The 46011-nt window shown below is 72.3% G+C and carries 35 protein-coding genes and 1 riboswitch (1 of these 36 cut by a window edge); of the genes, 10 read left to right on the top strand and 25 right to left on the bottom strand.

Features of this window, described 5'->3' with window-relative positions:
* Window positions 1–97 precede the first annotated feature (97 nt).
* The 4 genes from ACQB60_RS39110 to ACQB60_RS39095 all read right to left on the bottom strand — a co-directional run bounded on the left by ACQB60_RS39110 (window position 98) and on the right by ACQB60_RS39095 (window position 4976).
* Window positions 98–802 carry a GntR family transcriptional regulator gene (locus tag ACQB60_RS39110; RefSeq protein ID WP_496930844.1) on the bottom strand — a complete coding sequence of 235 codons (705 nt, stop codon included), beginning with the start codon at window positions 800–802 and terminating at the stop codon, window positions 98–100.
* A gap of 243 nt (window positions 803–1045) precedes the next feature.
* Window positions 1046–1834 (bottom strand): M23 family metallopeptidase, encoded by a 789-nt coding sequence (locus ACQB60_RS39105; RefSeq protein ID WP_496930843.1) that lies wholly within the window; start codon window positions 1832–1834, stop codon window positions 1046–1048.
* 12 nt (window positions 1835–1846) lie between these two features.
* Window positions 1847–2010: riboswitch (cyclic di-AMP (ydaO/yuaA leader) on the bottom strand.
* Between the two features lie 192 nt (window positions 2011–2202).
* Window positions 2203–3585: a M16 family metallopeptidase gene (locus tag ACQB60_RS39100; RefSeq protein WP_496930851.1), complete on the bottom strand. Its 1383-nt coding sequence runs from the start codon at window positions 3583–3585 to the stop codon at window positions 2203–2205.
* A 47-nt stretch (window positions 3586–3632) separates the two neighbouring features.
* Window positions 3633–4976: a M16 family metallopeptidase gene (locus ACQB60_RS39095; protein ID WP_496930842.1), complete on the bottom strand. Its 1344-nt coding sequence runs from the start codon at window positions 4974–4976 to the stop codon at window positions 3633–3635.
* Window positions 4977–5212: 236 nt separating this feature from the next.
* Between ACQB60_RS39095 and ACQB60_RS39090 the strand changes: the two genes are divergently transcribed.
* On the top strand, window positions 5213–7663 hold the full coding sequence (locus ACQB60_RS39090; RefSeq protein WP_496930841.1) for a DNA gyrase/topoisomerase IV subunit A: 2451 nt from the start codon (window positions 5213–5215) through the stop codon (window positions 7661–7663).
* Window positions 7664–7694: 31 nt separating this feature from the next.
* Here the strand turns inward: ACQB60_RS39090 and ACQB60_RS39085 are convergent, their stop codons facing one another.
* Window positions 7695–8876 carry a CobW family GTP-binding protein gene (locus ACQB60_RS39085; RefSeq protein ID WP_496930850.1) on the bottom strand — a complete coding sequence of 394 codons (1182 nt, stop codon included), beginning with the start codon at window positions 8874–8876 and terminating at the stop codon, window positions 7695–7697.
* A 344-nt stretch (window positions 8877–9220) separates the two neighbouring features.
* Here ACQB60_RS39085 and ACQB60_RS39080 point away from each other — a divergent pair, with 344 nt between their 5' ends.
* Window positions 9221–9769, top strand: a complete 549-nt coding sequence (locus ACQB60_RS39080; protein ID WP_496930840.1) for a DUF6082 family protein — start codon at window positions 9221–9223, stop codon at window positions 9767–9769.
* Between the two features lie 145 nt (window positions 9770–9914).
* On the top strand, window positions 9915–10151 hold the full coding sequence (locus tag ACQB60_RS39075) for a hypothetical protein (RefSeq protein ID WP_496930839.1): 237 nt from the start codon (window positions 9915–9917) through the stop codon (window positions 10149–10151).
* Window positions 10152–10339: 188 nt separating this feature from the next.
* Here the strand turns inward: ACQB60_RS39075 and ACQB60_RS39070 are convergent, their stop codons facing one another.
* Window positions 10340–11521: a citrate synthase/methylcitrate synthase gene (locus ACQB60_RS39070; RefSeq protein WP_496930838.1), complete on the bottom strand. Its 1182-nt coding sequence runs from the start codon at window positions 11519–11521 to the stop codon at window positions 10340–10342.
* Between the two features lie 108 nt (window positions 11522–11629).
* Between ACQB60_RS39070 and ACQB60_RS39065 the strand changes: the two genes are divergently transcribed.
* From ACQB60_RS39065 to ACQB60_RS39050, 4 genes are read left to right on the top strand one after another with little or no spacing between them, the layout of a single operon-like run.
* Window positions 11630–12931 carry a citrate synthase family protein gene (locus ACQB60_RS39065; protein WP_496930837.1) on the top strand — a complete coding sequence of 434 codons (1302 nt, stop codon included), beginning with the start codon at window positions 11630–11632 and terminating at the stop codon, window positions 12929–12931.
* Between the two features lie 58 nt (window positions 12932–12989).
* On the top strand, window positions 12990–13973 hold the full coding sequence (locus tag ACQB60_RS39060) for a ferredoxin family protein (protein WP_496930836.1): 984 nt from the start codon (window positions 12990–12992) through the stop codon (window positions 13971–13973).
* 28 nt (window positions 13974–14001) lie between these two features.
* Entirely contained in the window at window positions 14002–15642 is a 1641-nt protein-coding gene (locus tag ACQB60_RS39055) for a sensor histidine kinase (RefSeq protein WP_496930835.1), read from the top strand.
* On the top strand, window positions 15639–16316 hold the full coding sequence (locus tag ACQB60_RS39050; RefSeq protein WP_496930834.1) for a response regulator: 678 nt from the start codon (window positions 15639–15641) through the stop codon (window positions 16314–16316). Before ACQB60_RS39055 ends, ACQB60_RS39050 begins: the two co-directional genes overlap by 4 nt.
* A gap of 33 nt (window positions 16317–16349) precedes the next feature.
* Here ACQB60_RS39050 and ACQB60_RS39045 read toward each other — a convergent pair whose 3' ends face one another.
* From ACQB60_RS39045 to ACQB60_RS39020, 6 genes are all read right to left on the bottom strand, one after another.
* Window positions 16350–17942, bottom strand: a complete 1593-nt coding sequence (locus tag ACQB60_RS39045; RefSeq protein ID WP_496930833.1) for a monocarboxylic acid transporter — start codon at window positions 17940–17942, stop codon at window positions 16350–16352.
* Window positions 17942–18469 carry a DUF485 domain-containing protein gene (locus ACQB60_RS39040; protein WP_496930832.1) on the bottom strand — a complete coding sequence of 176 codons (528 nt, stop codon included), beginning with the start codon at window positions 18467–18469 and terminating at the stop codon, window positions 17942–17944. The genes ACQB60_RS39045 and ACQB60_RS39040 overlap by 1 nt, the downstream gene beginning before the upstream one ends.
* A gap of 124 nt (window positions 18470–18593) precedes the next feature.
* Window positions 18594–19337: a response regulator gene (locus ACQB60_RS39035; protein WP_496930831.1), complete on the bottom strand. Its 744-nt coding sequence runs from the start codon at window positions 19335–19337 to the stop codon at window positions 18594–18596.
* On the bottom strand, window positions 19334–20476 hold the full coding sequence (locus ACQB60_RS39030) for a sensor histidine kinase (protein ID WP_496930830.1): 1143 nt from the start codon (window positions 20474–20476) through the stop codon (window positions 19334–19336). Before ACQB60_RS39030 ends, ACQB60_RS39035 begins: the two co-directional genes overlap by 4 nt.
* Window positions 20473–21039, bottom strand: coding sequence for a DUF1453 domain-containing protein (locus ACQB60_RS39025; RefSeq protein ID WP_496930829.1), 567 nt, complete (start codon window positions 21037–21039; stop codon window positions 20473–20475). Before ACQB60_RS39025 ends, ACQB60_RS39030 begins: the two co-directional genes overlap by 4 nt.
* A 157-nt stretch (window positions 21040–21196) precedes the next feature.
* Window positions 21197–23320 carry a DNA gyrase/topoisomerase IV subunit B gene (locus ACQB60_RS39020; RefSeq protein WP_496930828.1) on the bottom strand — a complete coding sequence of 708 codons (2124 nt, stop codon included), beginning with the start codon at window positions 23318–23320 and terminating at the stop codon, window positions 21197–21199.
* A 440-nt stretch (window positions 23321–23760) separates the two neighbouring features.
* Between ACQB60_RS39020 and ACQB60_RS39015 the strand changes: the two genes are divergently transcribed.
* Window positions 23761–23991, top strand: a complete 231-nt coding sequence (locus tag ACQB60_RS39015; RefSeq protein ID WP_055697095.1) for a DUF7455 domain-containing protein — start codon at window positions 23761–23763, stop codon at window positions 23989–23991.
* A gap of 114 nt (window positions 23992–24105) precedes the next feature.
* On the opposite strand, the gene ACQB60_RS39010 is transcribed toward ACQB60_RS39015, so the two are convergent.
* From ACQB60_RS39010 to ACQB60_RS38980, 7 genes are all read right to left on the bottom strand, one after another.
* Window positions 24106–24933: a serine protease gene (locus ACQB60_RS39010; RefSeq protein WP_496930827.1), complete on the bottom strand. Its 828-nt coding sequence runs from the start codon at window positions 24931–24933 to the stop codon at window positions 24106–24108.
* A gap of 163 nt (window positions 24934–25096) precedes the next feature.
* Window positions 25097–26635 carry an RNA polymerase sigma factor gene (locus ACQB60_RS39005; protein WP_496930826.1) on the bottom strand — a complete coding sequence of 513 codons (1539 nt, stop codon included), beginning with the start codon at window positions 26633–26635 and terminating at the stop codon, window positions 25097–25099.
* 470 nt (window positions 26636–27105) lie between these two features.
* Entirely contained in the window at window positions 27106–27993 is an 888-nt protein-coding gene (locus tag ACQB60_RS39000) for a FadR/GntR family transcriptional regulator (RefSeq protein WP_496930825.1), read from the bottom strand.
* Between the two features lie 162 nt (window positions 27994–28155).
* On the bottom strand, window positions 28156–30447 hold the full coding sequence (locus ACQB60_RS38995; protein ID WP_496930824.1) for an ABC transporter ATP-binding protein: 2292 nt from the start codon (window positions 30445–30447) through the stop codon (window positions 28156–28158).
* A 156-nt stretch (window positions 30448–30603) separates the two neighbouring features.
* Complete coding sequence (locus ACQB60_RS38990; RefSeq protein WP_496930823.1) at window positions 30604–31365, bottom strand: NUDIX hydrolase; 762 nt, start codon at window positions 31363–31365, stop codon at window positions 30604–30606.
* Between the two features lie 82 nt (window positions 31366–31447).
* Entirely contained in the window at window positions 31448–33367 is a 1920-nt protein-coding gene (locus tag ACQB60_RS38985; protein ID WP_496930822.1) for a glycogen debranching N-terminal domain-containing protein, read from the bottom strand.
* A gap of 537 nt (window positions 33368–33904) precedes the next feature.
* Window positions 33905–35344 carry a DUF4192 domain-containing protein gene (locus tag ACQB60_RS38980; RefSeq protein WP_496930821.1) on the bottom strand — a complete coding sequence of 480 codons (1440 nt, stop codon included), beginning with the start codon at window positions 35342–35344 and terminating at the stop codon, window positions 33905–33907.
* A gap of 180 nt (window positions 35345–35524) precedes the next feature.
* Between ACQB60_RS38980 and argB the strand changes: the two genes are divergently transcribed.
* Window positions 35525–36358: an acetylglutamate kinase gene (argB, locus tag ACQB60_RS38975; RefSeq protein ID WP_496930820.1), complete on the top strand. Its 834-nt coding sequence runs from the start codon at window positions 35525–35527 to the stop codon at window positions 36356–36358.
* Between the two features lie 25 nt (window positions 36359–36383).
* Here the strand turns inward: argB and ACQB60_RS38970 are convergent, their stop codons facing one another.
* Genes ACQB60_RS38970 through ACQB60_RS38955 form a run of 4 tightly spaced genes read right to left on the bottom strand, consistent with a single transcriptional unit; the run spans window position 36384 to window position 39072 of the window.
* The gene (locus ACQB60_RS38970) at window positions 36384–36935 is read right to left on the bottom strand and encodes a GNAT family N-acetyltransferase (protein WP_496930819.1); all 552 of its coding nucleotides are present in this window, start codon (window positions 36933–36935) and stop codon (window positions 36384–36386) included.
* A 49-nt stretch (window positions 36936–36984) separates the two neighbouring features.
* The gene (locus tag ACQB60_RS38965; protein ID WP_496930818.1) at window positions 36985–37221 is read right to left on the bottom strand and encodes a hypothetical protein; all 237 of its coding nucleotides are present in this window, start codon (window positions 37219–37221) and stop codon (window positions 36985–36987) included.
* Window positions 37218–38852 carry an amidohydrolase gene (locus ACQB60_RS38960; RefSeq protein WP_496930817.1) on the bottom strand — a complete coding sequence of 545 codons (1635 nt, stop codon included), beginning with the start codon at window positions 38850–38852 and terminating at the stop codon, window positions 37218–37220. Before ACQB60_RS38960 ends, ACQB60_RS38965 begins: the two co-directional genes overlap by 4 nt.
* 7 nt (window positions 38853–38859) lie before the next feature.
* On the bottom strand, window positions 38860–39072 hold the full coding sequence (locus tag ACQB60_RS38955; protein ID WP_496930816.1) for an MbtH family protein: 213 nt from the start codon (window positions 39070–39072) through the stop codon (window positions 38860–38862).
* Window positions 39073–39162: 90 nt separating this feature from the next.
* On the opposite strand from ACQB60_RS38955, the gene ACQB60_RS38950 reads away from it, so the two are divergent.
* Window positions 39163–40272, top strand: a complete 1110-nt coding sequence (locus tag ACQB60_RS38950) for an alpha/beta hydrolase-fold protein (protein ID WP_496930815.1) — start codon at window positions 39163–39165, stop codon at window positions 40270–40272.
* Between the two features lie 92 nt (window positions 40273–40364).
* Here the strand turns inward: ACQB60_RS38950 and ACQB60_RS38945 are convergent, their stop codons facing one another.
* A complete protein-coding gene (locus ACQB60_RS38945; RefSeq protein ID WP_496930814.1) occupies window positions 40365–42086 on the bottom strand; it encodes an ABC transporter ATP-binding protein in 1722 nt (573 codons plus the stop codon).
* Window positions 42073–46011, bottom strand: partial view of an amino acid adenylation domain-containing protein gene (locus tag ACQB60_RS38940; RefSeq protein WP_496930813.1) — the final stretch only. Its footprint extends 7263 nt past the window's final position; the window shows 3939 of its 11202 coding nt (coding positions 7264–11202); its start codon lies beyond the right edge, outside the window — the gene reads right to left on this strand; it ends in the stop codon at window positions 42073–42075. Before ACQB60_RS38940 ends, ACQB60_RS38945 begins: the two co-directional genes overlap by 14 nt.

The raw sequence follows: 46011 nt of genomic DNA, 5'->3' as shown, positions 1-46011 counted from the left end.
CGCGAAGGCCGGGCAGCACGAAAAGAGGGGAACCCCGAAAAGCGGGCAGCACAGAACAGGCCCCGCGAATTACTTCTCTTTGTATACGGCGACGCTGTTAATTCTGGACGCTCAGCGTGTTTACGGGATGTTGCGAATCCCTCACGCGATCGACGCCCCGCCGGCGCCCGAGCCCCGCGGGAAAGCGGAGGCGGTGCGCCGCCGTCGCCCGCTCCGCGTGCTGCGCGGTGAGGCCGCGGGCCCGCTCCGCGTCGCCGCGGGCCACCGCGTCGACGATCGCCGCGTGCTCGGCCCAGGACTCGGCGGGGGCGGCCGGCGGCTCCACCACGTACATCCAGGCGATCTTGTGCCGCAGCTGGGTGAGCAGCGCGGTCAGACCCGGGCTGCCTGACGCCTGCGCGAGCGTCTCGTGGAACCAGCCTCCCAGGGAGCGCAGATCCTCGCTCTGGCCCCGCCTGGCGCGCTCCTGGCCGAGCCGCACGAGGCCGCGCAGCACCTTCAGGTGCGCCTCCGTGCGGCGCTGGGCGGCCCGGGCGGCACCCAGCGGTTCGAGCAGCATGCGGATCTCCAGGAGGTCGGCGGCCTCCTGCTCGGTGGGTTCGGCGACGCACGCGCCCGCGTGCCTGCGCGTGACGACGAAGCCCTCGGCCTCCAGGGTGCGCAGCGCCTCGCGTACGGGGACGCGGGAGACTCCGTAGCGGCGCGCGAGCAGCTCCTCGGTGAGCCGGCCGCCCCGTTCGTAGACACCCGAAACGATGTCGTCCCGAATGGCCGTGCATACCGAGTGCGCGGGAATGCGCATGACCGGACCTCCGCCTTAATCCCCGAGAAACGCGGTCGATTGACGCTCGCTCGTCAACTCTATTGCAGAGCCGCGGAATTTCCGATGGCGGCCGGGAATCCATGGATTTCTTTTGGCCAAGGCTCCCGAGGCCCGGGGCCGGGGACTGGGGGCCAGGGACTGGGGACTGGGGGCCGGGAACGGCGAAGCCCCGGCTCGCGGTGGGCGAGCCGGGGCTTTCGGGTGCGCGGTGGGCGTGAGCCGTCAGACACCGACGCCGTGCGAGCGGAGGTAGGCGACGGGGTCGATGTCCGAGCCGTAGTCCGGGGAGGTGCGGGCCTCGAAGTGGAGGTGCGGCCCGGTGACGTTGCCGGTCGCTCCGGAGAGACCTATCTGCTGTCCCGGGGTGACCGTCTGGCCGACGGAGACACCGATGGAGGACATGTGTCCGTACTGGGTGTACGTGCCGTCGTTCATCTTGATCACGACGTTGTTGCCGTAGGCGCCGCCCCAGCCGGCCTCGACGACGGTGCCCGCGCCGACGGAGTGGACCGACGTGCCGGACGCGGCGTGGAAGTCGATGCCGGTGTGGCTGCCGGAGGACCACAGGCCGCTGCTCGCCTTGTAGGCGGTCGAGACGTACGAGCCGGCGATCGGGGAGACGAAGCGGTTCAGGCGCTTGCGCTCGGCCTCGCGGGCGGCGCGCTCCTTGGCCTCGCGCTCCTTCTTGGCCTTCGCCTCGGCAGCACGCTTCGCTTCGGCGGCCTTCTTCTTGGCGGCCTCTTCGGCCTTCTTCGCGGCAGCGGCGGCGTCGGCGGCTTCCTTCTGAGCGGTGGCCTGCGCGTCGATGCTGTCGGCGAGCGAGTCGCCGACGGAGATGGCCTGGGTGAAGCCGGTGTGCTCGACGGGCGCCTCGTCGGCGGCGAGCGCCGGAGCGGCGAGCCCTCCGATGACACCGGTCGTGGTGATCGCGGCGACACCCGCTACTTGCGCGGTCGTACGGGTGAGACGGCTCGGACGACGGTGCTTCCCGGTGGCACGGGTGAACGCCATGAAGCGGCTGATCCTTTCCTTCCCTCTCGCCTACCGGGTTAGCTGACGGGTTCGGAGCAGGAAGGTCTCCTACGGACCCCTCGCCTCGCGGCAAGGTGCCCGATTCACCCCAGGGGGACATGTGGGTCCCCGGCTCCCCTGGCTCGCGCCGTACGGGGACTCGGCGATGGCTGTCCGGTGCCGCGGGTGCGGCGTGCTGCGTGACGAACAGTCGGACCGACGCTAAACGGGACATCTTTCAATCGACAAACAGAAGACGGCTTTTGTAGCGCACGCCACAGGGCAGACAGGCAACCTCTCTACTAATTCGGACATATGAGGACCCCGGTGACATGTCCTGTCACCGGGGTCCGGAACCGCTCGTTCATCTAGCCCGTGACAACCGTCACTTCACCGATCCCGAGGGCCTTGACGGGTTCCTCGATCTGCGCGGCGTCCCCGACGAGCACGGTCACCAGGCGGTCCTGCGGGAAGGCGCTCACGACGGCCGCGGTGGCCTCCACGGTGCCCGTCGCGGCCAACTGCCGGTACAGCTGGGCCTGGAAGTCGTCCTGGAGGTGCTGCTCGACCTGGTCGGCGAGCGTGGCCGCGACGGCCGCCGCCGTCTCGTACTTGAGCGGGGCGACCCCCACCAGGTTCTGCACGGCGACGTCGCGCTCGGCGTCCGTGAGGCCCTCGGCGGCGAGGGTGCGCAGGACCTTCCACAGGTCGTCGAGGGCCGGGCCGGTGTTCGGCGTGTCCACGGAGCCGCTGATGGCGAGCATGGCGACGCCGCCGGCCCCCTCCGAGGACGAGGGCGCGGTCGAGCGCAGCACCTGGCTGAACGCCCGCACTCCGTAGGTGTATCCCTTCTCCTCGCGCAGGACCCGGTCCAGACGCGAGGTGAGGGTGCCGCCGAGGCAGTACGTGCCGAGGATCTGGGCGGCCCACACGCGGTCGTGCCGGTCGGCGCCGACGCGGCCGATGAGGAGCTGCGTCTGGACGGCTCCGGGGCGGTCGACGATGACCACGCGGCCGGTGTCGTCGGCGCTCACCGCCGGCACGGGGTACGGCTCGGCCGTGTCGCCCGTCCAGGCGCCCACGGTGTCCGCGAGGAGCGCGTCGAGGTCCGTCCCGGAGAGGTCGCCCACGACGACGGCGGTCGCCGTGGCCGGGCGAACGTGCTTCTCGTAGAAGGCGCGTACCGCCGCCGAGTCGATGCCGGAGACCGTCTCCTCGGTGCCCTGACGGGGGCGCGACATGCGCGAGGTCGCCGGGAAGAGCTGCCGGGAGAGCTCCTTGGCGGCGCGCCGGGCCGGGTTCGCGGCCTCGTGCGGGATCTCGTCCAGGCGGTTGCGGACGAGGCGCTCGATCTCGCTGTCCGCGAAGGCGGGGGCGCGCAGGGCGTCGGCGAGCAGTCCGAGGGCCTTCGGAAGGCGGGAGACGGGCACTTCGAGGGAGACGCGCACGCCGGGGTGGTCCGCGTGCGCGTCCAACGTCGCGCCGCAGCGGTCCAGTTCGGCGGCGAACTCCTCGGCGGAGTGCTTGTCGGTGCCCTCGGCGAAGGCCCGCGCCATGATCGTGGCCACGCCGTCGAGTCCGGCGGGCTCGGCCTCCAGGGGCGCGTCGAGGTGGATCTCGACGGCGACGACCTGCTGGCCGGGGCGGTGGCAGCGCAGCACCGTCAGGCCGTTGCCCAGGGTGGCGCGCTCGGGGGCCGGGAAGGCCCAGGGCTTGGCCGTGCCCGCCTGGGGCTGCTGGTGGAACTCCATCGTGGCGAGCGGTGCGGACTGGGTCGTGGTGTGCGGTGCGGACTCGGTCACTTCGCCGCCTCCTCTTCCTCTGCGGCCTCGTCGGCGGCGGACACGGGTTCGTACACGAGCACCGCGCGGTTGTCGGGGCGCAGGCGGGCCTTGGCGACCTCCTGGACCTCCGCCGCGGTGACGTCCAGGACCCGCTGCACGGCGGTGAGCGCCAGCTGCGGGTCGCCGAACAGGACGGCGAATCTGCACAGTTCGTCGGCGCGGCCCGCGACGGTGCCGAGCCGGTCGAGCCACTCGCGCTCCAACTGCGCCTGGGCGCGCTCCATCTCCTCGGCGGTGGGGCCCTCCTCGGCGAAGCGGGCCAGCTCCTCGTCGACGGCGGCCTCGATGACGGGGACCTCGACGTCTCCGGAGGTCTTCACGTCCAGCCAGCCGAGCGAGGGCGCCCCGGCGAGGCGCAGCAGACCGAAACCGGCGGCCACGGCCGTGCGGTCGCGGCGCACCAGCCGGTTGTAGAGCCGGGAGGACTCGCCGCTGCCCAGGACCGTGAGCGCCAGGTCGGCCGCGTCGCACGCGCGCGTGCCGTCCTGCGGCAGCCGGTAGGCGGCCATCAGGGCGCGCGCCGGGACCTCCTCCTCGACGACCTCGCGCAGCTCCTTGCCGATGCGCTCCGGAAGGCTGCCGTCACGGGGCGGCTGCTTGCCGTCGTGCCCGGGGATGGAGCCGAAGTACTTCTCGACCCAGGCGAGCGTCTGCTCCGGGTCGATGTCGCCGACGACGGACAGGACGGCGTTGTTGGGCGCGTAGTACGTACGGAAGAAGTTCCGCGCGTCCTCCAGGGTGGCCGCGTCCAGGTCGGCCATCGAGCCGATCGGCGTGTGGTGGTACGGGTGGCCCTCCGGGTACGACAGAGCGGTGAGCTTCTCGAAGGCCGTGCCGTACGGGACGTTGTCGTAGCGCTGGCGGCGCTCGTTCTTGACGACGTCCCGCTGGTTCTCCATGGACTCTTCGTCGAGCGCGGACAGGAGCGAGCCCATCCGGTCGGCCTCCAGCCACAGCGCGAGCTCCAGCTGGTGCGCGGGCATGGTCTCGAAATAGTTGGTGCGCTCGAAGCTCGTCGTCCCGTTCAGGGACCCGCCCGCGCCCTGCACCAGTTCGAAGTGGCCGTTGCCGTGCACCTGGTGGGAGCCCTGGAACATCAGGTGCTCGAAGAGATGCGCAAGGCCCGTACGCCCCTTGACCTCGTGGCGGGAGCCGACGTCGTACCAGAGGCAGACCGCGGCGACCGGGGTCAGGTGGTCCTCGGAGAGCACCACGCGCAGGCCGTTGGCCAGCCGGTGCTCGGTCGCTGTCAGGCCGCCGGAGCCGGCCTCGGCTGTGGCCGTGTGACCCATGGGCATGTACGTCCCTTCGATCGCGAGATCTCAGCAAGTGATGGAGTCAAGAGATGCAGTCCTGCCACTGTATGCAAGCCCGCTGACACCTGACGAAGTTCCCGCTCCGCCCTCGGCGTAGTCGCCCGTGACAACGCCGTGAGCCCGGGTCGTGGTCGGCGATGTCAGTGGGACGGTCCACAATGGTCCGCGTCAGATCCCGTACATGCCCCGGCAGAATCTGTGAAGGAGCCGCAGCAGCGATGGCCCGCCGCAGCACGAAGACCCCGCCGCCCGACGACTTTGAGGAGAAGATCCTCGACATCGACGTCGTCGACGAGATGCAGGGCTCCTTCCTCGAGTACGCCTACTCGGTCATCTACTCCCGCGCCCTGCCGGACGCGCGGGACGGCATGAAGCCCGTCCAGCGCCGCATCGTCTACCAGATGAACGAGATGGGTCTGCGCCCCGAGCGCGGCTACGTCAAGTGCGCCCGCGTCGTGGGCGAGGTCATGGGTAAGTTGCACCCCCACGGCGACGCCTCGATCTACGACGCCCTGGTGCGCATGGCCCAGCCCTTCTCCATGCGCCTGCCGATGGTGGACGGCCACGGCAACTTCGGCTCGCTCGGCAACGACGACCCGCCGGCCGCCATGCGGTACACGGAATGCCGCATGGCCGACGCCACCTCCCTGATGACGGAGTCGATCGACGAGGACACCGTCGACTTCACCCCGAACTACGACGGCCAGGAGACCGAACCGGTCGCCCTCCCGGCCGCCTACCCGAACCTGCTGGTGAACGGCTCGTCGGGCATCGCCGTCGGCATGGCGACGAACATGCCGCCGCACAACCTCGGCGAGGTCATCGCCGCCGCCCGCCACCTGATCAAGCACCCGGGCGCCGACCTCGAGACGCTGATGAAGTTCGTCCCGGGCCCCGACCTGCCCACGGGCGGCCGCATCGTCGGCCTCTCCGGCATCAAGGACGCGTACGAGTCGGGCCGCGGCACCTTCAAGACCCGCGCCACGGTCTCCGTGGAGAACGTGACGGCGCGCCGCAAGGGCCTCGTCGTCACCGAACTGCCGTTCACCGTCGGCCCGGAGAAGGTGATCGCCAAGATCAAGGACCTGGTCGGCTCGAAGAAGCTCCAGGGCATCGCCGACGTCAAGGACCTCACCGACCGCGAGCACGGCCTGCGCCTGGTCATCGAGATCAAGAACGGCTTCGTGCCGGAGGCCGTCCTGGAGCAGCTCTACAAGCTGACTCCCATGGAGGAGTCCTTCGGCATCAACAACGTCGCGCTGGTGGACGGCCAGCCCCTCACCCTCGGCCTCAAGGAGCTCCTCGAGGTCTATCTGGACCACCGCTTCAACGTCGTGCGCCGGCGCAGCGAGTTCCGGCGCGGCAAGAAGCGCGACCGCCTGCACCTGGTCGAGGGCCTGCTCGTCGCCCTCCTGGACATCGACGAGGTCATCCGCCTCATCCGCTCCAGCGAGAACAGCGCGCAGGCCAAGGAGCGCCTGATGGAGCGCTTCTCCCTGAGCGACGTGCAGACGCAGTACATCCTCGACACCCCGCTGCGCCGCCTCACCAAGTACGACCGCATCGAGCTGGAGTCCGAGCGCGACAAGCTGAACGCGGAGATCGAGGAGCTGACCCGCATCCTGGAGTCGGACGCCGAGCTCCGCAAGCTGGTCTCCTCCGAACTGGCCGCGGTGGCCAAGAAGTTCGGCACGGAGCGGCGCACGGTCCTGATGGAGTCCTCCGGCGCCCCGGCCCCCACCGCGTCCCTCCAGGTGGCGGACGACCCGTGCCGCGTGCTCCTGTCCTCGACGGGCCTGCTGGCGCGCACGGCGAACGGCGACCCGTTCTCCGAGGGCGACAGCAAGCGCACCAAGCACGACGTGATCGTCTCGGCGGTGCCCGCGACGGCGCGCGGCGAGGTCGGCGCCGTGACCTCGGAGGGCAGACTGCTGCGGCTCGCCGTGGTGGACCTGCCGCAGCTTCCGGAGACGGCGGCCGCGCCCAACCTCTCCGGTGGGGCGCCGGTCTCGGAGCTGCTCTCCTTGGAGGCGGACGAGAAGCTGATCTGTCTGATGACGCTCGACGAGTCCTCTCCGGGCCTCGCGCTCGGCACGGAGCAGGGCGTGGTCAAGCGCGTGGTCCCCGACTACCCCTCGAACAAGGAGGAGTTGGAGGTCATCACCCTCAAGGAGGGCGACCGCATCGTCGGCGCGGCGGAGCTGCGTACGGGCGAGGAGGACCTGGTCTTCATCACGGACGACGCACAGCTGCTGCGCTACCAGGCGTCCCAGGTGCGGCCACAGGGCCGCCCGGCGGGCGGCATGGCGGGCGTCAAGCTCACCGACGGCGCGAAGGTCATCTCCTTCACCGCGGTCGACCCGGCGGCGGACGCCGTAGTGTTCACGGTCGCGGGCTCGCGCGGCACCCTCGACGACTCGGTGCAGACGACGGCGAAGCTGACGCCGTTCGACCAGTACCCGCGCAAGGGCCGCGCCACGGGCGGTGTCCGCGTCCAGCGGTTCCTGAAGGGCGAGGACTGCCTGAGCTTCGCCTGGGCGGGCCCGACGCCTCCGCACGCCGCACAGCGCAACGGCTCGCCCGCCGAGCTCCCGGAGCCGGACCCGCGCCGGGACGGCTCGGGCGTCTCCCTCGCGAAGCCGGTGGCGGCGGTCGCAGGCCCGGTGTGACGCTCGCTCGACGGAGGCACTCGAGGGGGGCTCACCCCTCGGGTGCCTCCTCGGGTGCCTCCTCCGGTTCCTCCGGCTCCTGTACGTAGCGCAGGACGCCCCACATGCCGTGCTCATCGGCCTGTGGGGCCTCCGCGCGGCACGCCTCCAGCTCCTTCTCCAGACCGTCCGCGTCAATGCTGGACCCGATCAACACGAGCTGCGTGCGGTGCGGCTCCGCGACCGGCCACGGCTCCGGGTAGAAGCGCAGAAAGCGCCCCACGGAGTGCACCAGATACCGGTTCTTCGGGTCGGACGGCCCGAAGTCGACGTACCCCTTGATGCGGTAGAGCCCCTCCGGCCTGCTGTCGAGGAAGGCCATCAACGGGCGGGGCGACAGGGGCACTTCGGAGACGAAGGCAAGACTTTCGTAGGCGGAGTGCAGATGGCGCGCGTGCCCGTCGTGGCCGTCGTGGCCGTCGCCGCACTCGTCGCCGTGGCCGTCATCGTGATCATGATCGTGCCCCTCACGCTCCGCGGCGTGCAGATCGTCGAAGGAGAGCTGCCCGACCCGCTCCCCCACCGGCTTGCGGTCGAGGAGCAGCTCGACGTCCACGCGCCCGTAGGAGGCCGCCACGACGGCCGCGCGCCCCGCGAGCCCGCGCACCACGCCGAGCACCCGCTCACGCTCCTCCACGGCCACCCGGTCGCTCTTGTTGACCACGACGAGGTCGGCGATGCCCAGGTGCCGGTCGACCTCGGGGTGACGCTCCCGTGTGGCGTCGAACTCGGCGGCGTCGACGACCTGCACCAGCCCGCCGTACACGATGTGCGTGTTCTCGCTCGCGAGCAGCATCCGCACCAGCTCCTCCGGCTCCGCGAGCCCGCTGGCCTCGATCACGATGACGTCGATACGGGCGGAGGGCCGGGCGAGCCGCTCCAGGTACTCGTCGAGCTCACTGGCGTCCACGGCGCAGCACAGACAGCCGTTGCCCAGGGAGACGGTGGAGTCGCCGAGCTGGCCCGCGACGGACATGGCGTCGATCTCGATCGACCCGAAGTCGTTGACGATCGCGCCGATCCGGCTTCCCCCGCTGCGGTGCAGAAGGTGGTTGAGCAGGGTCGTCTTTCCGGACCCCAGGAAGCCGGCGAGGACGATGACCGGGATCTGTCGCGTGCTCACCGTGCGCCTCTCGCATTGATTCGTACCGCTGATGTTGCTCACGCCGTCCATGACATCCGTCTCGTCCATGTCGCCGCTACGGGATCCGTGTACATCCCGCGTCGACGGGCAGGCGAGCCCCGTACGACGTGTGAAGACCGCCCAAGGATATGTGCGCGTAGAAGCACCGCGAAGTGAACGATTGTTAGCGGCGCTCGCGGGGCACACATTGGGCACGGCGCCGGGAGGTTCGACCAGAGCTGCCTCCTGTGCGCCTCCTCTCCGCCTCCCTGTCGATCAGCGCCGCTCGGCAATCTGGGAGGCGGCAAGCGCGCCGCCCATCGCTCTCGCCGGTCCCACTCCCCGTTGGCCCGCACCCGACGACCGGCGGACGGTCGCCTGATTCGGGGGTTGACATGGCCACACAGAAATATCGGATACGGGGGACGGGCTCGGCCGCTGTCGCGGGGCTCGCTTTCGCTGTCGGGGCACTGGCGCTGCTGCTCGACCGCCAGCGCAGGCACCACGAACAACTCCGCCTACGCCTCGATGACATGGAGCGGACCGAGCGCCGCCCCGCCGAGCTTCCCCAGCAGCAGCAACTCCAGTTCTATCTGCTGAGCAAGGCCATGGACGACCCGGATCTCGCCGCCGTCCTGAGCACCGTCGAGGCCCCGCCGACCAAGCGACGGCAGTACCTCTTCGCGAACGCCCTCTACACCAACGCCGTGCACGCCTTCCGCATCGGGATCGTCAACTGGGAGGAACTGCACGGTCATCTTCGGGTGATCTGCCGCAATCCCATCTTCCGCGAGTACTGGGAAGCCACCCGGCACCACCGGGCCAGCCTCGAGGACTCTTCGGACGAGGCCCGGGTGGGCCGCATGATGGACGGGCTCATCCACGACCTGGACGATCCCGACGCCGACGAGTGGTGGGTGATCGGCGAGCCGCCACCGGAGTGACGGCTTCCGCGAGCGCCCCGTCCCGCCCGTGAACCACCCATGAACAAGCCCCAGTTGCCCTTCATGTCGCAGGGTCAACAGGAGTATCCAAGGGCTAGCCTGTCCTCCGTTCTCATCCCTCTCTCACCCAAGGACCGGGATTCCCTTGAAGATCGTGCGTCGTATCGGTGTGCCCCCACGCGCTAGAGGCAGCCTCTCCGGGGAGACATGCCCCGACATCTTCGAGCTGAGCGACGGCAACTTCGCAGTGATCGGGACCGAGGCCACGGCGGCGCTCGACGGGGAACTCCCCGCCGACGCGGCGCGCGCCGACTACGAGCGGATCGTGATCGTCACCCGCGAGACCCTGGTCCGCGCCAAGGCCGACATCCCGGACGCGTGAGCACACCGGTCCCCCACCCCGGGATCCGGCCGTCCGCAGCAGCCGACTGAAAGACCCCACCGGGGGCACCACCCCAGACCCCGGCGGGTACGCCGCCCGACCATGGCGAGAACGCAGCCCGACCACGACGGGTACGCCATCAGGTCCGGCACCGCACTGGTGCCGGACCCCACGCATGTCGGCGGGCGTCAGCCGAGCGGCGGCACCGGCACCGGCACCGGCGGAACCACCCCCACATACCGCGCCGCAGGGCGGATGATCTTTGAATCCTCCGCCTGTTCAAGGATGTTGGCGCTCCAGCCGACCACCCGCGCCGACGCGAACGTCGGTGTGAACATCTCGCGGGGCAGACCGCACAGCTCCATGACGACGCCCGCGTAGAACTCCACGTTGGTGTGCAGCTCACGGCCGGGCTTCAGTTCGGCGAGGATCGCCTCCACCTGGCGCTCGACCTCGACGGCGAACTCCACCATCGGGCCGCCGAATTGCTGCGCGATGCCACGCAGCATGCGCGAACGCGGATCCTCCGTGCGGTAGACGGGGTGCCCGAAGCCCATGATCCGGTCGCCCGCCAGGACCCGCTCACGGATCCAGCCGTCGATGCGGTCGGGGGTGCCGATGGCGTCGAGCGTGTCGAGCGCGCGGCTCGGGGCCCCTCCGTGCAGCGGGCCGGACAGCGCGCCGACGGCCCCGACCAGACAGGCGGCGACATCCGCACCTGTTGATGTGATGACGCGGGCGGTGAATGTGGACGCGTTGAATCCATGATCGATCGTGGAGATCAAGTACTGCTCGATCGCCCGCGCACGCCGGGGGTCCGGCTCCGAACCGGTCAGCATGTAGAGGTAGTTGGCCGCGTACGACAAGTCGTCGCGCGGCTCGACCGGGTCGAGGCCCTGGCCGAGCCGGTGGAGCGCGGTCAGCAGGGTGGGGACCACGGCGGATGCGGCAAGGGCGTCCGACCGTCGTTGATCACCGTTGATGTCGTACACCGGGCGGAAGTCGCGCGACGCCCCGAAGAGCGAGAGCGCGGTGCGCAGGCCCGCGAGCGGGCCCGAGAGCGAGCTGGCCCGGGCGATCGCGGGCAGTGCGGCGCGCACCTCGTCCGGCAGGTGACGGAGCGCCGCGGTCCGCTCGGCGAAGGCCGCGCGCTGGGCGGGGTCCGGCAGTTCACCGTGGAACATGAGGTGCCATACGTCCTCGAAGCCGCGGGTCTGCGCGAGCTCGACGGCCGAGTACTGGCGGTAGTGGTAGAAGCCCTCGTGCCCCCTGACGTCGCCGAGCCGGGTCTCGGTCACGACGACGCCCGCGAGGCCGCGCGGGACCTCGACGGGGGCGGCTGCGGGGGTGGTGGAGCCATTGATCGGCATGGTGTTCCTCGACTTCCTCCCTGGACTTGATTCGACTGTCCATGCTTGACTCAATCTCTGTCAATATTGATTGAATCAATACAGGTGCGATGCGGATACGGTGACGCCATGACGGAGCGAAGGGCCCACGGTGCACGCACAGTTCGAGAGGCCCCGGAAGAAGACCAGGGACGAGAAGGCCGGCGACTGACCACCAAGGAGGCCGCCGAAGCGCTCGGCGTGAAGCCCGAGACCGTGTACGCGTACGTGAGCCGCGGTCAGCTCAGCAGCCGCCGAGGACCCGGCTCCCGCGGCAGCACCTTCGACGCCAAGGAGGTCGAGGCGCTCGCACGCAGGAACAGAAGAGACCCCGTGGCCACGGCCACGAGCGGCGAGCTCTCCGTGCGCACCCGCGTCACCCTCATCGAGAAGGACCGCTACTACTTCCGCGGCGTCGATGCGGCCGAGCTCGCCCTGAACCACTCCTACGAAGAGGTCGCCGAGTGGCTGTGGACCGGCGTCCTGCGCCCCGGCATCCGCTTCGCCGCTCCCAAGGACACCGTCAGGGCCGCCCGGCGCGCCGTCGGAGCACTGCCCGAACACAGCGGCCCGACCGACCGGTTGAGGGTCGCGGCCATCTCCGCCGCGGCCGCCGACCCGCTCCGCTTCGACCTGTCCGAGCAAGCCGTCATCGGCACCGGCCGCACGCTCATCCCCACCCTGGTCCACGCGCTCCCGCCGGTTCTCGGCACGCACAAGGACGACGGCCCCCTCGCCCACCGCCTCTGGACCAGGCTGAGCGGACGGACGCCCGACGAGGCGTCCCTGCACACCCTGGACACCGCCCTCGCGCTCCTCGTCGACCACGACCTCGCCGCGTCGACCCTGGCCGTCCGTGTCGCCGCGTCGGCGCACGCGCACCCGTACGCGGCCGTGTCGGCCGGTCTCGGCGTCCTGGAGGGCCCCCTGCACGGCGCGGCCAGCGGCCTGGCCCACCGCATGCTCCTCGACGTCCTGGACCGGGGCAGCGCGGCCCCCGTCGTGGCGGACGAGCTGCGCGCCGGGCGGCGGGTCCCCGGACTCGGCCACCGGCTCTACCCCGGCGAAGACCCGCGCGCGCGGGCGCTGTTCAGCCTCCTGGAGAGGATGCCCAAGGCCGGTCCCGCGCTCGCAGCGGCCCGGGACGTGGTGGCCACCACCGCCCGTCACACCGACCTGCACGCCAACGTCGACCTGGCGCTCGCGGTCTTCACCGCCTCCTCCGGGATGCCCGCGGAGGCGGGCGAGACGATCTTCGCGGTGGCGCGCACCGCGGGCTGGATCGCGCACGCCCTGGAGGAGTACCAGGAGCGCCCGCTGCGGATGCGGCCCAGCGGCCAGTACGTGGGAGTGCGGCCGCCGCAGCCGCTGCCCGTACCGGAAGGCGGCTGAGCCCCGGAGGGCCCCGGCCCAGGAGAGCGCCGGACCGGGGCAGGTTAGGCTCGCCTATGTGAGTACGTGTGCGACCGTTTCGCGTGACCTGGCCGAGCCTCTCGCCGGCACCGCCGCGACCGCCAGGACATGGCTTCTCGTCGAGCAGCCCGGCCCCTGGGGCGCCAAGGCCCTCACGTCCAGCCACCTCGACCCCGAGCTCGGCCGCGCCCTGGAGGCGGCGGCCGACGGCACAGGCGTACGGGTCGCGCTGATCCGACGCCCCGGCCGGCATGCCGACTGCCACACCGTCGCGCGCCGCCGCGTCTACGTGGCCCACACCGCCCCCGGCCACAGCTGGCTGCGCACCCACGTGACGCAGGCACCAAGGGAGTTGCTCGACCTGGACTTCGTGGCCCTGGGCAACGGCGACCACCAGGACTTCGGAACCCCGCACACCGGTGCCCCGCTCGCCCTCGTCTGCACCAACGGAAAGCGCGACCGCTGCTGCGCCCTGCTGGGCCGCCCGCTCGCCGCCGAACTGGCCGGGGCCGGTGTGGAGGGCGCCTGGGAGGTCACTCATCTGGGTGGTCACCGCTTCTCCCCCACGCTCCTCGTGCTGCCCTACGGATACGCGTACGGCCGCGCCTCCGCGCACGACGTGAAGGAGATCCTCGAGGCCGCCCGTGAGGGACGCGTCGTCACCCGGGGGTGCCGGGGAGGCTCGGCGTGGGAGCGGCCGGGGCAGGCGGCGGAGCTCGCGGTGCGCAGGGCCGTCGGGGAGGACGCCGCCGGAGCCCTGACCGTCGTACAGGTCGTCCAGGTGGACGGCCAGGTCGTGCAGGCGGACGGTCAGGTGGACGCTGCGGCCCCGGGCTGGGACGTGGCCGTCACCCACACCGACGGCAGGCGCTGGCAGGTCACCGTGGCGCAGGGGGCCGCGCTGCCGCCCCGGCCGGAGAGCTGCGGCGGTGCGCTCGGGTCACCGGCGCGGATGGACGTCGTGGCGGTGAAACCGGTGTCCCGCGCGCGGGAGATCCCCGCCACACTGACTTCGGAGTAGCCCTCCCGCCGCCGTACCGTTCGTACACATGAGCCCGACCTCCCCTGCCCGACGACTCCGCCTCGGCCTGCCGCGGCGCGTCTTCTCGCAGGTCCTGCTGATGCAGCTGGGGATAGCCGCCGGGGTCGCGGTGCTCGCCACCGGCCTGTTCCTCGCCCCGCTCAGCGACCAGCTCGACGACCAGGCGATGCGCCGGGCCCTCGCCATCGCGCAGACGACGGCGGCCCAGCCGCAGATCGCCGAGGACCTGGCGGCCAGCCGGCCCACCCCCAAGGGCCCCGTGCAGGCCGAGGCCGAGCGGATCCGGCGGGCCAGCGGGGCCGAGTACGTCGTGGTCTTGAACAAGGAAGGGGTGCGCTGGTCGCACACCGACCCCTCCCAGATCGGCCACGTCGTCTCCACCGACCCCAGCGACGCGCTGGCGGGCCAGGACGTCATGGAGATCGACGACGGCACCCTGGGGCGCTCCGCGCGCGGCAAGGTGCCGCTGCGGGACGCGCACGGCGGCATCGTGGGCGCCGTCTCCGTGGGCATCGAGTACGACAGCGTGCGGGACCGCCTCATCCACGCGATCCCGGGCCTCTTCGCGTACGCGGGCGGGGCGCTCGCGGTGGGTGCCCTCGCCGCGTATCTGATCTCGCGCCGGGTGCAGCGACAGACCCGCGACCTGGCCTTCTCCGATATCTCGGCGCTGCTCGCCGAGCGCGAGGCCATGCTGCACGGCATCCGTGAGGGGGTCGTGGCGCTCGACCGGAGCGGACGGATCAGGCTGCTCAACGACGAGGCCCAACGGCTGCTCGGCCTCGGCACCGAAGCCATCGGGCAGCCCCTCGACGCGGCGCTCGGCCCGGGGCGTACGACCGACGTCCTCGCGGGCCGGGTCGAGGGCACCGACCTGCTGACGGTGCGCGGCCAGCGCGTCCTGGTGGCCAACCGCATGCCCACCGACGACGGCGGCGCCGTCGCGACCCTGCGCGACCGCACCGAGCTGGAGCAGCTCGGCCGTGAACTCGACTCCACACGCGGCCTCATCGACGCACTGCGCGCCCAGGACCACGAGCACGCCAACCGCATGCACACCCTCCTGGGCCTCCTCGAACTGGAGATGTACGAGGAGGCCGCCGAGTTCGTGGGCGAGGTCGCGGGCGCGCACCGGGTGACCGCCGAGCAGATCACCGAGAAGATCCGTGACCCGCTGCTCGCGGCGCTCCTCGTCGGCAAGGCGACGGTCGCGGCGGAGCGCGGTGTGGCCCTCTCCCTGTCGCCCGGCACCGGGCTCCCGGACCGGCTCGTGGACCCGGGCGGCCTGGTCACCATCGTCGGCAACCTCGTCGACAACGCCCTGGACGCTGCCGCCGGGAGCGAGCACGCGCGCGTGGAGGTCGAACTGCGGGCAGAGGAAGGCACCGTGGTGCTGCGCGTGCGCGACACCGGACCCGGTGTATCGGCCGATCAATATGAATCAATCTTCATCGAGGGCTGGTCCACCAAGGAGCCCCCGGCGCACGGGAAGCGCGGCATCGGGCTCGCCCTGGTGCGCCGCCTCGCGGAACGGCAGGGCGGCAGCGCACAGGTGGCCGCCGCATCCGACGGGGGCGCCGAGTTCACGGTGATCCTGCCCGAAGCGCTCGCACGGGCCGAGCTGACCGCCGCGGAGGAAGCACGATGATCGAGGTCCTGGTGGTGGACGACGACGTGCGCGTCGCGGACGTCAACGCCGCCTACGTGGAGAAGGTGCCGGGCTTCCGGGTGGCCGGGAAGGCCCACAGCGCGGCCGACGCCCTCCGCCTCGCCGGGGAACTCTCCGTCGACCTCGTGCTCCTCGACCACTATCTGCCCGACGAGACCGGCCTCGCGGTCGTACGGTCGCTGCGCGAGCGCGGCCACCAGGCCGACGTGATCATGGTGACCGCCGCCCGCGACGTCGGCACCGTCCAGTCCGCGATGCGCCACGGCGCCCTCCAGTACCTGGTCAAGCCGTTCTCGTACGCAGGTCTGCGCGCCAAACTCGACGCGTACGCGGCGCTGCGCCGCACCCTCGACGGCGGCGGCGAGGCCGAGCAGGCCGAGGTCGACCGGATCTTCGGCGCCCTGTCGGCCACGGCCGCCCCGGAGCTGCCCAAGGGCCACTCCCCGACCACGGCCGAGTTGGTCCGCAGGGCCCTCATGGCGGCGGAAGGGCCGCTCTCCGCACAGGAGTTGGCGGAGCGCACCCGGCTGAGCCGCCAGACCGCCCAGCGCTATCTCAAGCTCCTGGAGCGCACGGGCCGCGTCAGGCTCAGCCTCAAGTACGGCGACACGGGCCGCCCCGAGCACCGCTACGAGTGGGCCGCCAGCCTCTGACCGGGCCCTCAACTCATGGGCGGATTCGGCCTCTTACGCCGCGCCCGCCCCGGTGAGCGCGCGTACCTCGGTCTCGGCGTGCTTGTCCTCGTCCGCGGGTTCCGGCGAGGTGACCGTGCCCAGCCAGCCCGCGAGGAAGCCGAGCGGGATCGAGACCAGGCCGGGGTTCTCCAGCGGGAAGTACTGGAAGTCCATGCCGGGGAAGAGGGCGCCCGGGCTCCCGGAGACGACGGGTGAGAGCACCACGAGCGCGAGGGCGGGCACCAGACCCCCGTAGACCGACCAGACCGCGCCGCGCGTGGTGAAGTGCCGCCAGAACAGCGAGTAGAGCAGCACCGGCAGATTCGCGGACGCGGCGACGGCGAAGGCGAGGCCCACCAGGAAGGCGACGTTCAGGTCGCGGGCGAGCAGTCCGAGGGCGATCGCGACCACACCGACCCCGGCGGCCGCGACACGGGCGACCGCCACCTCGCTGCGCGGCTCCGCGCTGCGGCGCCGCAGGGACGCGTACAGGTCGTGGGCGACGGAGGCCGAGGAGGCGAGCGTGATCCCGGCGACGACGGCGAGGATCGTGGCGAACGCGACCGCGGCGACGACCGCGAAGAGAACCGTTCCTCCCGTGGAGTCCGCGCCGCCTCCGAGATCGAGCGCGAGCAGCGGAACGGCCGTGTTCCCCGCGGCGTTCGACCCGCGCACCGCATCGGAGCCCACGATGGCCGCCGCGCCGAAGCCGAGCACGATCGTCATCAGGTAGAAGCCGCCGATGAGCCCGATGGACCAGACGGCGGAGCGGCGGGCGGCCCGCGCCGTCGGCACCGTGTAGAAGCGCGACAGGATGTGCGGCAGGCCCGCCGTGCCGAGGACGAGCGCGAGTCCCAGGCTGATGAAGTCGAAGCGCGCGGTCCAGCTCCCGCCGTATTTCAGGCCGGGTGCGAGGAATCGATTCCCCTGGCCGCTGCGGTCGGCCGCCGTCCGCAGCAACTGGTCGATGTCGCCGTGGAACCGCATCAGGACGAGCACGGTCAGCGCGGCCGCCCCGCACAGCAGGAGGACCGCCTTGACGATCTGGATCCAGGTGGTGGCCCGCATCCCGCCGAAGGACACGTAGATCACCATGAGCGCGCCGACCCCGATCACCGTCCAGGCCCGGGCCGCCCCGCTCGTCCCGCCGAGCAGCAGCGCGACCAGTGAGCCCGCCCCCACCATCTGCGCCACCAGGTAGAGCACGGAGACGGTCACCGAGGACGAGCCCACGGCGATACGGACCGGGCGCTCCCGCATCCGGGCGGCGACGACGTCCGCGAGCGTGAACCGCCCCACGTTGCGCACCAGTTCGGCGACCAGGAACAGCACCACGAGCCAGGCCACGAGAAAGCCCACCACGTAGAGCATGCCGTCGTAGCCGTAGAGCGCGATCAGCCCGGTGACGCCGAGGAAGGAGGCGGCCGACATGTAGTCGCCCGCGATGGCGAAACCGTTCTCCATGGGGGAGAACAGCCGGCCGCCCGCGTAGAACTCCTCCGCCGAGCCGTGCCGGTTGCGGCTCACCCAGGTGGTGATCGCCAGCGTCACCGCCACGAAGAGTCCGAACAGCACGAGCGCCAGGGTCTGGTGGTCGCCGGTCATCACTCGGCCACCTGCCCGCGCCCCCGCGCCGGACCGCCCTGGCCCCTGCGCTGCTCGTGCTCCCGCTTCTGCTCGTACACGGACCAGCGCAGGTCGAGCGCCGCGCGGTCCCGGCGCAGCCGGGCATGGCGTGCGTACGCCCAGGTCAGCAGGAAGGTCGTGAGGAACTGGGCGAGCCCCGCGACCATCGCGACGTTCACCGCCCCCGAGACGGGCCGCGCCATCAGGCCCGGCGCCGTCGTCGCGGTCACGACATACGTCAGGTACCAGGTGAGGAAGACGGCCACCCCAGGCACGACGAACCGTCGGTAGCGCCGTCGCACCTCCTGGAAGGCGGCGCTCTGCTGCACCTCCCGGTAGATGTCGGCCGCGCTGGACTCCACGGCGGCGGCCGGGGCCGGCACCACGGGCATGGGCGCCCCCGTGCCGTCCAACTCGCCCCAGCCGGAGGCAAGCGCGTCGTACCAGGGATCCTCGAGACCTCCTGTCCGGGCTTGCCCGGCTTCGCGCCTGTCGTGCTTCTTCACCGAACTCTCCTTGTCCGCGGCGCCGTTCGGCCGCGTGCCCAAGGATGGGCAGAACGGGAAGATCCCTGACTCTTCTCTCGCGCTCTTCACCCCATCAGGTGATGCCCCTCGCCTCCGGCTTCTCTCAGGCCCGGGAGCTCCCAGGAGGCTGCGCGAGACCGTGCCCGTAGGCGTAACGGACGGCCTGCGCACGGTCCTTGAGGCCGGTCTTGGCGAAGAGATTGTTGATGTGGGTCTTCACCGTGGCGGTCGAGACGTGCAGCGCGCGGGCGATCTCGTGGTTCGTCAGCCCCTCGGCGATCAGGACGAGCACCTCGGTCTCCCGCGTGGTGAGACCGTCCGGCGGCGCCACCGCCGACGGGGGCGGAGCGGGCTCGGACAGCCGCTCCAGGAGCCGCCGTTGGATCTTCGGCGACAGACCCGCGTCCCCCGACAGCACGTCCTCCACCGCCCGTACGATCTCGTCCCCGCCCGCGTCCTTCGTGAGGTAGCCGCGCGCTCCCGCCCGGAGCGCGGGGAACAGCGACTCGTCGTCCGCGTAGGTGGTGAGCACGACGACCTGGGTGCGCGGATACTCGGCGCGGATCCTGCGCGTGGCCTCCGCGCCGTCGACGCGGGGCATCCGCAGGTCCATCAGGACGACGTCCGGGGAGAGTTCGGCCACCAGCCGTACGGCCTCCTCGCCGTCACCTCCAGCGCCGACGACCTCGATCCCGGGCAGCAGGCCCAGCAGCATCACGATCCCTTCCCGCACCACTGTCTGGTCGTCGACCACGACCACGCGCGCGGGCCTCCTGCCCCCGCTGCCCCCGCCACCGGGCACGGCCGGGTCCCCCGCCGCGGGCGCGCCCTCACCGCTCACCGTCATGCGGGCACCTTCAGCGTCACCACAAAGCCCTCCTCGTCCGGCCCTGCCTCCAGGAAACCGCCCAGCAGTTCGGCCCGCTCCCGCATCCCGAGCAGACCGTATCCGGCCCCGGAGCCCGCGAGTTCGCCCGGCGTCCCGCCCGAATCCCTTATGCCCAGGGTCACTTCCTCCTCGCCGTACTCGAGGCTCACGAACACCTTGGCACCCCGGGCGTGCTTGCGGACGTTCGTCATCGCCTCCTGCGCGACCCTGCGGACCGCCTGCGAAGCCTCGGCGGGCAAGGCGCGACGCGTCCCGCGGACCGTGACCTCCGCCCCCTCGGAGGCGACCAGCTCGCGCAGGAAGTCCTCGACCGGCGTCATCTCCCCGCGCAGCGCCGAGAGCGCCTGCCGGGTCTCGGCGAGCCCCTCACGGGCCATGGAGCGCGCCGCCACGACGCGGTCCAGGATCTGGTCCCGCGCCGCGTCCCTCTCGATCAGCAGCCGGGCCGCTTCGAGGTGGACGAGCTGCGCGGACAGGCTGTGCGCGAGCACGTCATGGATCTCCCGGGCGATGCGCGCCCGCTCGGCCAGCGCCGCCGACTCGGCCTCGGCCGCGCGGGCCGCCCGCTCCTGGGCCAGCAGCCGCTGGGCACTGCCGCGCGCCTCGGCGTCGAGCCGGAGGGTGTAGCCGGCGAGCGCGAGCCCGATGACGATGAGCGAGGTCCCCAGCCAGTTGTCCGTGTTGTACGCGGCGAACGCCGTCATCGCGACGAGCACGCACGCCACGCCCGCGAACAGCGGCAACCGCTCCAGGGCCGTGACCGCCGTGCTGCACCAGAGCACCAGCGCGAGCACGCTCCAGTCCTGCCACTGCGCCACGAACGCCGCCCCCATCAGCAGGGCGAGCAGCCCCACCGAGGGCCACAGCCGGTGAGCGAGCGAGGCGCGGTACAGCCCCCAGCCGAGCCCGGCGACGACCGCGACCATCGCGAGCCCCGCCACCAGGCGCCAGCCACGCTCGGAGTGGAACGCGTCCCACGTCAGGCTGCCGAGGATCAGCACGCGCAGGACCCGGACGAACCACACCCGGGCCGGGCTCATCCCCTCCCGGGTGAGAGCCTCCCGGGAGGGCCATGCCATCCACCGGTCCTGGTTCACACACGGTCCTTCCGCAACGGCTCGGCGTACCCCTGGAAGGTGTTCTGCCTCGTCGGCTCGTGCGGCATGCGCGGGGTGTACGACGTGTCCGCTCCACCGTAGGCCGGGGCGAGCGGGCGCGCGCGCAGCACCAGGATGCCGCTGCGGACCAGGAGGGTGGCGGCGATGGCCAGCATCATGGCCGGGCTGCCCTGATGTATGTCCAGCAGGGCGCCGACGCCGAACAGCCCCGCCCGCACCGCCATGCCGACGACCAGGACGAGCGCACTGGCCTTGGTGCTCTTGCTCCAGACGACGCCGTCCTGCCCCCGCCACACATGAGTGGTCCGCGCCCAGGCCGCGCCCAGGCCGATGCCCACCAGGACCTCGGCGCCGAGGAGCACGGCGGACAGGGTCCGCTGCTGCGGGTCCAGCAGGTCGGGGTCGCGCACGGCCATGAACACGAGCACGGCGGGCACGACCCACCAGCGCTTGTCGGCGGTGACCTCCTGCGCCTTGAACTGGCGGGCGATCACCAGCACGACGACGGCGCAGATCACGAGAGCGTTGGTGAACCCGGACATCTGGTGCCTCCGAGAGCGGGAAGGGCTGGGAATCAACGCCTTCGACGCTACGGAAAAGCCCAGGTCACGAGATCGGAGCAGAGGTGGAACCTGGGTGGAGCCCATGGCTCCACCCAGGGGTGGAGAAGATGCCTCTGCGCGGCGGACCGCGCCGGGCTCACGCGTCGATGCGCGAGCGGTCCAGCGTCGCGGCGGAGCTGGTGATGAACTCCTTGCGCGGCGCGACCTCGTTGCCCATCAGCAGATCGAAGACCTGCTCCGCCGCCTCCAGGTCGGAGATGTTGATCCGGCGCAGCGTGCGGTACCGCGGGTCCATCGTGGTCTCGGCCAGCTGGTCGGCGTCCATCTCGCCGAGGCCCTTGTACCGCTGGATCGAGTCCTTGTACCGGACGTTCTTGCGCTGCAGCTCCAGCAGCGTCTCGCGCAGCTCGCGGTCCGAGTACGTGTAGACGTACTTGTCCTGGCCCTTCTTCGGCTGGACCAGCTCGATCCGGTGCAGCGGAGGCACTGCGGCGAAGACCCGGCCCGCCTCGACCATCGGGCGCATGTAGCGCTGGAACAGCGTCAGCAGCAGGATCCGGATGTGCGCGCCGTCGACATCGGCGTCGACGAGCAGGATGATCTTGCCGTAGCGCGCCGCGTCGATGTCGAAGGTCCGGCCGGACCCGGCTCCTATGACCTGGATGATCGCGCCGCACTCCGCGTTCTTCAGCATGTCCGAGACGGACGCCTTCTGAACGTTGAGGATCTTGCCGCGGATCGGCAGGAGCGCCTGGAACTCGGAGTTCCGCGCCAGCTTGGCCGTGCCGAGCGCCGAGTCGCCCTCGACGATGAACAGCTCGCTGCGCTCCACGTCGTCGCTGCGGCAGTCGGCGAGCTTCGCGGGCAGCGAGGAGGACTCCAGCGCGGTCTTCCGGCGCTGTGCGTCCTTGTGCTGGCGGGCCGCGATGCGGGTGCGGGCCGCGGCGACGACCTTGTCCATGACGGCGCGGGCCTGCGCCTTGGCGTCGCGCTTCGTGGAGGTCAGGAACGCCTTCAGCTCCTTGGCCACCACATTGGCCACGATCCGGTTGGCCGCCGAGGTGCCGAGGACCTCCTTGGTCTGGCCCTCGAACTGCGGCTCCGCGAGGCGGACGGTGACGACCGCCGTCAGGCCCTCCAGGGCGTCGTCCTTGACGACGTCGTCCTCGGCGACGCGCAGCACCTTCTGGCCGCGCAGCGCCTCGTTCATCGTCTTGGTGAGCGAGCGCTCGAACCCGGTCACGTGGGTGCCGCCCTTGGGGGTGGCGATGATGTTGACGAAGGACTTGATCGTCGTGTCGTACCCGGTGCCCCAGCGCAGCGCGACGTCGACGCCGAGCTCCCGGGTGACCTCGGTCGGCGTCATCTGGCCGTGGTCGTCGAGGACCGGGACGGTCTCCTTGAAGGTGCCCTGCCCGGAGAAGCGGAGGACGTCGCAGACCGCCTTGTCCTGGGCCAGGTACTCGCAGAACTCGCTGATCCCGCCGTCGAAGCGGAAGGATTCCTCGCCCTTGGTGCCGCCCTCGCCGAGCCCGTACTCGTCGCGTACGACGATCGTCAGGCCCGGCACCAGGAAGGCGGTCTGGCGGGCGCGCTGGTGCAGCGTCTCCAGGGAGAGCTTGGCGTCCTTGAGGAAGATCTGGCGGTCGGCCCAGTACCGCACGCGCGTGCCCTGGCGGTTCTTGGGGACCTTCTTGGTCTTGCGCAGTTTGGCCGCCGGGTCGAAGTCGGCGTCGGGCCCCGGCTTGGCGAAGGCCCCCGGGACACCGCGGCGGAAGCTGATGGCGTGCGTGTGGCCACTGCGGTCGACCTCGACGTCCAGTCGGGCCGACAGGGCGTTCACCACGGAGGCGCCGACGCCGTGCAGACCGCCGGAGGCGGCGTACGAGCCACCGCCGAACTTGCCGCCGGCGTGCAGCTTCGTCATGACGACCTCGACCCCGGAAAGGCCGGTCTTGGGCTCGACATCGACCGGAATGCCCCGGCCGTTGTCACGCACCTCCACGGACGCGTCGTCGTGGAGGATGACCTCGATGTGGTCGCAGTACCCGCCCAGGGCCTCGTCGACGGCGTTGTCGATGATCTCCCAGAGGCAGTGCATGAGGCCGCGGCTGTCCGTCGACCCGATGTACATGCCCGGACGCTTGCGAACCGCCTCGAGCCCCTCCAGGACGAGCAGGTGCCGCGCGGTGTAGTTGGAACCGTCCCGGTCTGCTCCGGTCAGCAACGCTGTGGACGGCACGGACGTCTCGGCGGTCACGCGGTTCGCTCCTCGCTGAATTTCAAGAGGGGCCCTCTGGGGTAAGGGCCCGGCTTCGATTGCCGCTCAGAGGGTACCGAGGCCAGGTAGAGCCGTTGTCACGCCACCCTCATCTCAACTCAGACTAGTCCAGATACGTACGCACGTTCGATCCTTCGATCGAGTGAAGCGCACGTCACGTTCCCTTCCAGGCATGAACCATTTAGGCTCCGGGCACGTCCTCATGAACAACCGGCAACCCAGCCGGGAGGACCTGACCTGACAGACAGCGCGAAACCGTACGACACGTAAGAGACGCAATACGGCACATTCGCCGCCAACCGGCAGCAGACAGCCGACTCGAAAGAAAACTTCGAGGAAAAGCCACGAGCGGGAACGTTTTCGGCCTGGTTGGATGTTGACCCTGGTACGACAGCTCGTCGAGCTAGAGAAGAGGCGACGTGACTACTGTTCTGACCCCCGCGAGCCCCCTGACGGCCGCTGATCGCTGCGACCGCTGCGGCGCCCAGGCTTACCTGCGCGTCGTCCTGTTGAGCGGTGGTGAACTGCTCTTCTGCGCCCACCACGGCCGCAAGTTTGAGCCGGAACTCAAGAAGATCGCCGCTGAGATACAGGACGAGACGGAGCGGCTGACGGCCGTCCCGGAATCCGCGTCCGACGAGGAACGCTGACGCCTCGCGACCACGACGAGCCAGCACCGGCACCAGACCGGTGAACGGGCGGCCGCCCCTGTGACCCAGGGGCGGCCGCCCGTTCTCATGCCCGCCCGACCCGCGGGCCCGTGCTCAGCCCGGCCGCACCGCGCGCAGGACCTCGGAGACCCGCGTGTAGACCCCCGGGCTCCCGGCCCGCCCGCAGCCGCTCCCCCACGACACCAGGCCCACCAGCCGCCCGTGGGCGACCAGCGGCCCACCGCTGTCCCCCTGGCAGGCGTCGCGCCCTCCTTCGAGCTCTCCGGCGCACAGCATGGAGGCGGGCAGGTACGTTCCGTCGGAGTCACCCGGGTAGGCCGCCTCGCAGGCCGTGTCCGGCAGCACCCGCACGCGCGCGGACCGCAGCTTGCGCGCGTAGTCGCCCGCCCCCGTGGTGTCGCCCCAGCCGTACACGGCGGCGCCCGTGCCGGCCTCGTACGCCGGATCCCCCTCCGAGGCCATGGGGATCGCCCAGGACGCCGGGAGCGGCCTGGAGAGCGTCAGGGCGGCCACGTCACCGGCGTTCGTGTAGGAGTCGTACGACGGGTTGACCCAGGCCCTGCTGACGGGCACCTCGCCCCCGTCCGCCGCGCGCAGGTCACCCCGGCCCGCGATGACCTTCAGGTCGGTCACCTCGTTCAGCGGTACCCCCAGGACCTCCTCACTCAGACAGTGGGCGGCGGTGAGCACCGTCGAGGGCCCCACGACCACGCCCCCGCAGAACTGTCCCGCCCGCGTACCTCCGAACCGGTCACGGCTCGAGAGCGCCACCGCCCACGGGCTCTCGGACGCCTGCACAGGGTTTCCTCCGATGACCACGCTGTCGGCCGCCACCGGGGTGGGCGAGACCAGCGCCAGCGCGGTCGCGGCGGCCGTCAGGGCCACTGCTCCCGTCAGGTTTCGGGCGAAGCGACTCCGCATGCGAGCTCCTCACTCTGGGTTGCCATCGCAGACCCACAGTGATCCAGTACGACAAGCCCCGCACCCGCGCGCGGGTGCGGGGGAGCGGGCGGGCACGGGAAAGGCCCGGAGCCGCCGATGCGGGACTCCGGGCCTTCCGTGGAGCGTCGGGTGACGCGGGTGACTAGTCGAGGTAGTCGCGCAGCACCTGGGAGCGCGAGGGGTGCCGCAGCTTCGACATCGTCTTGGACTCGATCTGACGGATGCGCTCACGCGTCACCCCGTAGACCTTGCCGATCTCGTCCAGGGTCTTCGGCTGGCCGTCCGTGAGGCCGAAGCGCATGGAGACGACGCCCGCCTCGCGCTCGGACAGGGTGTCCAGGACGGAGTGCAGCTGCTCCTGGAGGAGCGTGAAGCTCACCGCGTCGGCCGGGACGACGGCCTCGGAGTCCTCGATGAGGTCACCGAACTCGCTGTCGCCGTCCTCGCCCAGCGGGGTGTGCAGGGAGATGGGCTCGCGGCCGTACTTCTGGACCTCGATGACCTTCTCCGGGGTCATGTCGAGTTCCTTGGCCAGCTCCTCCGGGGTGGGCTCGCGGCCCAGGTCCTGGAGCATCTGGCGCTGCACGCGCGCGAGCTTGTTGATGACCTCGACCATGTGCACCGGGATACGGATGGTGCGGGCCTGGTCGGCCATGGCGCGGGTGATCGCCTGGCGGATCCACCACGTGGCGTACGTCGAGAACTTGTAGCCCTTGGTGTAGTCGAACTTCTCGACCGCGCGGATCAGACCGAGGTTGCCCTCCTGGATCAGGTCCAGGAAGAGCATGCCGCGGCCGGTGTAGCGCTTGGCCAGGGAGACCACCAGGCGGAGGTTGGCCTCCAGGAGGTGGTTCTTGGCGCGGCGGCCGTCCTCAGCGATGATCTCCAGCTCGCGCTTGAGCTTCGGCGCCAGCTTGTCGGCGTTGGCCAGCTTGTCCTCGGCGAACAGACCGGCCTCGATGCGCTTGGCGAGCTCGACCTCCTGCTCGGCGTTGAGCAGCGGGACCTTGCCGATCTGCTTGAGGTAGTCCTTGACCGGGTCGGCGGTGGCACCGGCGGCGGCTACCTGCTGCGCGGGGGCGTCGTCCTCGTCCTCGTCGGACAGGACGAAGCCCTGGCCCTCGGTGGGCTCCTCCTCGCCGGGCTTGCCCGCTGCGGGGGTCTCCTCGGCGGCCTCGTCCTCGACGTGCTCGTCGTCCTTCTTGGACGCGGTCTTCTTGGCCGCCGTCTTCTTGGCGGTGGTCTTCTTGGCTACGGCCTTCTTGGCCGTCGTCTTCTTGGCTGCGACCTTCTTGGCGGACGCGCCCTCCTCGGCCGCGGCCTCCGCCGCGGGTGCCTCGGGGGCGGCGGCGGACGTGGCGGCCGGCTTGACCGTGGCCGCCTTGGCCGCGACGGTCTTCGTCGCGGTGCGCTTGGCCGGACTCTTTGCTGCGACGCTCTTGCGGGGGCGCTTGGGCTCCGCGGCACTGACCATCAGCGTCACACCCTCTTCCTCGAGGATCTGGTTGAGGCTGCGCAGAACGTTCTTCCACTGAGTGGCCGGGATCTGGTCAGCTTCGAAGGCACGACGCACGTCATCGCCGGCGATCTGCCCATCAGCCTTTCCCCGCTCGATGAGCGCCATGACAGAGACGGATTCGGCGATCTCCGGCGGGAGCGTACGGGATGTGCTGGCCGACACGAACAACCTCTCGGAACGTTGGAAAACGGCTTCCGGCCCCGTCCACTGTGGACCGGAGCCGACGACCGACGACTGGGGATGGGCCGACGGCGCGGGCGGGACCGTGGAGCTGCACAGCGTCGTGAACGACGTCTGTATTCCCTCCTCGGCTATCACCTCTTAGGTCATCGCGCTGCCCCGACGAGCGTTACGCCCAATCTACGTGGCCCGAGTCACACCCCGTAAGCACGCAAAAGCAGCTAGATACGGTCAGAAACACCCAGGCTTCGCGCGACAACGGTCGGCGACGACCCAACGACCGAGCCGCCGGACCTCATCGGCTCCCTGGGGAGCCCGAGGCCCGGCGGCACATGGGGCGTCGCGGGCGACGTCCGTCGCGGGCGACGTCTGCGGAGTACGTGGAGTACGTACGGAGAAGCGGGGTGCTGCCGCGCGGCGCACACGTCGGCCGGGCCGGCGTGGGCGCGAGGTCAGTGCTCGCGCGGAGCGGGTACGACGCGCTCCACCTCGGGGTGGACCGTGAGCAGCTGGCGCATGGCGGCCTCCGCTCCGGCCCCGTCGCCCGCCGCGAGGGCGTCGACGATGCGGGAGTGGTGCGCGAGGGACGCCTCCGTGGGACGGTCGCAGCCGGTGACCGGGCCGCCGGAGACCTGGAGCGCGGCGGAAACGATTCCGGAGAGGTGCTCCAGCATGCGGTTGCCCGCGACCTGGAGGAGCAGGGAGTGGAACTCGGCGTCGGCGCGGGAGAAGGTGATCGAGTCTCCCTGGCCGAGCGCGTGTCCCATGATCTCGACCATGTCGGCGAGGCGCTGCTGCACCTCCTCGCGACCGTGCCCGGCGGCGAGGCGGGCGGCGAGCGGCTCGATCATCCAGCGCAGCTCGCTGAGTTCACGCCGCTGGTCGTCGCGCTGCGGCCCGAAGGCCCGCCACTCGATGATGTCCGGGTCGAGCAGGTTCCAGTCGCTGACCGGGCGCACGCGCGTACCGACGTTGGGCCGGGCGCTGACCAGGCCCTTGGCCTCGAGCACGCGCAGCGACTCGCGGACGACGGTGCGGGAGACCTCGAACCGCTGGCCGATCTCCTCGGGGACCAGCGGGCGGTCGGCGCCGAGGTCGCCGGAGACGATCATCTGGCCCAGCTGCTGGACGAGTTGGCCGTGCAGGCCGCGGCCGCGGCTGCCGGTCGCGCGGCGGCCGACGCGCCCCAGGTCCTGGTCGGCGCCCTCCCACGCGGGGGCTACGACGCGGTCGACCCCGGGGGCCTCCGCGTAGGGGTAGCGGTCGAGTTCGCCCGGTCCGGCGAGGCCGGAGTCGGCGGAGCGGGCGGCGGTCATCATGGTGTGCGCAAGGGTACTCACGGATCCTTTGTCGGCGTGGCTCCCAAGTGCCTTGAGGTCTTTGGTGAAAAGCACACGAAAGGGTGATCGCTTACCCCGCCGCAATTGACGCCTTATCGGAAAGAAATGGGCGTTCTCCGGGGAGTTGCGCACAGCCCTCGAACCCGAGGCACCAGGCGGTCGTTAACGGGCTCTGCCGCGCATCGCCGTGAGCAGGTAGGCGCAGAGAAGAGCGGTGAGCGACAACATCAGTGCGCTGCCCACGGGTTGGGCGAGGACCCGCACACCCCCGGCGACGTACCGCTCGGCGCCGAACGGCCACTGCACCAGCGCGAGATCGCGCAGCCTGGCCGGAAATCCCGCCGCCGATCGCACAGATGGACCCTCCAGGGCCTTCTGTACGAGGGGCACGACGACGATCGGCACCGCGAGCACCGCGGCGAGACCGGCGGTCGTGGACCTGAAGACGCCCGCCGCGAGCACTCCGGCCCAGGCGCACCCCATCACCAGCGCAGCCCAACTCGCGCTCAGCGAGAGCCAGTCGGCGGGGACCTTGGTGAGCTCGTCTCCGTAGACGAGGTGGAGCAGGACACCGTCCGAGGCCACGGTGAGCAGGGCGAGCAGCAGTCCGGTGGCCGCGGCCACTGTGAGCTTGGCGACGAGGAGCCCGAGGCGGCGGGGGACGGTGCCGCGATCGGCGGCGAGCGAGGGGTGGCGGAACTCGTCCCCGAAGGCGAGCGCACCGAGCAGCCCGGCTCCGAGCGCGGCGGGCGGCAGCGGCAGTTCCTGCGGCCAGGCGGCGAGAAGGCGGTGCTGCGGGCTGTGTCCGGTCCTGCCGAGGAAGACGCAGAGCACGGCGGACACGGCGAGCACGGCCGCCGAGGTGAGGTAGCCGGTACCCACCCCGAAGGCGCGGCGCAGCTCGTAGCGGAAGGGGCGCAGGGGGCTGCGGGCGGAGCGGATGGTGATGGGCGGCGGCAGAGGTGACAGAGGGGCCGGAGAGGGATGTGGTGCCTCTGCGGTCAGCGGTGTCCTTGCGGCGATGTCAGTGGCCAGGGGGACCATGGTCGTGGGCGTGGGCGTGGGCTGCCGGGTGGTGTCGTGCGGCGGGGCTGCTGGGGGGAGGGGGTGGTCGGTCGCGGGGTTTTCGGGTGTGGGCTGGAGCGGGGCGGACTGAAGCGGGGTGGTCCGGATCGGGCTGGACTGGATCGGGGTGGACTGGAGCTTGATGTACGGGAGTTGGGCCGGTGGCGGCGTCGGCTCAGGGTCCGGGTCCGTCGTCGGCTCGGGCTCCGGGTCCGTCGTGAGCCCGGGCTCCGGGTCCGTCGGCGGTGCGAGCTGCCGGTCTGTCGTCGGCGGTGCGGACTTCCGGTCCGCCGTCGGCCCGGGCTTCAGGTCTGTCGTCGGCGCGGGCTCCGGGTCCGCCGTCAGCCCGGACTCCGGGGCCATCGGCGGCGCAGGCTCCGAGGCCGGAGGGACCGGAGGGGTCGCGGGCTCCGGTTCCGGGTCGTGCGTGCCGGAGGGGGAGGTTTCGGTGGGGGAGGCTTCGGGGCGGGGGGATCCGGGGGCTTCCGCTGTCGGCGTGGGGGCGGCCGCCGTCGGTCCCGCATCGCCGATCTCGTCGGCGAGTTGGTGGACGAGGATGCCGTGGCGGAAGGCGGTCTCGCCCACGTCGGCGCAGCTACTGCCGTACACGGCAAGCCTGTTGCCGTCTTCCCGGACCACCTCGATGGTGCGCTGCCCCGTGCGCGCCTCCTTGGTCAGCAGGGCGGCCAGGCGGCCCGCGTAGGGACTGCGGACGGCCACGCGGGGACGGAGCCGGGTGCGGGCGAAGTCCGCGGCCTCCTGGTCGGCGACGAGGCGTCCGGCCTCGAGGGTGATGACGCGGTCGGCGGTCCGCGCCGCCTCCTTGGGGTCGTCCGTGGAGAACAGGACGGTGCCGCCGTGGGAGGCGTGCGCGCGCAGGATCCCGTGCAGCCAGCGGCTCTCGCGTACGGACAGGCCGTCGGCGGGGCCGTCGAGGACGAGCGTGTGCGGGTCGGACAGCAGGGCGCAGGCGAGGCCGAGCCGGCGGTCCATGCCGCGCGAGAGCATGCCGAGCCGCTGGTCGCGGAGGCTGACGAGGCCGACGACCTCCAGGACGTCATCGGCCCGCTGGACGGGCACCCCGGCGGCCGCGCACAGCATGCGCAGCTGGCCGCGGACCGTGCGCGCCGGGTGGCCGGGGACCTCGCCGAGGAGGACGCCGACCTCACGGCAGGGGTGGGCGATGCGATGCAGGGGGCGGCCTCTGAAGTACGTGATTCCACGGCCCTGTTGGAGCTCCAGCATCAGCCGGAGGGTGGTCGTCTTTCCGGCGCCGTGCGCGCCGAGCAGCGCGGTGACACGGCCCGTGCGCGCCTCGAAGGACACGTCGTCGACGGCGGGCGGGAGGTCCTTGCGGGTGTTGCTGGTCAGTCCGATGGCCTGGATCATCGCTTCTCTCGCGGGATGTGCGACCGCTCGGCGGCCGAGGCCCGTCCACCGGTTCGGAGGCGGACGAACCCCGTGGGTACCGCAGCAAGATAACGCGATATTTCCGTCATTTCGGTCAGGGTGTGAGCCGCGGGTGTCAGCCGCGGCCCCCAGTGATCAGACTTCGGGGCGCAGCATCGGCGGGTTGAGCAGCGTGGCCCCGCCCGCGCGGAAGAGCTGGGCGGGGCGGCCGCCCTGGCGCGTGGTGGTGCCACCGGTGGGCACGAGGAAGCCGGGCGTGCCGGTCACCTTGCGGTGGAAGTTGCGAGGGTCGAGCGCGACGCCCCACACCGCCTCGTACACCCGGCGCAGCTCGCCGACGGTGAACTCGGGCGTACAGAAGGCGGTGGCCAGCGAGGAGTACTCGATCTTGGACCGGGCGCGCTCGACACCGTCCGCCAGGATCTGTGCGTGGTCGAAGGCGAGAGGGGCCGCCTGCTCGTCCTCCCTGCCGTAGCCGCCTTGGTGGAGCAGCGCCTCGACCGGGGCCCAGCGCGCGTTGCTCGCGTCGCCGCCGGCCCGGGGCGCGGGCAGGTCGGGGGCGAGGGCGAGGTGGGCGACGCTGACCACGCGCATCCGCGGGTCGCGCTTGGGGTCGCCGTACGTGGCGAGCTGCTCCAGGTGCGCGCCGTTGACCTGGGCCGGGGCGTCCGGGTCATGGGCGCACAGGCCGGTCTCCTCGATCAGCTCGCGCGCGGCCGCCGCCGACAGGTCCTCGTCGGCCCGCACGAATCCGCCGGGCAGCGCCCAACGCCCCTGGAACGGTGGCTCGCCGCGCCGCACGGCCAGCGCGCAGAGGGCGTGCCTCCGCACGGTCAGCACGACCAGGTCGACGGTGACAGCGAAGGGCGGGAAGGCCGACGGGTCGTAGGGCGACATGCCGTGATCATAGTCGTCTTCCTGACGATAAACACCTCCTCCGTCAGCCTGCCGGGGCCGGTTCTCGAGGTCCGTCACCGCCTCACACCCCCAACTGCAGCCCGTCGGCGGCCTCCTCGACCATGGCGAGGCCCAGCCTGCTGACCCGCACGGAGAACGGCTCACCCGCCACACGCAGCGACATCAGCCCCAACTCTCCCAGGGGCACGCTGCGCACCGGGCTCAGGGTCACCGTCCCCGCCGGTGCGTCGGGGCGGATGCCTGCCGACGACGTGAGGAGTTGGACACCGGCTGCCGCCCCGGTCGCCGCCGGGCGGCAGGCCGTGGGGTGCGGGAGCGGTGCGCTGCCCTCCGTCCGCTGCTCCCCCGCGTACATCTCGGGCAGCCGGTGGCCGAACGTCTCGGCGGCCGCGAGCACCCCGCGCAGCAGGGAGCTCGCCTCCTTCTCGTAGCCCGCGGCGGCCAGGCCCGCGACGGCGACCGCCGTCTCCTGGACCCGGACCGCTCCCCCGCGGTGCCCGAACGGGTTGTACGCCGCCTCCTTCGCGCCCATGCTGCGCAGCCCCCACCCGGAGTCCATGGCGGGCCCGCCGAGCAGCCGGGCGAGCTGCTCGGTCTGCACCTTGTCGAGGAGCCCCGGCGCGAGCAGCCCCGAGCCGAGCAGGCCCGTGTCGAGGAGGTGGGCGGCGGCGCTGGTGAGGTGGGGCACGGGCCGGCCGTCGGGCAGCAGCGCGGCCGCGGGCCGGCCGCCCGCGTGGTCCTCCACCCAGAACTCCTCACGGAACCTGGTCCGCAACCGCCCCGCCCACTGGCGCAGTTCGGCGGCGCCCGCGCGGCCGTACGCGTCGAGGAGGTCGGCGCCGAGGAGCGCCGCCCGGTGGGCGTGTGCCTGTGTCTCGCAGCGGCGGGGGCCGCCCGGACCGGGGTCCGGCAGCCACAGTCCGCTCTCACCGCTCCCCGGGACGACCGAGTCGAGCAGCCAGCGCAGACACCGCTCCGCCGTCGGCAGCAGCTCCTCCGTGTCCTGTTCGGGCAGGCCCCACCGGCGGGCCTCGGCGAGGAGCACCGGGAACAGCAGGGTCGCCTCGGTGCCCGTGCAGCCGGGCGGCAGGTGCGGGCCCGCGTCCCGCAGCGGGCCGGGGATCATGCCCGAACGCGGCCCCGGCCCGGTGATCTGCCCGCGGGCGAGCGTGCGGAGCGTGCCCGCCGCGAGCCGGGTGCCGAGCGGCAGCGCCATCCGGGCCGCCGTGAGCGCCTCGGCGGGAGCAAGACCGCAGCGCCAGGGCGCGCCCGCGGCGAGGTGGACGTCGGTGGGGTGCACCGCGTCGCGCAGCAGCAGTGCCTGGAGGTCCTCCACAGAGGTCTGCAGGAGGGGCTGGACCCGGGGGTCGTCGCCCGCCGCGCGCGCCCCGGCGAGGGGGCGCACCGCTCCCTGGCCCACGGGTCTCACCGGGCCGGCGCCGTCCGGCCGCACCCGCAGTTCCACGCTGCGGGTGGCTCCGGGCGGCAGGTCGACCTGCCAGCGCAGCAGCCCTGCGGAGGCGAGCGCGTCCTCGGGCGCCGGGTCGGCGGTGACCACGCACTGCGCGGTGCCCGTCGACCAGCGCATACCCGAGTCGTGGACGCTGGCGGGCAGTTCGGGTCCGGCCCGGCCCGAGGCGACCGCGCCCAGCTCCGCCAGGTCGGTGCCGAGCGACACTTCCAGGGGCACCCGCAGGGGGCGGACTGCCGCGCTGGTCAGCGCGATCCGCTCCGTACCGTCGGCGAAGCGGGTCCGCTCGACGAGCACGTCCGGGTCCGGGCCGCCCTCCGCGGACAGGCGGAGCGTCGCCACGAAGCGCGCGCTGTCGGCCGAGACCATGCGGGCCTGCACGGCCACCGGCTCGCGCCCCGCCACCCGCACCTGGCAGCGGGAGAGCACGCGGCGGCCCGCGCGGTAGAAGCCTTCGAGGCCGCTGCCGGTCAACTGCCCCTGGTCCGTGGAGATCGCGAGGGCGGGCATGGCGACACAGATCAGGGCGGTGTGGGCAGGGGGGAGTTCGGCTGGGCGGCGGGACGCGGGCACCGGGGCGGGCCCGGCGGGTGGACGGGCGGCAGCCGGGCGGTCGGCAGGAGGTCGGGGGGCGGGAGGTCGGAGGGCGGGCGGAACGGAATTGACCGGTCCGCGCGGTGAGTTGGGGGCGGGAGCAGGAGCGGGCCGACGGGGTCCCTCCCTGTCGGCTACGGAGGATGGGGCGGGAAGGGGCATGAGGCGGCTTCTTCCTCACTGGCTGCGCTGCGGGAACCGGAGACCTAGGCCGTCGGCCTAGCGCGGCACCGTCACGGGTACCGCCAGTCAGGTGAACGGGGCGGCACCGCCCCAAGTCACGCCCCCGCACCGGGAAGACGGACGCCGGGGAGCCACTCGGCCCAAAGGGAGTCGCCGCGCGCCCTCTCACGGCGGGCGCGCGTGGCCGCGCCGACGCCCTCAGGAAGCCCCTCAGAAAGTTCCTCCGGAGGGTCCTCCGGCAGGTCCTCCGAAAGGTCCTCCGGCAAGCCCTCAATTCGTGCCCCTCGCCGCGCCCTTCGCGCCCCGCCGGGCGGTCCGGCGCCGGTACCGCGGGACGGCCGGGCCGACCGGGACAGCCGGGTCGGTCGGGTCGGTCGGGTCGGTCGGGTCGGTCGGGTCGGTGCCCTCCGTGACACGTACGCCCTCGCCTCCCGCGGGACGCGGCAGCCGACGGCGGCGGCGCGGTGCCCGCGGTTGCGTGACCGGCGGCGGTGTCGAGGAGGCCGGGTCCTGGGGGCGTGGTGTCTCGCGATCGGCTCGTTCCCCGCGCAGGCAGCGGCGGATGGCTTCCGGGTCCAGGTCCGCGGTGCACGCGCCGATCAGGAGGCGGGCGAAGGTGTTGCGCGGGTCCACGCGCAGCGCCATGTCCAGCGCCTCCCGGCCCTCGACGGGGTCCCCCGACGACCAGGCCACCCAGCCCGCGAGCGCCAGCGGTGCCGCGGCGTGCTCCCCGTACGCGCCGACGCAGCGGCGGGACAGGGCGCGCCACAGGCGCAGCGCGGGGGCCGCCTCGTCGCCCTCCATCCACTCCGCGGCCCGATCGCGCGTCGTGCGGACCTGGAGGCCGAGGATCAGGGCCGCCGCCTCGTCGTGCGCGAGGAGTTCGTCGTCGCGGAGGTCCGCTTCGAGGCGGCCGCGGACCGGGGGCGCCGCGTCCAGGCGGGCCATGACCCGGCGGGCCAGGTCGAGCGTCTCGGCGGCGACCTCGGCGTGGCCCGTCTCGTCCAGGATCCGGGGCACGAGGGCGAGCCCCGCCGCGTCGAGCGCCCGCTCCTGGTCGTCGGCGGCCCCGGTGGCCCAGGGGGCGAGGCGGGCTCTCATCTCCCGCTGCGTGCACGCCACTTGGATGCCGGTGTAGGCCGCCGCGGCCGCCATCACCGACGTACCGGGGCGGGGCAGCGGCACGCCCTCGGGAGGGCAGCACAGCTCGCTCGGGCAGCAGTAGGTCCAGAAGCGGCCTGCCGAGATGCAGATCACCTCGAGCACCGGGACATCAAGTCGCCCGCACTGCTTGCGCAGGGCCTGGGCCAGCGGCCGCAGGCGTTCCCGCACCTCCCGCCCGGACGCGGCGCCCACCGGCTCCAGGCAGAGGAAGGCGACGATGCCGTCGGGACGCGCGCCCCTGCGCTCGCAGCCGCCGACGAGGCACTCGGCCAGGGACCTCGCGACCGAAGGCCAGTCCCGCTCCCGCTCGGGGATGCCGAGCCGCACGCGCCCGCCGAAGCGGCCCCGCGCGCCGTGCAGCGCGATCAGCACCATGCTTTCCTCGGGGCGGAAGCCGAGCAAGTACGGGAGGGCGTCCGCCAGTTCGGCCGGGGTGCGCAGCGTCACCACCGGATCGCCCACCGGGTCCCCCACCGGGTCCCCCACAGGGGCGCCCATCGGATCGCGATCGCCCGTCGGGCCGACCGCTTCGCTGTGATTCGTCATGCGGCGACTGTGGCCCGGATCGCGGGCTTCCGGTTCGCCCTGTGGACAACCCCCGACCAGTGGATAACTCCCCTGCCCGCACAGACCGGACCACCGAGCCGATCACCGAGCCGATCATCAATTAGGTTAGGCTAAGCTAAGCAAATCTTGTTGGCTCCGGGGTGGGTGGAGACAGAGAGCATGAGACCGGTCGTCATCAAGTTCGGCGGCAACGCCATGGTGGACGCGAGCCTCCAACGCACCTTCGCCCAGGACGTCGTGGAGCTGTGGCGGGCCGGCCTGCACCCGGTCGTCGTGCACGGCGGCGGCCCGCAGATCAGCGCGATGCTCGACCGGCTGGACCTGGAGAGCCGCTTCGAGGCGGGCCTGCGCGTGACCACGCCGGAGACCATGGAAGTCGTCCGCATGGTGCTCACCGGCCGGGTCCAGCGGGAGATAGTCGGCCACATCAACGCCCACGGCCCCTTCGCCGTGGGAATGACCGGCGAGGACGCACACACGATGACGGCCGAACGGCGGCCCGCCTGGGTCGACGGCCGCCCCGTGGACATCGGTCTCGTCGGCGACATCGTGGACGTGAACCCGGCCATGGTGCGCACGCTCCTGGAGCAGGGCCACATCCCCGTGGTCTCCCCGGTGGCCCGCGGCGCGGACGGGCAGGTGTACAACGTCAACGCCGATCTCGCCGCGTCGGCCCTGGCCGTGGCCCTCGACGCCGAACGCCTCGTGATGCTCACGGATGTGGCGGGGCTGTACGCGGACTGGCCGCACAGCACCGAGGTGATCGAGCACCTGACCGCCGAGGCGCTGGACGAGCTGCTGCCCGGGCTCGCGAGCGGGATGCTGCCGAAGATGGAGGGCTGCCTGCGGGCCGTACGCGGCGGTGTGGGCCGGGCCCACGTGCTCGACGGCCGGGTGCCGCACGCGGTGCTGCGCGGCGTCCTCGGCGGGACCCTCACCGGCACGACCGTGGTCCCCGACCACAGCCAGGACCGCGACCCGAGCACCGTATAGCCGGGAGCCGTGCCGCCGCGTGGCCTCACAAGTCCCGCGCCAGCACCCGCGCATTGCGCCGGGGGTCGAGGGACGCCGCCCAGGACGGCGGCGCCGACTGCGCGCTCGCGGGCGCGAAGCCGTACCGCAGGAAGAGGTCGCCGCCACCGGTCGTCGCCGTGAACACAGCGTCCAGCGCCCCGGCCCGCGCCATCGCCAGCGCGGCGCGCAGGAGTTCGGCTCCGACTCCGCGCCCCTGCATGTGCTCCGCCACACAGAAGTTGTACAGAACGCCCGTGAGCCCACGCTCCCCGCCCGGATACACGCGCAGCCCCACGCAGCCACCGAGACCTCCCAGATCCCCCAGGTCCCCCAAGTCCCCCAGGTCCCCCTCCGACGACTCGGCCACCAAGAAGTCGGTGGCATGAGCGGCGTACACCGAGGCGGGCCGCTCCCGCAGCGCGCCCGAGCGCACGAACGGCGCGGACAGGGCGGCGAGTTCGGGGGCGTCCGCCTCGCGGGCGCAGCGCACGACCGGCGGCGGCGTGCGAGGCGGTGTCCGGAGGGACAGGGCAGGGGGCGGCGTGGCCGCGGTCAAGATCTACCTTCCTCAGGTACGCGATTTCCAGGTGCGTGAGCGAGGGCGGCTACGCGCACGGCCCGCCCGGATACTCCCGGGTCTCGGGCACGTCCGCCCGGCGCATCCGGTCGAGCACCTCCCTCAGGACCCTCTCGTCGACGATGTCCACAGGGCAGTTGATCTTCCTGTCGAAGACGAGGGTCTCCTCCGGGGTGTCCCAGATGACCCAGCGGTGCGGGAAGGCATCGCTCTCCCAGAGGCTTGCGTAGCCCTCAGCACCAGCCGTCAGCCCTGTCTCCCTCATGCCGCCGCCACCTTCCCCGTTTCCCTCGTCTCACGACCGTCCACATACGTGGCCGCCACCTCGATCCCGCCGATGCGCGACACCTCCACGCGCGTGGGGTCGTCGCCGAGCACCACCAGGTCGGCGCGCTTGCCCGGGGTGAGGCTGCCCAGGTCGTTCTCCCAGTGGCAGGCGTACGCGCCCGCCATCGTGTAGGCGTGCAGGGCCTGTTCGACCGTGATGCCCTCGTCCGGGCCGATCACCTGGCCGGACGCGGAGGTGCGCTCGGCCATGAACTGCACGGCGCGCAGCGGGGATCCGTCCGTGACCGGGCGGTCGGAGCTGCCGACGAGGCGGATGCCGTGGTCCAGGAACGACCGGCCCCGGTAGAGCCAGGGGGCCCGCTCCTCGCCCATGATCGCCGCGTAGTCGTCGCCGAAGTGGCGCAGGAAGTTGGGCTGGACGACCGCGGTGACGCCGAGCCGCGCGAAGCGCGCGAGCTGGTCGGGGCGGATCAGTCCGGCGTGCTCGACGCGGTGCCGGGCCTCGGGGCGCGGGCGCAGGCGCTGGGCCCGCTCCAGGGCGTCCAGGGCGACGTCGGCCCCGCGGTCGCCGATCGCGTGCACGGCGAGCTGCCAGCCCGCGAGGTGGCCGTCCACGATCGTGTCCGCGAGGACGTCCGGGTCGTCCTGCAACTGGCCGCTGTGGTCGAGTCCTTCGTACGGACTGGTGAGCGCGGCGGTCCTGGCCATCATGCCGCCGTCCGTGAAGACCTTCAGGGCCCCCACGGAGAGGCGGTCGTCGCCGAACCGGGTGCGCAGGCCGAGGTCGAGGGCGCGCGGGAAGCCGTCGGCCGCGTGCGCGTCGACCGGGCGCAGCCGGTCCGCGGCGACCATGAGCTGCACCCGCAGCGGCAACAGTCCCTCGTCGCGCGCGAGTTGGTAGGCGCCCAGCTCGACCGGGCTGTGCCCGAGGAGCGTGCCGCCGATGCCCGCCTCGGCACAGGCGGTGACGCCCTCGGCCAGACAGGTCCGGGCGGCGCGCCCGATGGACTCGGCCAGGTCCCGCTGGGAGCGCGGCAGGCCGAGGGCGCGGGCTGCACCCATGGCGCCCTCGGCGAGGAAGCCGTTCTCGTGCGGGATGTCCGCGGGCAGCAGGTCCAGGACGGCGGAGTTGACGACGCAGCCGTGCCCGGAGTCGTGCAGCAGGTACAGCTTGTGCCCGTGGCTGACCTTGTCGAGTTCGGCGGCGGTCAGGTGCCGGCCGAGGGCCCGCTGGTCGTAGCCGACGACGGTCACCCAGTCGCCCGAGCTGCCGTCACCCGAATCACCGCCGCCCGAACTGCCGCCGCCCGCACCGCCCTTGCGGGTGACGGCGTCCTCCACGGCCGCGAGCACGTCGTCGATCCGCGTGCGGCCCGCGATGCTCGGGGCGCTCTCCTTGAACCCGGTCCAGGCCAGGTGCACATGGGCGTCGATGAACCCGGGCAGCACGGTGGCGCCCTGGAGGTCGATCACTTCGCGCGCGGGCACCGACGTCACGGCCGCGTCGAGGCCCACGATCCGGCCCCGCCAGATGCCCAGGTCGTGGGCGACGGGGTGGTCCGGGTCCATGGTCAGGAAGCGCGCGTTCGTCAGCCGGGTGCAGAGCATCAGCGGGTCAGGCGTCCGCGGCCGCCGCGAGCGAACGCGGGCGCAGGTCGGTCCAGTTGGCCTCGATGTACTCCAGGCAGGCGTCCCGGGAGTTCTCCTCGAAGACGGTCGTCCACCCCCCGGGCACCTCGGCGAAGGACGGCCACAGCGAGTGCTGTCCCTCGTGGTTGACCACGACCAGGAAGCGGCCGTCGGCGTCGTCGAAGGGGTTGGTGCTCATGTGCCAGTGACTCCTCGGATTTGCTTAGGTTAGGCTCGCCTAATCAACAGTGAGCTTAGCCCTTCCCCTTCCCTCTCACAAGGAGCGTCCATGCACCGCTCGACCGGAACAGAACAGCCCTTCGCCGCATACGGGCTGACCGGCGAGCCGGGCACCGACACGTTCTGGGCAGCCGCCCGGACACCCGTGTCACTGCCCGCCGACAACGGCTGGACGACCCTCTTCCTGTGGCGCGGCTCCCCCGCCACCCTCGCCTTCGAGAGCTGGTCCGAGCCCGTCGCCCTGAAGCGGTGGGGCGCGACCGACTGCTGGTATGCCGAGGTGGCGATGCCCGCGCGGCTGCGCGTGACCTATCAGCTCCGCACCGGCGACGGAGACACGCACGCCGACCCGTTCAACCCGGCGGGCGCGGGCGGCGACCGGTCCATCGCCGCGACCCCGGACGCCGGGGAGCAGCCGCACTGGCCCGCCCTCGGCGCCGGCGCCGACGTCGTACTGCCGCTGCCGCGCACCCGGATCCGCTGGAGCAGCGAACGGCTCGGCGGCCGGCGCACCGTACGGGTCCACCCGGCGGGCGGCGGCGGGCCCGTGGTGCTGCTGCTCGACGGGGACGACTGGCTGCATCTGCACCCGGCCATGGACGCCTTCGACTCGGCCGTCGCCCAGGGCGAGATGCCGCCCGTCACCCTCGTGTTCCTGCCGGCCAAGGACCGGGAGGCCGAGTTCGGCTGCGAGCGGGCGCTGTGGGAGGCGGTCCGGGACGAACTGCTGCCGCTGGTGGCGGAGTCCGGGGTCCGCGCGGACCCGGACCGCCTCGTGGTGGCCGGGCAGAGCCTCGGCGGACTGAGCGCGATGTACGCGGCGCTCGAGTTCCCGGAGCTCGTGCACCGCATCGCCTGCCAGTCGCCCTCGTTCTGGTGGGCGCCCGGCGCGGTGGGCGCGGCGGATCCGCTGGGCGGCGCGGTCGGCGGCGCCGTCGCCGAGCGGCTGCGCGGGCTGGAGGGCACCGGACTGTCCGGGCTGCGGGCCGCGTTCGACGTGGGCGAGCACGAGACGCGCATGCTTCCCCACTGCGCGCTCGCCGAGAAGCTGGCCGAGGAGGCCGGTGCGACGGTACGGGTCTCCCGGTCGCCGTCCGGCCACGACCGGGCGGGCTGGCGGCACGCCCTGCTCAGGGATGTCGCCTGGGCGCTGGCCTGAGCCCCTTCCGATACCTCAACAGCCGGGTGGCCCCGGGGAGTACGTCGACTCCCCGGGGCCACCCGGCGTATTGCCCGGAGCCGCGCGCCGCATCACCTGGCCACGGCCAGGCAGTACTCCTCGTCACGCGCCAGCAGGTTGCGGTGCGTGTCCTCCGCCACGACGGCCCCCTCGTCCAGGACGAGCACGCGGTCCGCGGCGTCCAGGAGCGCCGGGCTGCTGGTGAGCACGACGGTGGTGCGGCCCCGGCGCAGCTTCGCTACGTTGCGCGCGATGAGCTGTTCGGTGACCGCGTCGACGGCCGTCGTCGGGTCGTGCAGGACCAGGATCTCGGCGTCGGCGGCCAGCGCGCGCGCCAGGGACAGGCGTTGGCGCTGCCCGCCCGACAGGTTGGCGCCGCGGTCGCGGACGCCGTAGTCGAGCCCCTCGCGGTGCAGCGCGACGACGTCGGTCAGCATGGACGCCTCGACGGCCTCGTCGACCGTGCGGCTCGTGCCCGCGGGGTCGATGTTCGACCGGAGGGTGCCCGCGAAGATCTCCCCGTCGTACGGATTCACCAGCAGGTGCTCGCGCACCGACTCGACCGACAGCGCGGCGAGCTCCTGCCCGCCGAGCCGCACCGCGCCCTCGTACGCCTCGGGCGGGACGTTCACGGCGAGGACCGCGGCGAGGTCGGCCGCCGCGCGCGGCTGGTAGACGGCGATCGCCACGAACTCGCCCGCGCGCACCCGGAACTTCAGCTTGCGCAGGGACCCGTACCGGACGTGGTCGAGCTCCAGGTCCCCGCCCTCGGCCGGGCGGCCCTCGCCCGGGGTCGTCACCGGCGGCGCGCCGAGCACCAGGGCCATCCGCTCGGCGGAGGCGCGGGCCGTCATCACGTACTTGGGCATCTCCGAGAAGAGCTTCAGCGGCTCCATGATGAACTGCGCGAGGCCCACCGCCATCACGAGTTCGCCGATGTTGATCTCGCCGCCGAGCGCCAGCCAGCCCGCCGTCAGGGTCACGGCCGCGGCGAGGACGGCGTTGAGGCCGAGGGCGGTCCCCGCGTACACGCCGTTCACCTTGGCGACGGTGACCGCCTGGTGCTTCGCCTCGGTGCTGACCTGCCGGTACGAGCGGAACGCCGCGTGGTTGCCGCCGAAGCCGTGCAGCGGGCGAAGGCCGGTGATCAGGTCGGCGACCTTCGCGCCGGCCCGCGCCACCCGGGCCTGCTGTTCGCGGGTGCTGGAGCCGATCCGCTTGGACATGACGCTCAGGACCGTGAGGATCCCGACGGTGCCGACCATCACCAGCAGGCCGAGCCGGTAGTCGGCGAGACCGAGGGCCACCGCCGCGACGAGCACCGCGACCAGCGAGCTGATCAGCATCGGCACGACTTCGACGATGTCGGCGGTCTGGTCGGCGTCCTCGGTGGCGATGGTGAGCACCTCGCCGGACTTCAGGTCGACGTCCCGGGCGACGGGCTGGAGCCCGCAGGCCGCGACCCGCACCCGCCAGCGGTGCGCCTCCGTCGTGTTGGCCTTCTGCAGGATGCGCATCCCGAACCGCCACGACAGCGACACCGTCGTGATGATCACCGCGAGCGCGCCGATCGACACGGCGAGGGCGCCGAGGCTGCGCTCGCCCTTCATCGTGTGCTCGACGATCAGGCCGAGCGCGATCGGGAAGGCCGTCTCACCGGCCTGGTACAGGCCCATGAGGACGGTGCCCCAGATCATGGCGCCGACGTTGCGGCGCAGGGCCGTCCGCAGGATGTCGGACCCCGGGCGGGGCCGCCGCGTGTCAGGCGTCGTCTGTGTGTCAGGAGTTCTCATCGAGATGGCGGGCCATCGCTTCCGGGGTTCGCAGGGTGAAGAGGTCGCGGACGGTGACCACAGGACCGTACTCCCGGCGCAGCAGGCCGATCAGGCGGACCGCCAGCATCGAGTGCCCGCCGAGGGACACGAAGTCGCTGACCGCGCTCACCTCGTCGTCGTCCAGGTCCAGGGCCTCGGCGAAGAGCTCGCAGACCACGGTCTCCGTCTCGGTCCGCGGGGCGCGCTCCGCCGCCGTGGTCAGCGCGCCGAGCGGCTTGGGCTCGGGCAGCGCCTTGGTGTCGGCCTTCCCGTTCACCGTCAGCGGGATGGCGTCGACCTCGGCGTAGTGCGAGGGGCGCAGGAAGTCCGGCAGCCCGGCGCCCACGTCGGCGGCCACGGCCGCGAGGTCCGCGCCGTCCAGGACGAGGTGGACGGCGAGCCGGTACGCGCCGTCGACCTGCGGGTCCGGCTGGGCGACGGCCGCGGCGAACCGCACCGCGGGGTGCGCCGCGAACGCGGCCTCCACCTCGCCGAGTTCGACCCGGTGACCGCGGATCTTGACCTGCTGGTCGGTGCGGCCCAGGTAACTGAGGTTGCCGTCGGGCCGCCGCACCACCAGGTCCCCGGTGCGGTACATGCGCTCGCCGGGCGCCCCGAACGGGCACGCCACGAAGCGGTGCGCGGTCTGGGCGCTCTGCCCGAGATAGCCGCGCGCGATGCCGACGCCCGCCACGTACAGCTCACCGGGCACGCCGTCCGGCAGCGGCCGCAGCCACGGGTCGAGGACGTACACGTCGGTGTTGTCGATGGCCACGCCCACCACCGGGTCCTGGCACTCGAAGGTGCCGACGCCCAGGGTGTTGATCGTGTACTCGGTCGGCCCGTACAGGTTGTAGCCGACCGTGCCCTCGGTCTCGGCGAGCCGCTGCCACAGCGTCGGCGTGACGGCCTCGCCGCCGAGCAGCACCAGCGCGGGCCGCCGCTCCGGGGTGTCGAGCAGCCCCTCGGAGACGAGCTGCTGCGCGTAGGTCGGCGTGACGTTGATGACGTCGATGCCGTGCTCCAGGCAGTACGCGACCAGGCGGGGCGCGTCCCGGCGCAACTCCTCGTCGCAGATGTGCACTTCGTGCCCGTCGGCGAGCCAGAGCAGCTCCTCCCACGACATGTCGAAGGCGAAGGACACGGTGTGCGCGATCTTGAAGACGCGGTGGCCGTGCTCGGCGAGGACCGGCTCGAAGATGCGTCGCTGATGGTTGATCAGCATGTTGGTGAGGCCCGCGTACTCGGTCACCACGCCCTTGGGCCTCCCGGTCGAACCGGAGGTGTAGATCGTGTACGCGGGGTGGCGCAGGCGGTCCGGATCGTCCGGCGCGAACGTCACGAAGGGCTCGGCGTCCGGCAGCCGGCGGTCCAGCTCGATGACCTCGGTGCCGGCGGGCAGCCGGGGCGACACCGCGCTCACGGTCAGGATCACCTCGGGCCGGGCGTCCGCGACGATCCCCGCGATCCGCTCGTCCGGGTGGTCCAGCTCCAGCGGCACATAGGCGGCGCCGACGCGCAGCACCGCGAACAGCGCCACGATCGAGTCGAGGGAGCGCGGGAGCGCGAGGCCCACGGTCGTCTCGGGTCCGATGCCGCGCCCGGCGAGCACGCCCGCCACCGCCCGGCTGCGGTCCCGGAGTTCGGCGAAGGTCAGGGACGCGCCGTCCGCGACGAGGGCGACCCGCTCGGGGGCGCGGTCCGCCGCCCGGTCGAAGCGGTCGACGACGGTGTCCGTGCCGACGTCCGTACGGGCGCCGGGCGCGGGCTCGGCGCCGAGTCCCGGCAGCGCGCCCAGCGGACCGGCCGACCGGGCCAGCTCGTCGAGCACGCGCAGGTAGTCGTCGAGCAGCCGGCGGGCGTCCTCGGGGGTGCCGGCGCGGTGCTCCAGCTTGACCGTGAGCCGCTCGCCGGGCGTGACGACCCAGGTGTACGGGTAGTGCGTGGAGTCGTCGGCGGTCACCGAGGTGATGCCGTGCCGGGCGTTCATCGCGGCGAACGCGTCCATGTCCAGGAAGTTCTGGAGCACGAAGAGGTTGTCGAACAGGGTGTCGTGCCCGCTGGCCCGCTGGATCTCGCCGAGCCCGAGGTGCTCGTGCTCCATCGCCTCGACCCGGGCCGCCTGCACGCCCGCCAGGTACTCCCCCGCGGTCTCGTGCGGCCGGGCCTTCGTCCGCATCGGCACGGTGTTGAGCAGCACGCCGACGAGGTCGGCCAGGCCCTCGCCGTCGCGCCCGGAGACGGTCACGCCGAACACGGCGTCGGCGCGGCCGGTGTGCGCCCCGAGCAGCAGCCCGAAGGCGCCGGTCAGCACCGAGTTGAGGGTGACGCCGTGGGCCTTGGCGGCGTCGCGCAGGAGGTCCGACTGCTCGGCGGAGAGCGTGTGCACGAGGGGCTGCGGCAGCGCGTCCGAGAGGGACGGCGCCGGGCCCGCGAGCAGCGTCGGTCCGCCGAGGTCCGCGAGGTGCCCGGCCCAGAAGCGCTCGGCCGCGGCGGAGTCCTTGGCGGCGAGCGTCCTGGCGTACTCCTCGAAGCTCGGCGTGGCGGGCACGGCGGGCGCCAACTCGCCCTGCAGCGCGGCCTCGTAGGCGTCGAACAGGTCCCGCAGCACGATCTCGCGGGACCAGCCGTCCCACAGCAGCAGGTGGTAGCTGAGCAGCAGTCCGTCGCGGCCGTCGGGACGGCGCACCACGGTCAGCCGGATCAGCGGCGGCTCGGCCGGGTCGAACCCGGCGTCGCGGTCCCGTGCGCGCAGCGCCTCGACGTCCGCGTCGCTCGTGAGCTCGACCGTGCGGACGGGGACGCGGCGGCCCGCCTTGAGGACCTGGACCGGGTTGCCGTCGTCGTCGGTGCCGAAGCCCGCGCCAGCGACCGGGTGGCGGTCGATCACGTGCGCCATCGCCTCGGCGAGCGCCTCCGTGTCCAGGCGCCGGTCGAAGGTGAACCAGCTCTGCGCGACGTAGTGTCCGGCCGCGCCCGCCAGCTGGGCCTGGAAGAACAGGCCGCGCTGGAGCGGGGTGACGGGCGCCGTGCGCTCGGCGGTGGCCGCGGCGTCCGCGAGGGACTCCAGGGCGCTCAGCCAGTGCTCGGCGATCTCGTCGGGGATGTCCTCGCCGAGGAGGAACTCCGCGTGCAGCCGGCCGGTGGCGTCGTCCGTCCACGCGTTGACCTCGACGGCGTACGGGCTTGCCTGGTCGCCGCCGGTGAGGCGCAGCGCCTGCGATTCGCCGCCCCGGCCCAGGTAGTTGAAGAGCACCTGCGGGCGGCCGGTCAGGAGCGGGGCCGTCTGCGGGTTGAGATGGCGGAGCTTGCCGTACGCGATGTGGCCGCACTCGTCGGGCTGGCGCTCGGCGACCTCGCGGGCCGCCGCGACGGGGTCGGTGTGCGCGGTGAGCCGCACGGGTGCGATGGCGGTGAACCAGCCGACCGTGCGCGTGTAGTCGTGGTGCTCCAGGGCCGGGACCCGGCCGTGCCGCTCCAGGTCGATGGCGAGGTCGGTGGGCGCCTTCCGCATCGACGTCTGGGTCCGGGTGAGGGCGGTGCGCAGCGCGCCGCACAGCAGCTCGGTGAGGCCGATGCCCAGGGCGGCGGGCGCGGTGCGGGTCACGCGGTCGCTCGCCTCGGCGGCGAGCACGGCCGTGGTCTCGCGCAACTCCCCTGTCCGTGCGACCAGTTCGGGCGCCCGGAGCGTGTCGATCCAGTGCCCGATGCCGTCGACGTCCTGCGCGGCCCCGAGCGTGAGCGCCTCGGCGTACTCGGCGAAGGACGTGGTGGGCGGCGGCAGTTCGGCGCCGCTCATCGCGGTGGTCAGGTCGTCGAGGAGGATCAGCCAGGACACCGCGTCGACGGCGAGGTGGTGCACGGTGACGACGAGGGTCCGGCTCGCCTCCAGCCAGGCGAAGGC

Source organism: Streptomyces odontotermitis, assembly GCF_050510915.1.
Taxonomy (GTDB): domain Bacteria; phylum Actinomycetota; class Actinomycetes; order Streptomycetales; family Streptomycetaceae; genus Streptomyces.
The sequence above is the reverse complement of the archived record's forward strand: the minus strand, read 5'-3'. Positions and strand labels throughout refer to the sequence as shown.

Excerpts from the sequence above, each read along its gene's own strand:
- ACQB60_RS39100 (WP_496930851.1), bottom strand. The coding sequence starts at position 3,585 with ATGGAGTTCCACCAGCAGCCCCAGGCGGGCACGGCCAAGCCCTGGGCC.
- ACQB60_RS38995 (WP_496930824.1), bottom strand. The coding sequence starts at position 30,447 with ATGATCCAGGCCATCGGACTGACCAGCAACACCCGCAAGGACCTCCCG.
- ACQB60_RS38945 (WP_496930814.1), bottom strand. The coding sequence starts at position 42,086 with ATGAGAACTCCTGACACACAGACGACGCCTGACACGCGGCGGCCCCGC.
- ACQB60_RS39105 (WP_496930843.1), bottom strand. The coding sequence starts at position 1,834 with ATGGCGTTCACCCGTGCCACCGGGAAGCACCGTCGTCCGAGCCGTCTC.
- ACQB60_RS38950 (WP_496930815.1), top strand. The coding sequence starts at position 39,163 with ATGCACCGCTCGACCGGAACAGAACAGCCCTTCGCCGCATACGGGCTG.
- ACQB60_RS39080 (WP_496930840.1), top strand. The coding sequence starts at position 9,221 with ATGGCCACACAGAAATATCGGATACGGGGGACGGGCTCGGCCGCTGTC.
- ACQB60_RS39050 (WP_496930834.1), top strand. The coding sequence starts at position 15,639 with ATGATCGAGGTCCTGGTGGTGGACGACGACGTGCGCGTCGCGGACGTC.
- ACQB60_RS39110 (WP_496930844.1), bottom strand. The coding sequence starts at position 802 with ATGCGCATTCCCGCGCACTCGGTATGCACGGCCATTCGGGACGACATC.
- ACQB60_RS39070 (WP_496930838.1), bottom strand. The coding sequence starts at position 11,521 with ATGCCGATCAATGGCTCCACCACCCCCGCAGCCGCCCCCGTCGAGGTC.
- ACQB60_RS38985 (WP_496930822.1), bottom strand. The coding sequence starts at position 33,367 with ATGCCCGCCCTCGCGATCTCCACGGACCAGGGGCAGTTGACCGGCAGC.
- ACQB60_RS38955 (WP_496930816.1), bottom strand. The coding sequence starts at position 39,072 with ATGAGCACCAACCCCTTCGACGACGCCGACGGCCGCTTCCTGGTCGTG.
- ACQB60_RS39085 (WP_496930850.1), bottom strand. The coding sequence starts at position 8,876 with ATGGACGGCGTGAGCAACATCAGCGGTACGAATCAATGCGAGAGGCGC.
- ACQB60_RS39010 (WP_496930827.1), bottom strand. The coding sequence starts at position 24,933 with ATGCGGAGTCGCTTCGCCCGAAACCTGACGGGAGCAGTGGCCCTGACG.
- ACQB60_RS38960 (WP_496930817.1), bottom strand. The coding sequence starts at position 38,852 with ATGCTCTGCACCCGGCTGACGAACGCGCGCTTCCTGACCATGGACCCG.
- ACQB60_RS39095 (WP_496930842.1), bottom strand. The coding sequence starts at position 4,976 with ATGCCCATGGGTCACACGGCCACAGCCGAGGCCGGCTCCGGCGGCCTG.
- ACQB60_RS39035 (WP_496930831.1), bottom strand. The coding sequence starts at position 19,337 with ATGACGGTGAGCGGTGAGGGCGCGCCCGCGGCGGGGGACCCGGCCGTG.
- ACQB60_RS38980 (WP_496930821.1), bottom strand. The coding sequence starts at position 35,344 with ATGACGAATCACAGCGAAGCGGTCGGCCCGACGGGCGATCGCGATCCG.
- ACQB60_RS39090 (WP_496930841.1), top strand. The coding sequence starts at position 5,213 with ATGGCCCGCCGCAGCACGAAGACCCCGCCGCCCGACGACTTTGAGGAG.
- ACQB60_RS38990 (WP_496930823.1), bottom strand. The coding sequence starts at position 31,365 with ATGTCGCCCTACGACCCGTCGGCCTTCCCGCCCTTCGCTGTCACCGTC.
- argB (WP_496930820.1), top strand. The coding sequence starts at position 35,525 with ATGAGACCGGTCGTCATCAAGTTCGGCGGCAACGCCATGGTGGACGCG.
- ACQB60_RS39055 (WP_496930835.1), top strand. The coding sequence starts at position 14,002 with ATGAGCCCGACCTCCCCTGCCCGACGACTCCGCCTCGGCCTGCCGCGG.
- ACQB60_RS39045 (WP_496930833.1), bottom strand. The coding sequence starts at position 17,942 with ATGACCGGCGACCACCAGACCCTGGCGCTCGTGCTGTTCGGACTCTTC.
- ACQB60_RS39065 (WP_496930837.1), top strand. The coding sequence starts at position 11,630 with ATGACGGAGCGAAGGGCCCACGGTGCACGCACAGTTCGAGAGGCCCCG.
- ACQB60_RS39025 (WP_496930829.1), bottom strand. The coding sequence starts at position 21,039 with ATGTCCGGGTTCACCAACGCTCTCGTGATCTGCGCCGTCGTCGTGCTG.
- ACQB60_RS38965 (WP_496930818.1), bottom strand. The coding sequence starts at position 37,221 with ATGAGGGAGACAGGGCTGACGGCTGGTGCTGAGGGCTACGCAAGCCTC.